The 54,400-nt window shown below is 72.2% G+C and carries 59 protein-coding genes (2 of these 59 cut by a window edge); 32 read left to right on the top strand and 27 right to left on the bottom strand.

Annotated features, from left to right (window positions below; all coding sequences use genetic code 11):
* The 4 genes from EUA93_RS20305 to EUA93_RS20290 all read left to right on the top strand — a co-directional run.
* A protein-coding gene (locus EUA93_RS20305) for an ABC-F family ATP-binding cassette domain-containing protein (RefSeq protein ID WP_129402160.1) crosses the window boundary here: on the top strand, nt 1-1,148 show its 3' portion. The gene continues 451 nt to the left of window position 1, outside the view; 1,148 of the gene's 1,599 nt are visible here — the last part of the coding sequence; its start codon lies beyond the left edge, outside the window; it ends in the stop codon at nt 1,146-1,148.
* A 28-nt stretch (nt 1,149-1,176) separates the two neighbouring features.
* Nucleotides 1,177-1,959 carry an enoyl-CoA hydratase/isomerase family protein gene (locus tag EUA93_RS20300; protein ID WP_129402159.1) on the top strand — a complete coding sequence of 261 codons (783 nt, stop codon included), beginning with the start codon at nt 1,177-1,179 and terminating at the stop codon, nt 1,957-1,959.
* Nucleotides 1,960-2,042: 83 nt separating this feature from the next.
* Entirely contained in the window at nt 2,043-3,920 is a 1,878-nt protein-coding gene (locus EUA93_RS20295) for an ABC transporter ATP-binding protein (RefSeq protein ID WP_129402158.1), read from the top strand.
* Between the two features lie 37 nt (nt 3,921-3,957).
* Nucleotides 3,958-4,728, top strand: a complete 771-nt coding sequence (locus tag EUA93_RS20290; protein WP_129402157.1) for an SDR family oxidoreductase — start codon at nt 3,958-3,960, stop codon at nt 4,726-4,728.
* Here EUA93_RS20290 and EUA93_RS20285 read toward each other — a convergent pair.
* Nucleotides 4,672-5,634: an SURF1 family cytochrome oxidase biogenesis protein gene (locus tag EUA93_RS20285; protein ID WP_242497556.1), complete on the bottom strand. Its 963-nt coding sequence runs from the start codon at nt 5,632-5,634 to the stop codon at nt 4,672-4,674. The two genes, EUA93_RS20290 and EUA93_RS20285, sit on opposite strands and share 57 nt — an antisense overlap.
* A gap of 70 nt (nt 5,635-5,704) precedes the next feature.
* On the opposite strand from EUA93_RS20285, the gene moaA reads away from it, so the two are divergent.
* Nucleotides 5,705-6,691 (top strand): GTP 3',8-cyclase MoaA, encoded by a 987-nt coding sequence (moaA, locus tag EUA93_RS20280; protein WP_129402249.1) that lies wholly within the window; start codon nt 5,705-5,707, stop codon nt 6,689-6,691.
* A 137-nt stretch (nt 6,692-6,828) separates the two neighbouring features.
* Here the strand turns inward: moaA and EUA93_RS20275 are convergent, their stop codons facing one another.
* Nucleotides 6,829-7,035, bottom strand: coding sequence for an acetone carboxylase (locus EUA93_RS20275; protein ID WP_129402155.1), 207 nt, complete (start codon nt 7,033-7,035; stop codon nt 6,829-6,831).
* Nucleotides 7,036-7,215: 180 nt separating this feature from the next.
* Nucleotides 7,216-7,509, bottom strand: coding sequence for a DUF3099 domain-containing protein (locus EUA93_RS20270; RefSeq protein ID WP_129402154.1), 294 nt, complete (start codon nt 7,507-7,509; stop codon nt 7,216-7,218).
* Nucleotides 7,510-7,585: 76 nt separating this feature from the next.
* Between EUA93_RS20270 and EUA93_RS20265 the strand changes: the two genes are divergently transcribed.
* From EUA93_RS20265 to EUA93_RS20245, 5 genes are read left to right on the top strand one after another with little or no spacing between them, the layout of a single operon-like run.
* On the top strand, nt 7,586-7,798 hold the full coding sequence (locus EUA93_RS20265; protein WP_129402153.1) for a dodecin: 213 nt from the start codon (nt 7,586-7,588) through the stop codon (nt 7,796-7,798).
* A gap of 42 nt (nt 7,799-7,840) precedes the next feature.
* The gene (gene fabG / locus EUA93_RS20260; protein ID WP_129402152.1) at nt 7,841-8,563 is read left to right on the top strand and encodes a 3-oxoacyl-[acyl-carrier-protein] reductase; all 723 of its coding nucleotides are present in this window, start codon (nt 7,841-7,843) and stop codon (nt 8,561-8,563) included.
* Between the two features lie 43 nt (nt 8,564-8,606).
* Nucleotides 8,607-9,377 carry an enoyl-ACP reductase FabI gene (fabI, locus tag EUA93_RS20255; protein WP_129402151.1) on the top strand — a complete coding sequence of 257 codons (771 nt, stop codon included), beginning with the start codon at nt 8,607-8,609 and terminating at the stop codon, nt 9,375-9,377.
* Nucleotides 9,378-9,408: 31 nt separating this feature from the next.
* Nucleotides 9,409-11,100 (top strand): Mur ligase family protein, encoded by a 1,692-nt coding sequence (locus EUA93_RS20250; protein ID WP_242497545.1) that lies wholly within the window; start codon nt 9,409-9,411, stop codon nt 11,098-11,100.
* Complete coding sequence (locus EUA93_RS20245; protein WP_165355247.1) at nt 11,097-11,771, top strand: class I SAM-dependent methyltransferase; 675 nt, start codon at nt 11,097-11,099, stop codon at nt 11,769-11,771. Before EUA93_RS20250 ends, EUA93_RS20245 begins: the two co-directional genes overlap by 4 nt.
* A 5-nt stretch (nt 11,772-11,776) precedes the next feature.
* Here EUA93_RS20245 and EUA93_RS20240 read toward each other — a convergent pair whose 3' ends face one another.
* Nucleotides 11,777-12,301 (bottom strand): winged helix-turn-helix transcriptional regulator, encoded by a 525-nt coding sequence (locus EUA93_RS20240; protein WP_129402149.1) that lies wholly within the window; start codon nt 12,299-12,301, stop codon nt 11,777-11,779.
* A gap of 51 nt (nt 12,302-12,352) precedes the next feature.
* Here EUA93_RS20240 and EUA93_RS20235 point away from each other — a divergent pair, with 51 nt between their 5' ends.
* Nucleotides 12,353-13,750 (top strand): MFS transporter, encoded by a 1,398-nt coding sequence (locus EUA93_RS20235; protein WP_242497544.1) that lies wholly within the window; start codon nt 12,353-12,355, stop codon nt 13,748-13,750.
* A gap of 9 nt (nt 13,751-13,759) precedes the next feature.
* On the opposite strand, the gene EUA93_RS20230 is transcribed toward EUA93_RS20235, so the two are convergent.
* Genes EUA93_RS20230 through EUA93_RS20220 form a run of 3 tightly spaced genes read right to left on the bottom strand, consistent with a single transcriptional unit; the run spans nt 13,760 to nt 17,880 of the window.
* Nucleotides 13,760-14,125, bottom strand: a complete 366-nt coding sequence (locus EUA93_RS20230; RefSeq protein ID WP_129402147.1) for a cupin domain-containing protein — start codon at nt 14,123-14,125, stop codon at nt 13,760-13,762.
* A complete protein-coding gene (gene cphA, locus EUA93_RS20225) occupies nt 14,126-16,897 on the bottom strand; it encodes a cyanophycin synthetase (protein WP_129402146.1) in 2,772 nt (923 codons plus the stop codon).
* A gap of 29 nt (nt 16,898-16,926) precedes the next feature.
* Nucleotides 16,927-17,880, bottom strand: coding sequence for a cyanophycinase (locus EUA93_RS20220; protein WP_129402145.1), 954 nt, complete (start codon nt 17,878-17,880; stop codon nt 16,927-16,929).
* 33 nt (nt 17,881-17,913) lie between these two features.
* Here EUA93_RS20220 and EUA93_RS20215 point away from each other — a divergent pair, with 33 nt between their 5' ends.
* Nucleotides 17,914-18,468 (top strand): SixA phosphatase family protein, encoded by a 555-nt coding sequence (locus tag EUA93_RS20215; RefSeq protein WP_129402144.1) that lies wholly within the window; start codon nt 17,914-17,916, stop codon nt 18,466-18,468.
* Nucleotides 18,465-19,250 carry a putative protein N(5)-glutamine methyltransferase gene (locus EUA93_RS20210; protein ID WP_129402143.1) on the top strand — a complete coding sequence of 262 codons (786 nt, stop codon included), beginning with the start codon at nt 18,465-18,467 and terminating at the stop codon, nt 19,248-19,250. The genes EUA93_RS20215 and EUA93_RS20210 overlap by 4 nt, the downstream gene beginning before the upstream one ends.
* On the opposite strand, the gene serB is transcribed toward EUA93_RS20210, so the two are convergent.
* Nucleotides 19,225-20,439, bottom strand: a complete 1,215-nt coding sequence (serB, locus tag EUA93_RS20205; RefSeq protein WP_129402142.1) for a phosphoserine phosphatase SerB — start codon at nt 20,437-20,439, stop codon at nt 19,225-19,227. The genes EUA93_RS20210 and serB overlap by 26 nt on opposite strands.
* Before the next feature lie 104 nt (nt 20,440-20,543).
* Here serB and EUA93_RS20200 point away from each other — a divergent pair, with 104 nt between their 5' ends.
* Together EUA93_RS20200 and EUA93_RS20195 are read left to right on the top strand one after the other, a co-directional pair.
* Nucleotides 20,544-20,975, top strand: coding sequence for a DUF805 domain-containing protein (locus EUA93_RS20200; RefSeq protein WP_129402141.1), 432 nt, complete (start codon nt 20,544-20,546; stop codon nt 20,973-20,975).
* 119 nt (nt 20,976-21,094) lie between these two features.
* Entirely contained in the window at nt 21,095-21,451 is a 357-nt protein-coding gene (locus tag EUA93_RS20195) for a VOC family protein (RefSeq protein WP_129402140.1), read from the top strand.
* A gap of 20 nt (nt 21,452-21,471) precedes the next feature.
* On the opposite strand, the gene EUA93_RS20190 is transcribed toward EUA93_RS20195, so the two are convergent.
* Nucleotides 21,472-22,209, bottom strand: coding sequence for a hypothetical protein (locus tag EUA93_RS20190; protein ID WP_242497543.1), 738 nt, complete (start codon nt 22,207-22,209; stop codon nt 21,472-21,474).
* Nucleotides 22,210-22,288: 79 nt separating this feature from the next.
* Here EUA93_RS20190 and EUA93_RS20185 point away from each other — a divergent pair, with 79 nt between their 5' ends.
* The 4 genes from EUA93_RS20185 (at nt 22,289) to EUA93_RS20170 (ending at nt 25,575) form a co-directional block, all read left to right on the top strand.
* Nucleotides 22,289-23,080, top strand: coding sequence for an ABC transporter ATP-binding protein (locus EUA93_RS20185; protein ID WP_129402139.1), 792 nt, complete (start codon nt 22,289-22,291; stop codon nt 23,078-23,080).
* A 29-nt stretch (nt 23,081-23,109) separates the two neighbouring features.
* The gene (locus EUA93_RS20180) at nt 23,110-23,571 is read left to right on the top strand and encodes an NfeD family protein (protein ID WP_129402138.1); all 462 of its coding nucleotides are present in this window, start codon (nt 23,110-23,112) and stop codon (nt 23,569-23,571) included.
* 82 nt (nt 23,572-23,653) lie between these two features.
* The gene (locus EUA93_RS20175) at nt 23,654-24,817 is read left to right on the top strand and encodes an SPFH domain-containing protein (RefSeq protein ID WP_129402137.1); all 1,164 of its coding nucleotides are present in this window, start codon (nt 23,654-23,656) and stop codon (nt 24,815-24,817) included.
* The gene (locus EUA93_RS20170; protein ID WP_129402136.1) at nt 24,814-25,575 is read left to right on the top strand and encodes a sulfite exporter TauE/SafE family protein; all 762 of its coding nucleotides are present in this window, start codon (nt 24,814-24,816) and stop codon (nt 25,573-25,575) included. Before EUA93_RS20175 ends, EUA93_RS20170 begins: the two co-directional genes overlap by 4 nt.
* A gap of 17 nt (nt 25,576-25,592) precedes the next feature.
* Here the strand turns inward: EUA93_RS20170 and EUA93_RS20165 are convergent, their stop codons facing one another.
* Entirely contained in the window at nt 25,593-26,561 is a 969-nt protein-coding gene (locus EUA93_RS20165) for an alpha/beta hydrolase (RefSeq protein WP_242497542.1), read from the bottom strand.
* A 76-nt stretch (nt 26,562-26,637) separates the two neighbouring features.
* Here EUA93_RS20165 and EUA93_RS20160 point away from each other — a divergent pair, with 76 nt between their 5' ends.
* Nucleotides 26,638-27,789 carry a PP2C family protein-serine/threonine phosphatase gene (locus EUA93_RS20160; RefSeq protein ID WP_165355246.1) on the top strand — a complete coding sequence of 384 codons (1,152 nt, stop codon included), beginning with the start codon at nt 26,638-26,640 and terminating at the stop codon, nt 27,787-27,789.
* A 30-nt stretch (nt 27,790-27,819) separates the two neighbouring features.
* Here EUA93_RS20160 and EUA93_RS20155 read toward each other — a convergent pair whose 3' ends face one another.
* The 5 genes from EUA93_RS20155 to EUA93_RS20135 form a co-directional block, all read right to left on the bottom strand.
* Nucleotides 27,820-28,794: an ABC transporter ATP-binding protein gene (locus EUA93_RS20155; RefSeq protein WP_129402134.1), complete on the bottom strand. Its 975-nt coding sequence runs from the start codon at nt 28,792-28,794 to the stop codon at nt 27,820-27,822.
* A 1-nt stretch (nt 28,795) separates the two neighbouring features.
* The gene (locus EUA93_RS20150) at nt 28,796-29,605 is read right to left on the bottom strand and encodes an ABC transporter permease (RefSeq protein ID WP_242497541.1); all 810 of its coding nucleotides are present in this window, start codon (nt 29,603-29,605) and stop codon (nt 28,796-28,798) included.
* On the bottom strand, nt 29,598-30,413 hold the full coding sequence (locus tag EUA93_RS20145; protein ID WP_207208876.1) for an ABC transporter permease: 816 nt from the start codon (nt 30,411-30,413) through the stop codon (nt 29,598-29,600). The genes EUA93_RS20150 and EUA93_RS20145 overlap by 8 nt, the downstream gene beginning before the upstream one ends.
* 111 nt (nt 30,414-30,524) lie before the next feature.
* Entirely contained in the window at nt 30,525-31,040 is a 516-nt protein-coding gene (locus EUA93_RS20140) for a CAP domain-containing protein (RefSeq protein ID WP_129402133.1), read from the bottom strand.
* A 371-nt stretch (nt 31,041-31,411) separates the two neighbouring features.
* The gene (locus tag EUA93_RS20135; protein ID WP_129402132.1) at nt 31,412-31,933 is read right to left on the bottom strand and encodes a YbhB/YbcL family Raf kinase inhibitor-like protein; all 522 of its coding nucleotides are present in this window, start codon (nt 31,931-31,933) and stop codon (nt 31,412-31,414) included.
* A 50-nt stretch (nt 31,934-31,983) separates the two neighbouring features.
* Between EUA93_RS20135 and cobA the strand changes: the two genes are divergently transcribed.
* Both cobA and EUA93_RS20125 read left to right on the top strand, forming a co-directional pair.
* Nucleotides 31,984-33,279 carry a uroporphyrinogen-III C-methyltransferase gene (gene cobA, locus EUA93_RS20130; protein ID WP_129402131.1) on the top strand — a complete coding sequence of 432 codons (1,296 nt, stop codon included), beginning with the start codon at nt 31,984-31,986 and terminating at the stop codon, nt 33,277-33,279.
* A complete protein-coding gene (locus EUA93_RS20125) occupies nt 33,272-34,075 on the top strand; it encodes a TrmH family RNA methyltransferase (protein ID WP_129402130.1) in 804 nt (267 codons plus the stop codon). Before cobA ends, EUA93_RS20125 begins: the two co-directional genes overlap by 8 nt.
* Here the strand turns inward: EUA93_RS20125 and EUA93_RS20120 are convergent.
* From EUA93_RS20120 to def, 3 genes are all read right to left on the bottom strand, one after another.
* Nucleotides 34,038-34,673, bottom strand: a complete 636-nt coding sequence (locus tag EUA93_RS20120; protein WP_129402129.1) for a DedA family protein — start codon at nt 34,671-34,673, stop codon at nt 34,038-34,040. The genes EUA93_RS20125 and EUA93_RS20120 overlap by 38 nt on opposite strands.
* An 85-nt stretch (nt 34,674-34,758) precedes the next feature.
* Entirely contained in the window at nt 34,759-35,553 is a 795-nt protein-coding gene (locus EUA93_RS20115; RefSeq protein ID WP_129402128.1) for a TrmH family RNA methyltransferase, read from the bottom strand.
* Complete coding sequence (gene def, locus EUA93_RS20110) at nt 35,553-36,152, bottom strand: peptide deformylase (protein WP_129402127.1); 600 nt, start codon at nt 36,150-36,152, stop codon at nt 35,553-35,555. The genes EUA93_RS20115 and def overlap by 1 nt, the downstream gene beginning before the upstream one ends.
* 88 nt (nt 36,153-36,240) lie before the next feature.
* On the opposite strand from def, the gene EUA93_RS20105 reads away from it, so the two are divergent.
* Both EUA93_RS20105 and EUA93_RS20100 read left to right on the top strand, forming a co-directional pair.
* Nucleotides 36,241-37,614 carry an acyl-CoA dehydrogenase family protein gene (locus EUA93_RS20105; RefSeq protein WP_129402126.1) on the top strand — a complete coding sequence of 458 codons (1,374 nt, stop codon included), beginning with the start codon at nt 36,241-36,243 and terminating at the stop codon, nt 37,612-37,614.
* A complete protein-coding gene (locus EUA93_RS20100; RefSeq protein WP_129402125.1) occupies nt 37,614-38,837 on the top strand; it encodes an acyl-CoA dehydrogenase family protein in 1,224 nt (407 codons plus the stop codon). Before EUA93_RS20105 ends, EUA93_RS20100 begins: the two co-directional genes overlap by 1 nt.
* A 54-nt stretch (nt 38,838-38,891) precedes the next feature.
* Here EUA93_RS20100 and EUA93_RS20095 read toward each other — a convergent pair whose 3' ends face one another.
* Nucleotides 38,892-39,185 (bottom strand): YiaA/YiaB family inner membrane protein, encoded by a 294-nt coding sequence (locus EUA93_RS20095; protein WP_129402124.1) that lies wholly within the window; start codon nt 39,183-39,185, stop codon nt 38,892-38,894.
* A 97-nt stretch (nt 39,186-39,282) separates the two neighbouring features.
* Between EUA93_RS20095 and EUA93_RS20090 the strand changes: the two genes are divergently transcribed.
* From EUA93_RS20090 to EUA93_RS21700, 6 genes are all read left to right on the top strand, one after another.
* Nucleotides 39,283-40,734, top strand: a complete 1,452-nt coding sequence (locus EUA93_RS20090; protein ID WP_207208875.1) for a pyridoxal phosphate-dependent decarboxylase family protein — start codon at nt 39,283-39,285, stop codon at nt 40,732-40,734.
* 11 nt (nt 40,735-40,745) lie between these two features.
* Nucleotides 40,746-41,378, top strand: coding sequence for a hypothetical protein (locus EUA93_RS20085; RefSeq protein ID WP_129402123.1), 633 nt, complete (start codon nt 40,746-40,748; stop codon nt 41,376-41,378).
* 11 nt (nt 41,379-41,389) lie between these two features.
* Nucleotides 41,390-42,826: a GuaB1 family IMP dehydrogenase-related protein gene (locus EUA93_RS20080; RefSeq protein ID WP_129402122.1), complete on the top strand. Its 1,437-nt coding sequence runs from the start codon at nt 41,390-41,392 to the stop codon at nt 42,824-42,826.
* Nucleotides 42,827-42,831: 5 nt separating this feature from the next.
* Nucleotides 42,832-43,506: a sulfotransferase family protein gene (locus EUA93_RS20075; RefSeq protein WP_129402121.1), complete on the top strand. Its 675-nt coding sequence runs from the start codon at nt 42,832-42,834 to the stop codon at nt 43,504-43,506.
* 76 nt (nt 43,507-43,582) lie between these two features.
* Complete coding sequence (locus tag EUA93_RS20070) at nt 43,583-43,960, top strand: hypothetical protein (protein ID WP_129402120.1); 378 nt, start codon at nt 43,583-43,585, stop codon at nt 43,958-43,960.
* Between the two features lie 85 nt (nt 43,961-44,045).
* Nucleotides 44,046-44,198 (top strand): hypothetical protein, encoded by a 153-nt coding sequence (locus EUA93_RS21700; RefSeq protein ID WP_165355245.1) that lies wholly within the window; start codon nt 44,046-44,048, stop codon nt 44,196-44,198.
* Nucleotides 44,199-44,204: 6 nt separating this feature from the next.
* On the opposite strand, the gene EUA93_RS20065 is transcribed toward EUA93_RS21700, so the two are convergent.
* From EUA93_RS20065 to EUA93_RS20050, 4 genes are all read right to left on the bottom strand, one after another.
* Nucleotides 44,205-44,786 (bottom strand): LysR substrate-binding domain-containing protein, encoded by a 582-nt coding sequence (locus tag EUA93_RS20065; RefSeq protein ID WP_129402119.1) that lies wholly within the window; start codon nt 44,784-44,786, stop codon nt 44,205-44,207.
* A gap of 19 nt (nt 44,787-44,805) precedes the next feature.
* Nucleotides 44,806-46,524 carry a BCCT family transporter gene (locus EUA93_RS20060; RefSeq protein WP_129402118.1) on the bottom strand — a complete coding sequence of 573 codons (1,719 nt, stop codon included), beginning with the start codon at nt 46,522-46,524 and terminating at the stop codon, nt 44,806-44,808.
* A gap of 74 nt (nt 46,525-46,598) precedes the next feature.
* The gene (locus EUA93_RS20055) at nt 46,599-48,236 is read right to left on the bottom strand and encodes a bifunctional 3'-5' exonuclease/DNA polymerase (protein ID WP_129402117.1); all 1,638 of its coding nucleotides are present in this window, start codon (nt 48,234-48,236) and stop codon (nt 46,599-46,601) included.
* A 41-nt stretch (nt 48,237-48,277) separates the two neighbouring features.
* Nucleotides 48,278-49,117, bottom strand: coding sequence for a helix-turn-helix transcriptional regulator (locus EUA93_RS20050; protein WP_129402116.1), 840 nt, complete (start codon nt 49,115-49,117; stop codon nt 48,278-48,280).
* 118 nt (nt 49,118-49,235) lie between these two features.
* Here EUA93_RS20050 and EUA93_RS20045 point away from each other — a divergent pair, with 118 nt between their 5' ends.
* Together EUA93_RS20045 and EUA93_RS20040 are read left to right on the top strand one after the other, a co-directional pair.
* Nucleotides 49,236-50,165 (top strand): SDR family oxidoreductase, encoded by a 930-nt coding sequence (locus EUA93_RS20045; RefSeq protein WP_129402115.1) that lies wholly within the window; start codon nt 49,236-49,238, stop codon nt 50,163-50,165.
* A gap of 29 nt (nt 50,166-50,194) precedes the next feature.
* Nucleotides 50,195-50,647: a VanZ family protein gene (locus EUA93_RS20040; protein WP_165355244.1), complete on the top strand. Its 453-nt coding sequence runs from the start codon at nt 50,195-50,197 to the stop codon at nt 50,645-50,647.
* Here the strand turns inward: EUA93_RS20040 and EUA93_RS20035 are convergent.
* The 4 genes in view from EUA93_RS20035 to EUA93_RS20020 are tightly spaced (at most 41 nt apart) and all read right to left on the bottom strand, a layout consistent with a single transcriptional unit that may run on beyond the window.
* Nucleotides 50,644-51,357 (bottom strand): gamma-glutamyl-gamma-aminobutyrate hydrolase family protein, encoded by a 714-nt coding sequence (locus EUA93_RS20035; RefSeq protein ID WP_129402113.1) that lies wholly within the window; start codon nt 51,355-51,357, stop codon nt 50,644-50,646. The two genes, EUA93_RS20040 and EUA93_RS20035, sit on opposite strands and share 4 nt — an antisense overlap.
* Nucleotides 51,358-51,379: 22 nt before the next feature.
* Nucleotides 51,380-52,159 carry a 3-oxoacyl-ACP reductase gene (locus EUA93_RS20030; RefSeq protein ID WP_129402112.1) on the bottom strand — a complete coding sequence of 260 codons (780 nt, stop codon included), beginning with the start codon at nt 52,157-52,159 and terminating at the stop codon, nt 51,380-51,382.
* A gap of 41 nt (nt 52,160-52,200) precedes the next feature.
* Nucleotides 52,201-53,553 carry an aldehyde dehydrogenase family protein gene (locus tag EUA93_RS20025; RefSeq protein WP_129402111.1) on the bottom strand — a complete coding sequence of 451 codons (1,353 nt, stop codon included), beginning with the start codon at nt 53,551-53,553 and terminating at the stop codon, nt 52,201-52,203.
* Nucleotides 53,554-53,561: 8 nt separating this feature from the next.
* Nucleotides 53,562-54,400 carry the 3' portion of a glutamine synthetase family protein gene (locus EUA93_RS20020; RefSeq protein WP_275937896.1) on the bottom strand. It continues 529 nt past the right edge of the window, so 839 of the gene's 1,368 nt are visible here — the last part of the coding sequence; the start codon falls outside the window, past its right edge — the gene reads right to left on this strand; its stop codon occupies nt 53,562-53,564.

Raw genomic sequence — 54,400 nt, 5'->3', positions numbered from 1 at the left:
TCCTCGCCCAGCCGATCGGCACCCTGTCCGGTGGCCAGCGCCGCCGCGTCGAGCTCGCCCGGATCCTCTTCTCCGGCGCCGAGATCATGCTCCTCGACGAGCCGACCAACCACCTCGACGCCGACTCCATCATCTGGCTGCGCGACTTCCTCAAGGCGCACAAGGGCGGCTTCGTGGTGATCAGCCACGACAACGCCCTGCTCGAGGCGACGGTCAACAAGGTCTTCCACCTCGACGCCAACCGTGCCGTCATCGACGTCTACAACATGGGCTGGCACAACTACCTCACCCAGCGCGAGGACGACGAGAAGCGCCGCAAGCGCGAGCGGATGAACGCCGAGAACAAGGCGAAGGCACTCACCGACCAGGCCAACAAGATGCGGGCCAAGGCGACCAAGGCGACGGCCGCGCAGTCGATGCTCAAGCGCGCCGAGAAGATGATGGCCGGCATCGAGACCGAGCGCGCCGCCGACAAGGTCGCCCGGATCGCCTTCCCCGAGCCCGCGCCCTGCGGCAAGACCCCGCTCATGGGCTCGGAGCTGTCGAAGTCCTACGGCTCGCTCGAGGTCTTCACGGCCGTCGACCTCGCGATCGACCGGGGGAGCCGGGTGGTCATCCTGGGCCTCAACGGCGCCGGCAAGACGACGATGCTGCGGATCCTGGCGGGCGTCGACCAGCCCGACACCGGCGAGGTCGTCCCGGGCTTCGGGCTCAAGATGGGCTACTACGCCCAGGAGCACGAGACCCTCGACGTCAACCGCACCGTCCTGGAGAACATGCACAGCGCCGCGCCCGAGCTCACCGACACCCAGGCGCGCTCGGTGCTCGGCTCGTTCCTCTTCTCCGGGGACGACGCGCACAAGCCGGCCGGCGTGCTGTCCGGTGGCGAGAAGACCCGCCTGGCGCTGGCGATCCTGGTCGTCTCGAGCGCCAACGTGCTGCTGCTGGACGAGCCCACCAACAACCTCGACCCCGCCTCGCGCGAGGAGGTCCTCCACGCGATCCGCAGCTACACCGGGGCGATCATCCTGGTCACCCACGACGAGGGTGCGGTCCGTGCGCTCGACCCCGACCGGGTGCTGCTCCTGCCCGACGGTGACGAGGACCTCTGGAACGAGGACTACGCCGACCTGGTGTCCCTCGCCTGAGGTTACTGACGAGTAGTAGCCTCGGGGCATGACTCCCGAAGACCTCGCCGCGGTCGGCCTGCGCCTCGACCTCGACGGCCCGATCGCGACCGTGACGCTCGATCGGCCCGAGGTGCGAAACGCCCAGACGCCGGCCATGTGGATCGCCCTGGGCGAGCTCGGCCGCTCGCTTCCCGACGACGTCCGGGTCGTCGTGGTGACGGGGGAGGGCGGGACCTTCTCCGCCGGTCTCGACCGGGCGATGCTCGACCCCGGCACCGCGGGCCAGGAGAGCGTCGTCGGGCTGCTCACGCTCGGCGACGACGAGGCCTCGGCCCGCATCGACGCCTTCCAGCAGGGCTTCACCTGGCTGCGGGACCCCCGGTTCGTCTCGATCGCCAAGGTCCGCGGCCACGCCATCGGCGCCGGCTTCCAGCTCGCGCTGTCGTGCGACCTGCGCATCGTCTGCGACGACGTGAAGCTCTCCATGAAGGAGTCGGCGCTCGGCCTGGTCCCCGACCTCACCGGCACCAAGCCGCTCGTCGAGCACGTCGGCTACGCCCGTGCGCTGGAGATCTGTGCGACCGCGCGCGTGGTCGGTGCCGAGGAGGCCGTCCGCATCGGCCTCGCCCAGGCGTCGTACGCCCCGGCCGACCTCGACGCAGCGGTCGCCGAGCTGGCCGCTGCACTCCTGGCCCCGATGCCGGGTGTGGTGAGCGAGACCAAGGCGCTGCTGCAGGGCGCCGCCGAGCGCGACCTCGACAAGCAGCGCCGCCTCGAGCGGGAGGCGCAGGTACGCCGCTTCCGCGCGCTCGCCGAGGCGCTGGGCTGACCTCCCGGCCACCGCCGCTGTCGGTGGTCCGAGGAACAATGTGCTCCGGTCGCGGGTTGTGACCAGCGGACGAAGGAGAGCGGATGTCGATGGGCCCGGGTGCCGGCGGACCGCCGTGGCGGTTCCTCCGCAGCGACCGGAGCGTGGTCGACAACAAGATCGAGCGCCAGACCGTGCGTCGGGTGCTCGGATTCGCCCGGCCGCACCGCCGGCTGATCGCGGGGTTCCTGGCCATCACGGTCGTCGACGCCGGCCTCGTCGTCGTGCCTCCCCTGCTGCTCAAGGCGATCATCGACGACGCCGTGAGCGGTGGTGACCTCTCGCTCGTCGTCTGGCTCGCGGCGCTCGTCGCGGTGGTCGCGGTCGTCGATGCCGGCTTCGGGCTGATCACCGGCTGGCTGTCGAGCCGGATCGGGGAGGGCCTGATCTACGACCTCCGCACGCAGGTCTTCGCCCACGTCCAGCGGCAGTCGCTGGCGTTCTTCACCCGCACGCAGACCGGGGCGCTGGTCTCTCGGCTCAACAACGACGTCATCGGCGCCCAGCGCGCCTTCACCTCGACGCTGCAGGGCACGGTCTCCAACATCATCGCCGCCATCGTCGTCGGCGTGACGATGCTGTTCCTGAGCTGGCCGGTGACGCTGCTGTGCGTGGCGCTCTTCCCGATCCTGCTGATCGCCTCGCGCGTCGTGTCGCACAAGCTGGCCGACCTCTCGCGCCAGCAGATGGACGGCAACGCCGACCTCGGCAACGCGATGACCGAGCGGTTCAACGTCGGTGGCGCGATGCTGCTCAAGCTCTTCGGCCGCCGCGACGTCGAGGACGCGACCTACGCCCGGAAGGCCGCGGTCGTCCGCGACCTCGGCATCCGGATCTCCCTGCTCACCCGCGTCTTCTTCGCCGCGATGACGCTGGTGCCCCAGCTCGCCACCGCGCTGGTCTACGGCATCGGCGGCTGGCTCGCGATCCGCGGCGACCTCTCCGTCGGCACGATCGTCGCGCTCGGCGTTCTGCTCACCCGTCTGCTCGGCCCCTTGCAGGGGCTGTCCAACGTCCGGATCGACGTGATGACCGCGCTCGTGAGCTTCGACCGCGTCTTCGAGGTCCTCGACCTGCCCTCGCTGATCCAGGAGAAGCCCGCCGCCGTCGAGCTGCCCCGCACGGCGTCGAGGCTCGAGTTCGACCACGTCGCGTTCACCTACCCGCGCGCCGACCAGATCTCGTTGGCCTCGCTCGAGACCGTCGCCCGCAAGGAGTCCGGCGACAGCGGCCAGGTCCTCCACGACGTCTCCTTCACCGCCGAGCCGGGCCAGATGGTCGCGCTCGTCGGCCCGTCCGGCGCCGGCAAGACCACGGTCACCCACCTCGTCGCGCGGCTCTACGACGTCGAGTCCGGCGCCGTGCGCGTCGACGGCCACGACGTGCGCGACGTGACGCTCCAGTCGCTCGAGGACGCGGTCGGCTACGTCACCCAGGACGCCCACATGTTCCACGACACGATCCGGGCCAACCTGCTCTACGCACGCCCCGAGGCAGGCGACGACGAGATCTGGGCCGCGCTCGAGGCGGCGCAGATCGCGCACCTGGTGCGCGTGCTGCGCGACGGCCTCGACACCGTCGTCGGCGATCGCGGCTACCGGCTCAGCGGGGGAGAGCGCCAACGCCTCGCGATCGCCCGGCTCCTGCTCAAGGCGCCGTCCATCGTCGTGCTCGACGAGGCCACCGCCCACCTCGACAGCGAGTCCGAGGCGGCCGTCCAGGGTGCGCTCGACGCCGCCCTCGAGGGACGGACGTCGCTGGTGATCGCGCACCGGCTCTCCACGGTCCGCAACGCCGACCTGATCCTCGTCCTCGACGACGGCCGGGTCGTCCAGTCCGGCACCCATGCCGACCTCCTCGCCGCCGGCGGGCTCTACGCCACGCTCCACGCCACGCAGTTCCGTGAGGCCCCGGTCGGCTGACCGGTCCCCGGGCGTCCGGCGCGCCTAGGCTGGTCGCATGGACCTGCAGCTGGCCGACCGCGTCTTCATCGTCACCGGGGGAGCCCGAGGACTCGGCAGGGCGAGCGCCGACGTGCTGGTCGCCGAGGGCGCGCGGGTGGTGCTGTCGGGGCGCTCGCAGGAGTCGCTCGACGACGCGGTCGCCGCCCTCGACGACGCGGCCGGACGCCACGCCGCCGTCGCGGTCGCCGTCGACAACTCCGACCGCGAGGCCCCGGCGCGGCTGCTCGCCGCTGCTGACGAGGCGTGGGGTCGGATCGACGGTGCCCTGATCAGCGTCGGCGGTCCGCCGAAGGGGCCGGTCACGAGCATCACCGACGAGCAGTGGACCACCGCCTTCGAGTCGGTCTTCCTCGGCGCCGTGCGCCTCGCCCGCGAGGTCGGTACGGCGCTGCCCTCCGGGGGCGCGCTCGGGCTGGTCCTCTCCTCCAGCGTCCGGTCCCCGTTGCCGGAGATGGCGATCTCCAACGGGCTGCGACCGGGCCTCGCCATGGTCGCCAAGACCCTGGCCGACGAGCTGGGCCCCCGCGGCGTGCGCGTCAACGGGCTCCTGCCCGGGCGGATCGCCACGGAGCGGGTGTCCGAGCTGGACGCCTCGACCGGCGACCCGGAGGCGGCGCGACGCGCCGCCGAGGCGACGATCCCGCTCGGTCGCTACGGCGAGCCGGAGGAGTTCGGCTCGGTGGCGGCGTTCGTCATGTCGCCAGTGGCGTCATTCCTGACGGGCGTGATGCTCCCGGTCGACGGGGGCCTGCTGCGGGCCCTGTGAGCCCTGTGGGCCCGGTGCGCCCGAGCCGGCGGCCGGGGGCTCGTCGTCCCAGTCCTCGCCCCGGTCGAGACGCTCGCGCCAGGTCTTGCGCCGTGGCCTCGGAGCGGCAGCCTTCGCGGGCGCTGCGGGTCCCGGTGCGGGCCTGTCGGCCGGGCGGGGTGCCTGGCGGTCGCTGCCGGCCCACGGACCGCGACCACCGCGCATCTCGTCGACGATGAGGAAGAAGAAGCCGAAGATCGCGAGCGCGCCGAAGAACCACCACTGCAGGCCGTAGAAGAAGTGCGGTCCGTTGTCGAGCTCCGGCAGCTCGACGGGCAGCAGGGCCTGGGCCGGCTCCGGTGACTCGCTGCGCAGGTCGACCCAGCCTCCGAGCACCTCGCGGTCGAGGGCGTCGCCGATCTCGTCGCTGTTGACCGCACGGGTCGACTTCCCGGACACCTGCGTGCTGTCGCCCTCGGCGTCCTGGCGCACCCAGCCGGTCACGGTGACCTCACCGCTCGGAGGGGCAGGCACGTCGGCCGACGTGGCACCGCGGTTGTCGGTGGCGTACCACCCGCGGTCGACCAGCAGGCTGGTCCCGTCGGTGAGCTCGAGCGGGACGACGACGTCGACGCCGGCCTCGCCCTCACGGGTGCGGTAGCGGACGATCACCGTGTCGTCGACGGCGTACGTCCCGGTGGCCTCGACGATCCGCCACTGGTCGTCACGCGTGACGGGACGGCCGGGCGTGAGGACGTCGGTGACCGGGTCGGCGCCGGCCTTCTCGTTGCGCTCGATGATCGAGTTGAGCTGCTTGCGGTCGTCGAGCCGGTGGAACTGCCACTCACCGAGCCGCCAGGCGACCCAGGCGAGGAAGACGACGACGAGTGCGAAGACGATCCAGCGGCGTGAGACGAGGAACCGCATCTTGTGCACCAGCCGAGGTTATCCGTCGCCGCCTGAGCCCTAGACGGGGCCTCGCTAGACTCGGTGGGTGATGACACCTCTGGCAGACCGCTTCGGCCGCGTGGCGACGGACCTGCGTGTCTCCCTCACCGACCGGTGCAACCTGCGGTGCAGCTACTGCATGCCGGCGGAGGGCCTCGACTGGCTCCCGACCGAGCAGACGCTCACCGACGACGAGGTCGTCCGGCTGGTCACGATCGGCGTCGAGCAGCTGGGCATCCGCGAGGTGCGATTCACCGGCGGCGAGCCGCTCCTGCGCCGCGGGCTCGTCGACATCGTGGGCCGCACCCACGCCCTCGGCGTCGAGACGTCGCTGACCACCAACGGCCTCGGCCTCCAGCGCACCTCGCAGGCCCTGGCCGACGCCGGGCTCGACCGGATCAACGCCAGCCTCGACACGATCCGCCCCGAGACGTTCGCGACGATCACCCGCCGCGACCGGTTCGCCGACGTCGTCGCCGGGCTGGAGGCGGCCAAGGCGGCCGGGCTCGGCCCGATCAAGATCAACGCCGTGCTGCTGCGCGGCGTCAACGACGACCAGGCGCCCGAGCTGCTGCGCTGGAGCATCGAGCACGGCTACGAGCTGCGCTTCATCGAGCAGATGCCGCTCGACGCCCAGCACGACTGGAGCCGGGCCGCGATGGTCACCGCGGACGAGATCTTCGAGTCCCTGTCGGCCGAGTTCGCGCTGACGCCCCACTCCGAGCCGCGGGGGAGCGCACCGGCGGAGCTCTTCGCGGTCGACGGCGGGTCCGCGACCGTCGGCATCATCGCCTCGGTCACCCGCCCGTTCTGCGGCGACTGCGACCGGGTCCGGCTCACCGCCGATGGCCAGGTCCGCAACTGCCTGTTCGCCCGGGACGAGTCGGACCTCCGCACGGCGCTGCGCGCCGGGGCCAGCGACGCCGTCATCGCCGAGCGCTGGGTCGTCGCGATGCGCGGCAAGGCCGCCGGCCACGGGATCGACGACGTGACCTTCCTCCAGCCCGATCGCCCGATGTCCGCGATCGGCGGCTGAACAGTCGCCTCCGAGGAACGAGGAGGAGACGTGGGTGAAGCCGGATTGAGCAAGCGACGCGGCTGAGGAACGAAGCCGCACGAGCGCGACGAAATGGCCTCAGCGCTGACGGTGGACCGCTCTCGATCGGTACGACGTCAGGCCGGCGTGTGCGCCACGACGTCCTTCAGGAACCCGCGGGCGCCGAGGAAGTCGCTGAGCGACTGGCGGTGCTCGTCGCACGCGAGCCACGACTTGCGGCGCTCGGGGGTGTGGATCTTCGGGTTGTTCCACCGGAGGTCCCACACGGCGTCGGCCTGGCAACCCTTGGCCGAGCAGATCTCGCGGTCGATCTCGGGCTGCATCGGTGGCACCTCCAGGAGCGGGGCGGCGGGAACGAGAAGAGGTGCCGGACAGCCACGGGGGGAAGCTGTCCGGCACCTCAGGCGCGTGACGCAGACGGGGGATGCTGCGCTCGCGTCAGCGATCATGGCATGGCGCTCGTTCAAAACCAAACTTTAGATTGAGCCGTGTCGAGCAGGCAATCAGCGCTCGTCCGGGTCGCTCGCCGTCAGTTCATGGGTGCCGGGCGAGTCCGGGAGGGTGAATCCGTCGTCGCGCTGGTCGGTGGCGTTGGCGATGACCACGGCGAAGAGCGGCAGGAAGACGGCACCGGCGATGAGGAGCCACATCACGATCCCGGATCCCACGATCACCGCCGCCAGGAAGCAGACGAGCCGGATCGACATGGACCACGCATAGCGGCGCTTGCGCAGCTTCATGTCGTCTGCGGCGCTGCTGCGCGCCGTGGTGATGCGAACGGCGTCGGGCTGGGCCATGTCCCCGAGTCTACGTCGCTAGGCTCCACAATCCACGGGCCGCGTCAGGCCCCCAGCCACGCGTCCAGGAGGAACCATGACCAACCGCACCTATCGCGTCACCGAGATCGTCGGCACGTCGCCCGACGGCATCGACGAGGCCATCCGCAACGGGATCGAGCGGGCCGGCAAGACGCTGCGCCACATCGACTGGTTCGAGGTCACCCAGGTCCGGGGCCAGGCCAAGGACGGCCAGGTCGAGCACTTCCAGGTCGGCATGAAGGTCGGGTTCCGCCTCGAGGACGAGTGAGCAGTTTCGGCGTACCGCGCGGTAATCACTAGCGTCGGGCTCGTGAGCGACAACCCCACCACCCCCAGGTCCGTACTCGTCACCGGCGGCAACCGCGGCATCGGTCGCGCCATCGCCGAGGCGTTCATCGCCCAGGGCGACAAGGTGGCCGTCACGACCCGCAACGGCGGGGCGCCGGAGGGTGCGCTCGACGTGCGCTGCGACATCACCGACCCCGACGCGGTCGAGGCGGCGTTCAAGCAGGTCGAGGAGGCCCACGGACCGGTCGAGGTGCTGGTGGCCAACGCCGGCATCACCAAGGACACGCTGCTGCTCCGGATGAGCGAGGACGACTGGTCCTCAGTCATCGACACCAACCTCACCGGCACCTTCCGGCTCGCCAAGCGCGCAGCCAAGGGGATGCTGCGCCTGCGCCGCGGCCGGATCATCCTGATCTCCTCGGTGGTCGGCCTGCTGGGCTCGGCCGGGCAGGTCAACTACGCCGCCTCCAAGGCCGGTCTCGTCGGCATGGCCCGCTCGCTCGCCCGCGAGCTCGGCAGCCGCTCGATCACCACCAACGTGGTCTCGCCGGGCTTCGTCGAGACCGACATGACCGACGTCCTCACCGACGACCAGAAGGACGCGATCAAGGGGCAGGTCCCGCTCGGGCGCTACGCCTCCACCGCCGAGGTCGCCTCGGCCGTCACCTGGCTCGCCTCCGACGGCGCCGCCTACGTCACCGGGGCCGTGATCCCGGTCGACGGCGGCCTCGGCATGGGCCACTGACCCACCTCCTGACTTCCGACCGCACAGCGAAGGGACACACACCATGGGAATCCTCGACGGCAAGCGCATCCTCGTCGCCGGTGTCACGATGGACAGCTCGATCGGTTTCGCGACCGCCCGCGTCGCCCAGGAGCAGGGCGCCACGGTGCTGATCTCCAACTTCGGCCGCGCACTCGGCATCACCCGGCGGATCGCCAAGCGGCTGCCGCAGGAGCCGCCGGTGCTCGAGCTCGACGTGACGGACGAGGCGCACCTCGCCGGCCTCGCCGACCAGGTGCGCGAGCACGTCGACGGCCTCGACGGTGTCGTCCACTCCATCGCCTACGGCAACCCCGAGACGCTGCTCGGCGGCAAGTTCATGGACGGCCCGTGGGAGGACGTGGCGCAGGCCGTGCAGGTGTCGGCGTACTCCCTGAAGTCGCTGGCCGTCGCGACGCGGCCGCTGCTCTCGCGCGGCAGCTCGATCGTCGGCCTCACGTTCGACGCGACCACCGCGTGGCCGGCGTACGACTGGATGGGCGTGGCCAAGGCCGCGCTGGAGAACACCTCGCGCTACGTCGCGCGCGACCTGGGTCCCGAGGGGATCCGCTGCAACCTGGTCTCGGCCGGTCCGCTGAAGACCCTGGCTGCGAAGGCGATCCCCGGCTTCGAGGAGCTCGAGACGTCGTGGAAGGACCGCGCGCCCCTGGGGTGGGACGAGTCGGACCACACCCCGACCGCCCAGGCCGTATGCGCCCTGCTGAGCGACTTCTTCCCGGCCACCACCGGGGAGATCGTCCACGTCGACGGCGGCTTCCACGCCATGGGGCTGTAGCCCGGGTCCAGGTCTTCGGTAGTTTCGCCGGGTGACCTCACTCGTCGAGCTCCGGATCCTCGAAGGACCCAACCTCTACTTCCCGCGCGCCGCGGTGAAGCTGACGCTCGACGTCTCGACGATCACCGAGGCCGACGACGAGTCGGTGCTGCGGTTCGCGCGGCGGATCTCGCTGCGCACGACGCGGCCCGGCGCGGCCGGGTCCGGCTTCCGCCAGCGGTTCGCGCTGCGTGCGGTCGAGCGGCTGGTCCGGGCGATCGCCGCCGAGGCGGGCACGAAGCGGCTCGCCGTGCGGGTGCGCCCCACCTCGGACGCGGACGTGCTCGTGGTCGCCTTCCCGTGGCGCAACCGGGGCCGCGCGCGGGCGCTGGGGGAGGCCGTCGCGCACGCACTCGACGCGCTCCCCGCACCTGACGTCGAGGCCGCGGTGAGCCGCGCCGCCGAGGAGGTGTCCGCCGCCCCGCAGGGCGAGCGACCCACAACGATCGTGCCGAGCATCCCCGTCGTCGCGGTGACCGGCACCAACGGCAAGACCACGACCAGCCGGATGGTCGCGCACATCGCGCGCACCAGCGGCCTGGTGGTCGGCTGGTCGAACACCGACGGCATCTACCGCGACGGCGTCCTCGTCGAGGCCGGCGACTACTCCGGGCCGTCCGGCGCCGGACGTGCGCTCGGGCTGGAGGGTGTCCAGCTCGCCGTCACCGAGACCGCGCGCGGCGGCATCCTGCTCAAGGGCATCGGGATCACCCGCAACGACGTCTCGGTGGTCACCAACGTGACCGCCGACCACCTCGGCATGCAGGGCATCGACACCGTCGACCAGCTCGCCGAGGTGAAGTCGGTGGTCCCGCGCATCACCAGGCGGGACGGCTGGGCGGTGCTCAACGGCGACGACCCGCGGGTGCTGGCGATGCGCTCGGTCATCAGCGCCCAGCCGTGGATCTTCAGCCGCGACCCTGACTCTCCCGCCGTGCGCGAGGTGCTCGGCCACGGCGGCGGCCGCGCCACGACGGTCATCGACGGCTGGATCACCGTGCTGCGCCCCGGCGCCGACCCCGACCCGCTGGTCGAGCTCGTCGACGTCCCGATGACGCTCGCCGGCCTCTCCCGCTTCAACATCGAGAACGCGCTGGCTGCCGCGTCCGCCGCGCTCGCCATCGGGCTCGAGCGCGCGGACGTCGTCGCGGGCCTGACGTCGTTCCGTCCCGACGCCGAGCACAACCCGGGCCGGATGAACTTCTTCTCGCTGCCGGGGGAGATCTCGGTCGTGATGGACCTGGCGCACAACGAGGCCGGTCTGGAGGCGCTGCTCGAGATCATGGGGGGCGTACGCCGTCCCGGTTCCCGCCTGCTGCTCGGCCTCGGGGCCGTGGGCGACCGCACGGACGAGCTCATCGATGCCCTCGGCGAGATCGGGGCCAAGGGCAGCGACGTGGTGGCGATCGGCCACAAGGCGCACTACCTCCGGGGCCGCACGATGAAGGAGATCGATGACCTGCTGCGGGCGGGCGCCGCGCGCGTCGGCGTCACCGACATCGACACGTTCGAGACCGAGGTCGAGTGCCTGGCGGCGCTCGTCGCGCGCGCCCAGCCCGGTGACGTGGTCGGGCTGATGTGCCACGCGGAGCGCCAGCAGGCCTACGACTGGATCGCTGCGCGCGGGGGCACCGCCGACACGCCCGAGGTGCTGTCGCAGAAGGTGCGGGCGGCGTCCTCGTGAGCGCGGCGACCGATGACGAGGGACGCGACGCCGCTGCCGGCTGGGCGGGCTTCTACGACTGGCTTGCGCCTGAGTACGACGGGTGGGCGGTGCGCGTGGGGTGGAGTGCCAACCTGGCAGCCGCGGCGCTGCTCGCTCCGCTGGGCCTCGCCCCGCGTCGCGTGCTCGACCTCGGTGCGGGCACCGGCCAGACCGCGCGGATGCTCGGTGCGTCCTACCCGGCCGCCGACCTGACCCTCGTCGACGTGTCGCCCGCCATGATCGAGGAGGCCAGGCGGGCGTTCCCCTCGGCCGAGCACGTCGTCGCGGACGCCGCTGACTTCCTGCGCGACGCTCCGGGCGAGTGGGACCTGATCGTGGTCGTCGGGGTGCTCGAGCTGGTGCCCGACATGTTCGAGGTGCTCGAGCGGGCTGCGACCCGCCTGGCTCCCGGAGGGCACCTGCTGGCCAGCCACGAGCCGATCCTCCCGGGCCCGACCGTCCAGGCCCACGAGGTCAGCGTGGTGCGCGGGGGCCATCGCGTGCAGCGGTTCGAGCGGGCGGAGGTCGCGCGACGCGCAGCGACGTACGGCCTCAGGCAGGTCGCCACCGGCGACGTCGTCGCCTTCCACCGCGAGGGTGACGGCAGTGACGCGGTCGACGAGCTCGTCGTCTGGACGCGCGACGCCTGAGCGGGTCAGCGCGTGACGAGCGGCTCCAGCAAGCGGTGCGGCTCACGCAGGGCCCGCGACACCGGGTCGTCGCGCAGGGTCCGGTCGGCGCCCGGCCCGGGACGGGTCTCGATGTCGCCCGGTCGCGGGGCGGAGTCGCAGGTCGTGCACCGGCCGTCGGCGCCGATCACGCCGCAGTCGCCGCCGTCCGCGAGGTGGTGGAACGTGCGCCGGGGGCGGCCGGGGCTGGTCCGGCGATCACCCCACTGGGCCAGGCCGTGCAGGACCGGCCAGAGGTCGAGGGCGTCGGCAGTGAGCTCGTAGGACGCATGTCCCTCGCCGACCCGCACCAGCAGCCCGGCGCCGACCAGCGCGTCGAGCCGGGCCGCCAGGACTCCTCGCGACACGTCGAGGTGGGCCTGGAGGTCGGAGAACCGGCGGACCCCCAGGAAGCAGTCGCGCAGGATCAGCAGGGTCCAGCGCTCGCCGACCAGCTCGAGCGATCGGGCGATGCCGCAGTCCTGCCGCGGATAGTCGGTGCCGAGTGCCATGGGGCGATGCTATCGTGCTTTGGTCTGTTCATCGAACCAAAAGGAGCGACCGTGTCGCCACGCCGCACCCTCGCGACCGCCTCCCTCGGCACCGTCGCCGTGCTGGTCGCCTTCACCGCGCCGCTGGCCAACTTCAACGAGACGGTCGCCGGGCTCGGCGCCGGTCATCGTGGCGGCACGTGGGTGCTGAGCTCGATGAGCATCGGTCTCGGTGCCTTCCTGCTGACCGCCGGCCGCCTGGCCGACGACTACGGACGACGGCGCTGGTTCGTCCTCGGCTCGCTCCTCCTGGGGCTCGCGTCGCTGGTGGGGGCGGCCTCGGGCGACGTGACCGCCTTCGTGGCGTCCCGGATCGCCGCCGGCGCCGGCGGAGCCGCGGTGGTCGCGGCCGGCCTCGGCATGATCGCCCACGCGCACCCCGACCCCGTCGCCCGCAGTCGGGCCACCGGGGTGTGGGGCGCCAGCGTCGGCGCAGGCATCGCGATCGGACCGTTGCTCGGCAACTACCTCAGCTCGCTCCACTCCTGGCGAGACGTGTACGTCGTCCTCGGCGCGGCCGGCCTGGCCCTCGCGGTCGCCGGACGGGGGTGCCCCGAGTCCCGCTCCGACCACCGGGCCCGCCTCGACGTGCCGGGTGTCGTGCTGATGGCGCTCGGGGTCGCCGCCCTGCTGGCCGGGCTGACCGAGGGGCGTGCCGGGTGGGGCCGCCCGGTCACCCTGGTGCTGCTGGCCGTGGGCGTGGGCATGCTCGTCGCCTTCGTCGTCATCGAGGGACGCTCCACCCACCCGATGCTCGACCTCGGCCTGCTCGGCCGCCCGGCCTTCCGCGCGGTGAACATCGCCGGGCTCGCCACCGGTGCCGGGATCATCGCGTTGATGTCGTACGTCTCCGGCTTCGTCGGCTCGGCGCTCGACATCTCGGCGACGACGGCCGCCTGGCTGATGCTCGCGTGGTCGCTGCCGAGCGTCGTCACGGCCTTCGGGGCGCGACGGCTCCCGGAGGCGTGGAGCGGACGCGCCCGGATGTCCGGCGCACTGGCCGTCATCGCCCTCGGTCAGCTGCTCGTGCTCGGCGTCGGCGTGGGGAGCGGCCCGGCGAGGTTCGTGCCGGGGCTCCTGCTCGCCGGGGTGGCGACGGGCGTGCTCAACGCCGCGATGGGCCGCGAGAGCGTGGCGAGCGTCCCTCCGGGCCAGGCGGGCCTCGGGAGCGGCGCCAACAACACCGCGCGCTACCTCGGGTCGGCGCTCGGCGTCACCGTGGTGTCGGTCGTCGCCGCGCCCGCCGGTGCGGTCACCGCCCAGGGTCTCGTCGACGGCTGGCACCGGGCCGTCCTGGTGACCGCGGTCGTGTCCCTCGTTGGCGCCGTCGGGGTGGCCCTGCTCGGTGAGCGCAGCACGCCGTCCCGGCAGGGGATCGCGCCCGTCGACACCCCGGTCGGCGGCGCCTGACGACCTGCGTCAGACGTCGCCGGGGTCGACCTGCTCGCCGGGGGCACCGATGTCGAGGTCGCCCTCGACGATCAGGGCCGTCATGCCACCGGGGGAGCGGGTCTCGTGCACCTCGCCGGGCTCCCACACCGCTCCCTGGCCGGGGCCGATGCGACGCACGGTCAGCTCGGCGCCACTGACCTCGGCCTCGCCGGCGAACACGACCAGCAGCTGGCACCCCACCGCCGGGTGACGACCGATCACGCCTCCCGGAGCGAGGTCGACGGCGACCAGGTGGGTGTCCGCCCCGAGGCCGAACGCGCCCACGGAGAAGCCGCGGCTCCCGTGCGCCTCGATCGGGCGGTGGGGCAGGTCCGCGAGGTCGATGACCCGCACTCAGGCCCCCGGCGTGGGCATGAAGTCGGGATCGGCGGCGGGCGCCTCGGCCGACGCGCCGGCACCGGCGTAGGCCTGGTCGGACCAGTTCTCCAGCTCGGTCATCACCTCGGCGTGCTTGTCGACGCACACCACCACGAGGTCACCGCGGTTGGCGCGGCTCATCGCGTGGCGCACTGCCTCGATCTCCTCCAGCACGAGCTCGGCCTGCTTGCAGCGGGCGCCCTCGGCCATCGCCGCCTGCACGCCCTCCATCACCAGCGCAGCGGTGGCGCCGCGCTCGCGACCGCGGAGCGCCACGTCCTCCCGGACGATGCACACGTCGAAGTGCTGGGCCGCGATGTGGCCCAGCTCGACCATGTCCTGGTCGCGCCGGTCGCCGGCGGTGGCGATGATGCCGATCCGCGAGGGCCGGGCGAGGTCGTGCGAGGACTCGAGCGAGTCGCCCACCCGGTCGACGAAGTCGCCGAGCATCTTCATGCCGGGTGCGTTGTGGCAGTAGTCGACGATGACGTTGACGCCGTCGACCTCGACCTCGTTGAGGCGGCCGGGGGAGAGGTAGTAGTTCGTCGAGAAGGTGCGCAGGCCCTGGCGGATGTCGTGCAGGGGTGCCCCGGCCGCGAAGGCGGCAGCGGCTGCGGCGAGCGAGTTCTGGACGTTCATCCGGGCCCGCCCGTTGAACGTCGCGGGCAGCAGGTGGGTCCACGCCAGCTGCATCTCCCGGCGTCCGTGCTGGACGACCATCATCTCGCCGCGGTCGCTGGGGTTGAGCACGATCGCCTTGCCGCCGCGACGGCAGTGGGCGTCGATCATCTCGCGCACCTCGCTGCCGGGCTCCTCCATCGAGAACCACACCACCTGGCCCGAGCACTTGCGGCGCATCTCGCGCACCAGCGGGTCGTCGGCGTTGAGCACGGCGTGGCCGTCGCGCGGCACCGCCTCCACGATCACGGCCTTCACGTCGGCGAGCTGCTCGACGGTGTCGATGCCCCGCAGGCCGAGGTGGTCGGGCTGCACGTTGAGCACGACGGCGACGTCGTTGCGCTCGTAGCCGAGTCCCTCGCGCAGGATGCCGCCGCGGGCGACCTCGAACACGGCGAAGTCGACGCGCGGGTTCTGCAGGACCATCCGCGCCGATCGGGGACCGGACGCGTCGGCCCGGATCACGAGCCGCTCGTCGATCACGACGCCGTCGGTCGAGGTCATCCCGACCTTGCGGCCCATGCCCTTGAAGATGTGGCTGATCATCCGGCTCGTGGTCGTCTTGCCGTTGGTGCCGGTCACGGCCACGATCGGGATCCGCGACGTCGCACCCGGCGGGAAGAGCATGTCGACCACCGGCTTTGCGATGAACTGGGGCTCGCCGATCGTCGGGTGGGTGTGCATCCGGAAGCCGGGCGCGGCGTTGACCTCGCAGATCGCGCCGCCGGTCTCGCGGACCGGCTGGGTGATGTCGGGGCAGATGAAGTCGATGCCGGCGATGTCGAGGCCGACCATGCGCGCGGCCTCCTCGGCGATCTCGACGTTCTCCGGGTGTGCCTCGAAGGTCCGGTCGATCGAGATCCCGCCGGTCGACATGTTGCCGGTCAGCGCGAGCTTCACCATCTCGCCCTCGGCCGGGACCGAGTCGAGGGTGTGGTCCTGGTCGGCGAGCACTTCGACGGCCGCGTCGTCGACCTTGATCCGGGTCAGCACCTTCTCGTGACCGACACCTCGCCGCGGGTCGGCGTTGGTCAGGTCGACCAGCTCCTGCACCGTCGACGTGCCGTCACCGGTCACCGACGCGGGCACGCGCTCGGCGATCGCGACCATCCGGCCGTCGATGATCAGGCAGCGGTAGTCCTTGCCGGTCACGAACGACTCGACGATGACGTTGCCACGGCGCGACTGCTCGGCCGCGATCGGGAACGCAGCGCGTACGTCGTCCTCGTCCTGCAGGTCGAGGCACACCCCGCGACCGTGGTTGCCGTCGAGCGGCTTGAGCACGACCGGGTAGCCGATCCGCCTGGCGGCGGTCACCGCGCCGTCCTCGGTGCGGACGTTGTCCTGCTTGGGCACCGGGAGGCCGGCAGCGCCGAGGAGCTTGGTGGTGAGGTCCTTGTCGGAGGCGATGTCGACGGCGATCGACGACGTCTCCGACGTCATCGTGGCGCGGATCCGCTTGGCGTGAACGCCCTGGCCGAGCTGGACGAGGGAGTACTGGTTGAGCCGGATCCACGGGATGTCGCGCGAGACCGCCTCGTCGACGATCGCCTGCGTCGAAGGCCCGAACGCGGTGCGCTCGGCGCGACGGATGAAGTCGTCGCGCTCGGTCTCCCAGTCGAACTCCGGGTCGCCCTCGACCAGGTGGTTGACCAGCGTGACCGCGAGGCGACCGGCGGAGAGGCCGACGTTCTCGTCGACGTAACCGTAGATGATGTTGTAGCGGCCGACCTCGCCCTTGACCTGCCGCGTCTTGCCACGACGGATGTCGTGCCCGACGAGCTGCTGGAGCGCCAGCGCGACGTGCTCGGCGACGTGGCCGAGCCAGGTGCCCTCGTTGAGGCGCTCGAGGAAGCCGCCGCGACGACCGCGCGAGCAGGAGTGCTCACGCAGGCCGGGCAGCATCGCGACCAGGTCGTCGGTGAAGCCGGGGATCGTGTTGGTGGGGAACTGCTCGAGCGAGCCGAGGTCGACCACGAGGTGGATCGACCTGTCGTAGGACCAGACGTTGGCTCCGCGGTAGACGCGCGTCTCGACGATCTCGAGGTCCGGGGTGGGTCGCTCGCTCATGCAGTTCCTCCGTGCGTCTGGGGGTGGACTTATGAAGAGGTGGGGGGTGTACGACGCTTCTTGAGGCGTCGTGCGATCGCTGCCGGGGTGGCGTCGGCAGCGGCGATGTCGCGGGCCAGCTGGCGCAGGTCACGTCCGGCCTCGGCCAGCTCGTCGGCCTCCTCGGGGTCGACCGCCGGCTGCTGGGCCACGAGCGCCCTGGTCGTGAGGTCGAAGACGGCACCCTCGGGCAGCGTGTGGAAGACGACGCCGCTGGCCAGCAGCGGCGAGGACCGCTTGGCCTCGTAGGCGTTGGACACCATCCGGGAGCCGTCGAAGATCGTCACCGCGCCCTTGCCCAGCACGCGCATGACGAGGTCGCCGTCGACGTCCTCCACGAGGCCGCAGGTGTCCTCGTCGACGCCGATGCCCAGCAGCTGCGGGCTCTGGGCGACGATCATCAGCAGCCGGCCGTAGCGGTTGCGCTGGTCGAAGTGCTGGTCGATGACGGTCTCGCCGACGAGCCCGAGCCCGGCCGCCACCTGCGTCATCCGCTGCTTCGGGGTCGCGCCGCCGACGCCGAAGGCGACCATGTGCGACGACTGGATGCTCGCTCCGGCCGACGTGCCGGCGACCACCGCGCCGCGCTCGTGGGCGCGCAGGATCGCCTCGCCCACCGGCGTGCCGCACACGATGGAGGACAGCTTGAGCTGGTTGCCCCCGGTCATGAAGACGCCGGTGGCCTCGTCGATCGCCTTCACCAGGGCCGGATCGTGGGCCTGCTCGCGCGACTCCGGCCGCACCGCGTCGACCGCGGCCGCACCGAACTTGGTGAAGAGCGCGTCGTAGACCTCGACCACCTCGCGACCGAGCGACGAGGCCGTCGGGATGACGGCGATGCGCGCGTCGCGGCCGCCGCTGAGGGCGACGAAGTGCTTGAGGATCGTCGGCTTGCGCACCTTGTCCTCGGCGCCACCGATGATCATGAGTGGTCCCCTGGGCATGACAGGCAGGCTAGCGGCTGGAAGGGTGGGGCCATGCAGGAGTCAGGCAACCGTGACGCGGCCGGGGGTCGCGACGACGGCGTACGCCGGCTGGTGGTCATGCGTCACGCCAAGGCCGAGTCGGTCGCGCCGTCCGACCACGAGCGCTCCCTGGCGCCGAGCGGTCGGGCCGACGCAGCGGCCGCAGGGCGGTGGCTGGCGGAGCAGGCCGTGGTGCCCGACGCGGCGCTCGTCTCCGACGCGCAGCGCACCCGCGACACCTGGGCGGAGCTGTCCGGCGCGGCCGGCTGGGACTGCGCGCCCGACTTCTCCGCCGCGCTCTACGCCGCGGGCGCCGACTCCGCCTTCGACCTGGTGCATGAGATCGATCCCGCGGTGCGGACGCTCGTGGTCGTCGGGCACAACCCGACCATGGCCTACGTCGCCGAGCTCCTCGACGACGGCGACGGCGACGACGACGCGTCGACCGGGATGATCACCCGCGGGTTCCCGACCTCGGCGCTCGCGGTCTTCGAGGTCGACGTTCCGTGGGCCGACCTCGGCCCCGGCACGGGGCGCCTGAAGGCGTTCCACGTCGTCGACGCGTGAGGTCGCCCGACACCGGCCCCGGGACCGTCGAGCGGCTCCGCGGGGCGGGCTGCGTGTGGGCCGAGGACGAGGCCACGCTGCTCACAGCCGCGGCGGCCACGCCGCAGGACCTCGAGGAGCTGGTGGCCCGCCGGGTCGCCGGAGAGCCGCTGGAGACCGTGCTCGGCTGGGTGGACTTCCTCGGCCGGCGGCTCGTGGTCGCGCCGGGGGTCTTCGTGCCACGCCGCCGCACCGAGCTGCTGGCCCGGACGACGATCGCCCACGTCAGTCGGCGCCGATCGCCGGTGGTGCTGGAGATGTGCTGCGGCGTGGCGCCGGTCGCCGCCTGCGTCGAGGACGTCGGCGAGCTGCACGTCGCCGACCTGAGCAGGGCGGCGTTGGACTGCGCGCGCACCAACGCACCCACCGCCGCGCTCCACGAGGGCGACCTCTACGACGCGCTCCCGCGGCACCTGCGCCGGCGGGTCGACGTGCTCGCCGCGAACGCTCCCTACGTCCCGACCGACCGGATCGCCGACATGCCGCCCGAGGCCCGCGACCACGAGCCGCACGCGGCCCTCGACGGTGGTCCCGACGGGGTCGACCTCCACCGCAGGCTCGCCACGGGTGCCCCTGACTGGCTGGCACCCGGGGGAGTGCTGCTCGTCGAGACCAGCCCCTCGCAGGCCGAGGCGACGACGGCGGCGATGACCGCCGCCGGTTTGGCGACCGCGGTCGTCGAGGACGAGGAGATCGGTGGGTGCGTCGCGGTCGGGATCAGCCCAGCAGGGGCGCGGGCGTGACGATGCCGACCTCGGCGTCGGCGTCCTCGATCTCCTCGCGGGAGATCCCGAGCAGGTAGAGCACCGAGTCGAGGTAGGGCACGTTGACCGAGGTGAGCGCCGCGTCGCGCACCATCGGCTTGGCGTTGTAGGCGATGCCGAGACCGGCTGCCTCGATCATGTCGAGGTCGTTGGCGCCGTCGCCGATGGCGATCGTGGCGTCGAGGGGTACGCCGACCTCCGCGGCGAACTCGCGCAGCGCGGCCGCCTTGCCGGCCCGGTCGACGACGTCGCCGACGATCCGGCCGGTGAGGTGCCCGTCGACGATCTCGAGCTCGTTGGCGCGGGCGAAGTGGATGCCGAGGTCGGCTGCGAGCCGGTCGGTGATCTGGCTGAACCCGCCGGACACGATCGCGAACCGGTAGCCCAGGCGGCGCAGCGTCCGGACCATCGTGCGGGCCCCCGGCGCGAGGACGATCGAGGCGTAGACCTCGTCGAGCGCGGACGCGGGCACACCCTCGAGGAGGGCCACCCGCTCGCGCAGCGACTGCTCGAAGTCGAGCTCACCCCGCATCGCGGCCTCGGTGACCCGCGCGACCTCGGCCTCCTGCCCGGCGTGGGCGGCGATCATCTCGATCACCTCGCCCTGGATGAGCGTGGAGTCGACGTCCATCACGATGAGGCGCACCCCGCGCCTGTGCAGCGACTCTCGCTGCACTGCGAGGTCGATGCCGAGGCGGACCGCCTCTGCCGCGAGCACCGGGCGCAGCGCCTCCGCGGGGGCGCCGGAGACGTGCAGCTCGAGGGCCGTGACCGGGTAGCGCGCCATCCGCTCGATCCGGTCGATGTTGGCGCCCGCGTCGGCGATCCGCCCCGCGACGGCTGCCATCGCGGACGCCTTCAGGGGGCTGCCGATGATCGTGATGTGCGAGCGCTCGCCGGGCCGGCTGCGGTTGTCGCCGGCCCCGCGGTCGACCTCGACCGACATGTCGAGCTCGGCGGCGGTGCGCTCGATCACGTCGCGCAGCTTCTTCCAGTCCCGCGGCGCGGTGACCAGGATGCCGAGCACGAGACGGCGCCGGAGCACGATCTGCTCGATGTCGAGGACCTCGACCCCGGCGGCGGACAGGGCCCCGAAGATCGAGGAGGTGACGCCGGGCCGGTCCTTGCCCGTGAGGGTGACCAGAAGAGTCTTCGGCTCGTCTTCCATGGTGGGGGACAGGCTAGTCGGTGCTGGTCCCCGGCCCCGCCGATGCCCTAGGTTTCTCACGTCTGCGGGCCCGATCTGGGTCCGCCCACTCACAGGGGGTTTCCATGGACTTCCAGACAGCCGTCAAGACCTGTCTGAACAAGTACGCCGACTTCAACGGTCGCGCTCGTCGCTCCGAGTACTGGTGGTTCGTGCTGTTCGGGCTGATCGTCTCGATCATCGCGAGCATCCTCGACAACGTCCTCGGCACCGACTTCGGCTCCGGCAACGGCCTGATCGGCACCATCGCGAGCCTCGCCCTGCTCGTGCCGAACCTCGCGGTCGGCGCGCGGCGCCTCCACGACACCGGTCGCAGCGGATGGCTGCAGCTGCTCTGGATCATCCCGATCATCGGCTGGATCATCCTCATCGTCTGGTTCGCCTCCGACTCCAAGCCGGGCGACAACCAGTACGGCCCGAACCCGAAGACCGGTGCTGCCGGCGGCTACCCGCCGCCCCCGCCGCCGGCCTACGGCAGCGGCCAGTACAACGGCTGACCCACCAGCACCACGCACCGCCGGCACCGCCCGGGTCCTGCCCAGCAGGACCCGGGCGGTGCTGCGTCCCGGGCTGGTCAGGGGTGCGCTGTCGGCCCCCCGTCGTAGCGTCGACCGGCATGAGTCCTGTCCACCACACCATCGACTACATCGAGATCAGCACGGACGACCTGGCCGCGGCCAGGGCGTTCTACGAGCGGGCGTTCGGCTGGCAGTTCAACGACTACGGCCCCGACTACGCCGGCATCCGGGCACCGTCGGGCGACGGCGAGGTCGGCGGCCTCAGTGCGACCGGCACGCCGAGCCCCGGTGGGCCGCTCGTGCTGCTCTACTCCGACGACCTCGACGCCACCGTCACGGCCGTGCAGGAAGCCGGCGGCACCGTCACCGCGCCGCCCTACGAGTTCCCTGGCGGTCGCCGGTTCGAGTTCAGCGACCCGGGCGGCACCGTCCTCGGCGTCTGGGCCACCCGCTGACGGACCGCCCGGCGTCGCGACTAGCGCTCCGGCCACACCTCGGGCGAGCAGGCCGCGACGATCGCGCGACGTGCCGCACGGCCGAGAGGTCGGAGGAGCTCACGACGCCGCTCGATCTCGTACGACGACACCGCGCCGCCGTCGTCGGCGAGCGCGAGGTCCACGATGGCCCACGCCTGCAGCCCGCGTGCGGCGAGGTCCACGCACCGCGGCGGGGTGCCCAGCGGCGCGTCGAGGTGCGGCCGGTGGTGCAGGTTCATCAGCGCGTCGGCCGCCTCCGGCCGCCAGCGCGCGACGTCGAGGTCGGCCAGGTCGCCGGCAGCGCCGAGCAGCGACTCCCGCAGCCCGCGATCGGCCTCGCCGACGTCGGGCAGCTGACGGCGCGCTGCCTCGCCCGCGTGCCACTGCACCGTCTCGCCCTGCTCCTCCGGCACCAGCCCGAGGTCGCCGACGACGACGGCCTGTCCGGCCTCGAGCGCGGCCTCGTTGAACGCACGCGGTCCGCCCAGCCCCAGGAGGTCACCCTCGACGGGCAGCGCGATGCCGGCGGACGACGCCCCGGTCCCGCGGGCGCGCACCAGCAGGTCCATCGCGGAGCCTCCGGCCAGGAGGTGGGTGTCGTCGACCCAGGCGTCGAGCACGTGGTCGGTCTGCTCGTGCCCGCGCAGCCACGCGGTGAGCCACCACGCCAGCGTCGCGGAGTGCGGCAGCGCGAGGGCAGCGGAGAAGGACCCACCGGAGGACGACGAGGCAGACATCGCCGGCGAGGCTACTCGGCGGTGCGTGACCGCCGTGTCCGGGCCGGCCCCGCAGCACCTGCTGGATAGGGTGGCGCCCATGGTCGCCGTCATCGAGTTCGCAGGGGTCACGGTGCGCCGAGGCCGGTCGCTGCTGCTCGACGACGTCAGCTGGCAGGTCGAGGAGGACGAGCGCTGGGTCGTCCTCGGGCCCAACGGCGCCGGGAAGACGACCCTCCTCCAGGTCGCGGGTGCGCAGATCCACCCCACCTCCGGCGTCGCCGGGATCCTCGACGTCGTGCTCGGGACGACCGACGTCTTCGAGCTCCGACCGCGCATCGGCCTGACCAGCGCAGCGCTCGCCGACCGCATCCCGAAGCCCGAGCTGGTCCGCGACGTCGTCGTGTCCGCGTCCTACGGGGTCGTGGGCCGGTGGCGCGAGGAGTACGCCGACCTCGACCACGACCGCGCGACCGCGCTGCTGCAGGAGGTCGGGGCCGGCCACCTGCTCGACCGCACGTTCGGCACCCTGAGCGAGGGCGAGCGCAAGCGCGTCCAGATCGCCCGCGCCCTGATGACCGACCCCGAGCTGCTGCTCCTCGACGAGCCCGCGGCCGGGCTCGACCTCGGTGGTCGCGAGGACCTCGTCGCGACCCTCTCCGACCTGGCGATGGACCCCGACTCGCCGGCGACCGTGCTGGTCTCCCACCACGTCGAGGAGATCCCGCCCGGCTTCACCCACGCCCTGCTCCTGCGGGAGGGGCGCGTGGTCGACGCCGGACCCGTCGACGACGTGGTCACGGCCGAGACGCTGTCCGAGACGTTCGCGATGCCACTGCTGCTCAGCCGGGCCGACGACCGGTTCGCCGCGCGCCGCCGTCCTGCCCGGTGAAATCAACAGTGACTGGATAGGGTCTGGTCATGGACTGGATCCGCGACCATCTCTGGGAGACGTGGCTGGCGCTGTCGATCGCGCTCGGGGTCGCCGAGATGTTCAGCCTGGACCTGATCCTGGCCATGCTGGCGGCCGGCGCGGTGATCGGCATGGTCGCCGCGATCCTGGGCCTGCCCGTGGTCCTGCAGATCGTGCTCGCGCTCGGCGCCTCGGTCGCGATGCTCGCCTTCGTGCGCCCGACCTTCGTCAAGCGGCTGCACAACGGACCCGAGCTCTCGCTCGGCCACGGCAAGCTCGTCGGCACCCGGGCCATGGTCACCGAGGAGATCACCGGTCTCGCGGCCGGCCGGATCAAGGCCGGCGGCGAGATCTGGAGCGCGCTGCCCTACGACGAGACGCTGCGCATCGCACCCGGCGACACGGTCGAGATCCTCCAGATCAAGGGCGCGACCGCCTACGTCCACCCGGTGGCGACGCTCGAGCCCTGACCGGCCGGCTCCACCGGCCTCACCAGCCAGATCCTGCATCAGCACCACCCAAGGCAACACACAGAAAGATCGGGGGAGTTCCATGGGCACAGCACTGCTGGTCCTGTTCCTGCTCGTCATCCTGTTCGTGGTCGTCATGCTCGCCAAGACGGTCCGGATCGTGCCCCAGGCACGCGCAGCCATCGTCGAGCGGTTCGGCAAGTACAAGGGCACGCTGCCCGCGGGCCTCAACATCGTCGTCCCGTTCATCGACAAGGTGCGCTACCTCATCGACCTGCGCGAGCAGGTCGTGAGCTTCCCGCCGCAGCCGGTGATCACCGAGGACAACCTGGTCGTGTCCATCGACACCGTCATCTACTTCCAGGTGACCGACCCGGTGACCGCGACCTACGAGATCGCCAACTACATCCAGGCCGTCGAGCAGCTCACCATGACCACCCTGCGCAACATCGTCGGTGGCATGGACCTCGAGCAGACGCTCACCAGCCGCGACGAGATCAACAGCGGCCTGCGCGGCGTGCTCGACGAGGCCACCGGCAAGTGGGGCATCCGCGTCAACCGCGTCGAGATCAAGGGCATCGACCCGCCGCCGTCCATCAAGGACGCGATGGAGAAGCAGATGCGCGCCGACCGCGACAAGCGTGCCCTCATCCTCACCGCCGAGGGCCAGCGCCAGTCCGCCATCCTCACCGCCGAGGGCAACAAGCAGTCGTCGATCCTCAACGCCGAGGGTGACCGCGAATCGCTGATCCTGCGTGCCCAGGCCGACCGCGAGGCCGCGATCCTGCGGGCCCAGGGTGAGGGCCAGGCCATCCAGACCGTCTTCCAGGCGATCCACGACGGCCAGCCCGACCAGTCGCTCCTGGCCTACCAGTACCTCCAGATGATGCCGAAGATCGCCGAGGGCAGCGCCAACAAGGTGTGGGTCATCCCCTCGGAGATCACCAAGGCGATGGAGGGTCTCGGCTCCTCGATCCACGAGATCGCCGGCATCCCGAAGGACGCCTCGCCGCGCAAGCGCGTCGACATGGGCCCCACGGAGCCGCAGCTGCCGCGTCGTTCCGACGACCCCGAGATGACGGCCACCAACGCCGCCGTCCAGCAGGCGATCGCGGAGGCCCAGATCGCGGCCAACCCGGGGAAGTCCGCCCGCGCGGCTGCCGCCGGCGACCCGCTGAGCGACCCGCTGGACACTCCCGTGGACCCGTCCGGTCCGGCTGACCCGGAGGCTCCCGCCGGCCAGTGAGTCCTCTCGAAATGGTGCTGATCACCCTCGCCGGGGTGGCAGCAGGCACCATCAACACCGTGGTGGGGTCGGGAACGCTGATCACGTTCCCGACCCTCCTCGCGTTCGGCGTGCCCCCCGTGACCGCCAACGTCAGCAACAACGTCGGGCTCGTCCCCGGCAACGTGTCGGGCGCCATCGGCTACCGGCGCGAGCTCGCCGGCCAGCGCTCACGCGTGATCCGCCTGGGCATCGCCTCGCTGCTCGGCGGGACGGTTGGCGCCGTGCTCCTGCTGGTGCTGCCGTCGTCGGCGTTCGACGCGATCGTCCCGGTCCTCATCGCGCTCGGCGTGGTGCTGGTGATCTTCGGTCCGCGGATCCAGCGTGCGGTGGCCGCCCGCGCCGAGTCGCGCGGAGGCATCCCCGACCACGGCGTGTGGTGGGTGTGGCCGGCCGTGGCCGCGGCCGGCGTGTACGGCGGCTACTTCGGTGCCGCCCAGGGGGTGCTGCTGATGGCGGTCCTCGGCATCGGCGTGGCCGACACGATGCAGCGCCACACCGCCACCAAGAACGTCCTGGCGCTGGTCGTGAACCTCGTCGCCGCCGTCGTCTTCGTCGCCGTCGCCGACATCGACTGGACCGTCGCCGGGCTCATCGCGCTCGGGTCGGTCGTCGGCGGGCAGATCGGCGCCACCGTCGGCCGTCGGCTCTCGCCCCACCTGATGCGCGGCGTGATCGCCGTCGTCGGGATCACGGCGCTGGTCGCCCTGCTGGTCTGAGCGCGTCCGCCCGGGCCTCAGCCGGCCGGGGTCACCCACGCGTCGAGCCACCGACCCAGCACGTCGTACGCCGTCGCGCGCACGGCGGGACGCGACAGCACGATGTCGTGCATCGCACCCTCGACGGCGATCGAGGTGACGTGGGTGCCGACGGACGACGCCCACCGGCGGATCTGCTCCACGTCGAGCACGATGTCGTGGGTGAAGGTCTCCTCGCCGTCGACGTCGCCGAAGAACGAGCGCGCCGACGACAGCACGAGGACGGGGCAGGGGATCGAGAGACCGGCGTGCAGGCGCGCGTGGCCCCGGCGGATCGCGCGCAGCCAGCCGACGTGGATCGGGCGTGACTCGAGCGGCTTCCAGTCGAGGTCGTAGTCCCACTCGCCGCCGTGGAGGTGGTGGAGCGAGCGCCCGTAGACGCCACTGATCCGCCGCGGGATCTCCTGGAGCGGCCGGCTCGACCCGATCCGCTCGAGCGCGACGCGCGTGGCCGGGCTGCGCAGCCAGGCGGCGCCCTGCATGTCGAACCACGGGGAGTTCAGCACGACAGCGGTGACCTCGGGGTGCCGGCGCTCGTCGGCCCACAGCGACATCGTGAGGCCGCCCGTCGAGTGGCCCGACACGACCACGTCGCGGTGCCCGTCCCGCTCGGTGATGCGCCACCAGGAGAGGTCGATCTCGCCGAAGTACTCGTGCAGGTCGGCGACGTAGTTCGGTGTCTGGTGCGGTCGCAGCGACCGGCCGTACTTGCGCAGGTCGAGCGCGTAGAACGTGTAGCCCCGGTCGGCCCACCACTGGGCGTACTCGGTGTGGAAGAAGTAGTCGGCGAAGCCGTGCACGTGCAGCACGGCGCGACCGTTGGGCGAGGCGGGCTCGAGCTTGACGAGGGTGGCCACCACGGGGCCCTCGCTGTCGGGCGGGAGCGAGAACGTCTCCACCCGGTAGTCAGGTCCGAGGACGTCGGCCTGCAGCGGCACCAGGGGCATGGCGCGACCCTATCGACCCGGTCTCAGTTTCCCCGTTCGACCTCGGGCACCGGGGTGGGAGACCTACCCTTCAGCCGTGTCGAAGGCGCTGGGTTCCGTGCTTCGCGGCTGCCTGACCTACGTCCGGCAGCACGCGGACAACTGGCGCACGGGCTCACGCGGCAGCCAGCTGTTCCTGCTGCTCGTCCTGGTGGCGATGGTGGCCATCACGATCATGCTCAGCGCGTCCGTCGAGGTCGTCGTCCCCGTGTCGATGTGGTTCCTCTTCCTCATGGTGGGCACCCTCCTGCTGCGGTTCGGTCCGCTGCTGGTTCTGGTCGCCGTCCTGGTGGGGGTGGCCTGGCGCACGTCGCTCGACACCGGCTACGCGCCCGCCGACCGCAGCACCGCACTGGTGATCTTCGGCTTCGCGATCGTGCTCGCGCTCTACCAGTCCTCCCGCCAGCGCTCCGGACTGCCGATGGCGCTCAGCGAGGCGGTCCTCACCCAGCTGCGCGACCGGCTCCAGCGCCAGGGCAGGATCCCGGAGCTCCCCGTCGGGTGGCGCTCGGAGTCGGCGACGCTCACCGCCAACGGCCCCAGCTACGCCGGCGACTTCCTCGTCGCCAACCTGCGCGAGCAGCGGTGGCTCGAGATGGCCCTGGTCGACGTCTGCGGCAAGGGCACGACCGTCGGGCCCCAGGCCCTGCAGTTCGCCGGTGCACTGGGCGGGCTCATCGGCGCCCTGCCGCCGTCGGAGCTCATGGCGGCCGCCAACAACTTCCTGCTGCGCCAGGAGTCCGACGAGTCGCTCGCCACCGCCGTCCACATCAAGGTCGACCTGGTCACGGGCGACTACACGATCACCAGCGCCGGCCACCCGCCGGCGCTGCACTGGCACCTCGGCCAGCGAGGCTGGGGCATCGACAACGCACGCGGGATGGCGCTCGGCGTCATCGAGGACGCCGAGTTCGAGCCCAGCAGGGGCCGCCTGCGCCCGGGCGAGGCCCTGATGTTCTACACCGACGGCGTCATCGAGGCGGCCGACAAGGACCTCGACGAGGGCATCGACTGGCTCCGGATGGCTGCCCTTCAGGCCGTGGACAGCCGCGGCTTCACCGGGATGACCCGCCGCGTGCTCAAGAAGGTCCCGCGCGGCGACGACGACCGGGCCATGCTCCTCATCGAGCGCCAGCCGCTGACCTCGCCCGAGCGCGACTCCGAGCGGCTGCGCGTCCTCGGCGGCTGACCGGCGCGCTCCCGGCCGTCCCGGTCCCGCTCAGGCTCCCCGGGAGTAGAGGTCGCGGATCACGTCCTCGATGTCCGGCTCCTGGATCGACAGGTCCGCGACGTCGTACGCCGCCGCCACCGCGGCCACGACCGGCGCGGCGCTGGCGTCGGACGGGAACGACAGCCACTGGCGCGGTCCCTCGACCTTCCGCACGCTCGCGCCCGGTACGTCGATGGGCGGGGCCTCGTCGACGAGGTCGACCACCAGGGTGCGGGTCGAGCCGCCCTGCGCGTGCAGGCCTGCGAGCGAGCCGTCGTACACCGACGTGCCGTGGTCGATCACGATCACCCGGTCGCACAGCGCCTCGATGTCCTGGAGGTCGTGCGTGGTGAGCAGGAGCGTGGTGCCACGCTCGGCGTTGAGCGCGCGCAGGAACTCGCGCAGCCGCCCCTTGCTGACCACGTCGAGCCCGATCGTGGGCTCGTCGAGGTAGAGCACCTCGGGGTCGTGCAGGAGGGCCGCGGTGATGTCGCCGCGCATCCGCTGGCCGAGGCTCAGCTGCCGCACGGGGGTGTCGAGCTGCGCGCCCAGGTCGAGGAGGTCGACGAACCGGTCGAGGTTCTCCCGGTAGCGCGCGGGCGGGATGCGGTACATCTTCTGGAGCAGGTCGAAGGAGTCGCGCAGCGGCAGGTCCCACCACAGCGTCGAGCGCTGCCCGAAGACCACGCCGATGCGCCGCGCGAGCGCGACCCGGTCGCGGCTGGGGTCGAGGCCGGCCACCCGGACCTCGCCGCCGGAGGGCACGAGGATGCCGGTGAGCATCTTGATCGTGGTCGACTTCCCGGCGCCGTTGGGCCCGATGTAGCCCACCATCTCGCCCGCCTCGACGGAGAAGGTGAGGTCGTGGACGGCTCGCACCTCGTCGCGGACGCGGCGCCGCCGGCCCTCGACCCGGCGGCGTACGTCGAAGGTGCGCGCGAGGTCCTGCACGCGGATGAGCGGTCGGTCTGGCTGCTGGGTCACGTCAGCTCCCGGTCGAGGTGTAGTGGCGGACGCCGGAGCGCCACACGAGCAGGGCAGCGGCCATGGTGAGCACGCCCGCGACGGGCGAGGCGAACTGGAACACCTCGGGCATCCCCGACGGGTCGTCGCGGCCGAGGAGGAACAGGCACGGGTACCAGTTCACGAACGCGACGGGGATCACGAAGGTCAGCCCGACGAGCACCTCGCGCGGGAAGATCGCGAGGGGGTACTGGGTGACCGTGGCGCCGCCGTAGGTGAAGGCGTTGGCGAACTCGGTCGCGTCGGTGGTCCAGAACTGGACGCACGAGAAGCCCACGAAGAGCCCGAAGAAGACGAGGCCGCCGCTGACGAGCATCGAGACCGCCACCAGCGCCCGCAGGGGCGTCCAGTCGACGTAGGTGCACGCCCAGGCGAGGACGACCGAGGCCTGGGTGAGCCGGCCGAGGCGACGCAGGGTGAACTGGTCGGCGCACACCTGCACCAGCAGCGGCACCGGCTTGGTCATCATCTGGTCGAGCCGACCGGTGCGGATGTAGGTGCCGATCCGCTCGACGCTGCCGATCGCGGTGTCGGCGACGGCGAGGGCGAACGAGGCGCTCCCGTAGAGGAGCGCCACCTCGTGCAGCGAAAACCCCGCGAGCCGGTCGAGGTGGGCGAACATGATCCACAGCCCGACGAAGTCGAGGCCGGTGATCATGCCGTTGCCGACCGCGAGCAGGACGAACGACGTGGGGTACTGCCAGGCCGCGCGGATCCACAGCCAGGCGATCTGGCCGTACGTGCGCAGGTGGCGTGCGGCGGGCTCAACCACCCTGCACCACCACCTTGCGGGTGGCGAGGCGCAGCACGCCCTGGCAGGCGCCGAGCAGCACGACGGCCCAGAACAGCTGGAACCCCAGCGCCGCGAGGAGGTCGCCGCCGGCGTGCTTGCCGAGCCAGATGTCGGCCGGGACCTGGACGTACGACGCCCACGGCAGCGCGCGGGCGAGGGTGCCGAGCCAGCCCGGGAACAGCACCAGCGGCAGCATCATCCCGCTGAAGAAGATCGCGAACGCGCCGCTCATCACCTTCACCCCGGACTGGTCGAGCAGCCAGAAGGCCGTGCTCGCGACGAGGAAGCGGATCGTGAAGCTGACCACCACGGCCAGCACCAGCGACACCGCGAAGGCCAGCGCGGCCACGGGCGAGGCGGGCAGCGCGATGTGGAAGGCGACGAGACCGATGACCGTCGGGCCGAGCCCGCGGGTGAGGAAGTGGTACGCCGCCCGCCCGAGGTCGCTCGCGAGGTACCACCCGACCAGGCCCACGGGCCGGTAGAGGTCGATCGCCACGTCGCCGGTGCGGATCCGCTCGGCGAGGTCGTCGGTCGTCCCGCCGCCCCACAGCGCCACGGTCATCAGCAGGGCCTGGCCGAGCCAGACGTAGGTGACGGCGTCCTGGGCGTCGTACCCGCCGGCCGTGGGGTTCGCCTCCCAGAGCGCGAGGTAGGCGAAGGAGTAGATGATCCCGAACACCGAGTTGGTGAAGATCCCGGCGAGCGTCGCGGCCCGGTAGGTGGAGTAGCGGCGGAAGGCACGGGTCGCGATCGCGACGTGCAGCGTCCCCCATCCCCCTGGCAACACAGCTCCTCAGACGAGATCGATCCCCGGGCCCACCCACGAGGGGGCCGGGGATCGTCTCACATCAGTGGGGTCGCGCGCACGCGGCTCGCGCGCGACGGTCGGGGCGGCTCAGGTCTGGCGGACCAGGTTGACCACGCCGATGATGCGGCCGGAGGAGTCCTCGGTGATCGCGACGCCGGCACGCTTGGCACGCGGGCTGAGCAGGATCTCGCGGTGGCCGGGGGAGTCGAGCCACAGGTCGACCATCTGCTCGGGCGTCAGGCCCTCACCGCGCACCAGGGTCTCGCCGGCCCACGAGTTGTGGCACCGCTTGATGACCTCGTTCTGGTCGCGGTGCTCGAAGAGCCCGGTGCGGGCGATCCGGGCACCCCACTGCTCGGCGAGCCGGTCGGTGCAGGAGTCGAAGTTCCAGATCTTGCGCAGTCCGTTGGCGGCGCGCGCCTCGTTGATCTCGACCATCAGCGTGTTCTCGAGGTCGTCGTTGGTCATCGAGCCGGAGTCCTTGACCACGGCGCTCGCCGGGACCGACCAGGTCACCGCGTCCGCCGCGGCAGGCACGCTGCCCAGCACGCCGGCGGCCACGAGAGCCGAGGCCAGGAGTGCGAGGGGGCGGGGGTGGCGCACGGTCGGTTCCTCTGCGGGGTGAGGGGGACGCTTCGAGTTGCGGTGACGCTGATGCGTTCTTGAGTAAAACTTGAAGATATCTTAGGGAAGATACGTCCCGAGGGGGCGAAATGTCGACTTCTCGTCCCTTGCCGTGCCAACACGCCGAGGAGACCATCAAGTTTCATGACGGGCTCTGCCTGACTGTTGAGAACAGATCAAAACGCCTTGACGGTTTCTGTGTGACCGAAACGCAGAAAAAGAGGCCCGATGGTCTGGACCGCGCGGGTCCCGGCCACCGGGCCTCTCGTCACCCCTGTCGGGGGCGTGGAGCGCTCAGTGCTGAGTGGTCAGTGCTGAAGTGTCAGTGCTGGAGGGTCAGTGCTGGAGAGTCAGTGCTGGTAGGTGCCGTGCACGATCGCGCGCCCGAGCGTCTTGAAGGCGAGGTTGAACGACACGACCGCGGGGGAGACCGAGTCGTCGACGCCGAGCGTCTCGTCCTGGACGGCGTGCACCACGAAGAAGTAGCGGTGCGGCTGGTCGCCCTCCGGCGGGGCGGCGCCCGCGAACCCCGCCTCGCCACCGTCGTTGCGGACGTGGAAGGCGTTGCCGGGGAGCGCACGCGCGGCGGCACCGGTGTCGAGGGAGGTGACGTCGGCGGGGAGGTCGACCAGGCACCAGTGCCAGAAGCCGCTCGGGGTGGGGGCGTCGGGGTCGAAGCAGGTGACGACGTACGACTTCGTGCCCTCCGGTGCGCCGGACCAGCTCAGCTGCGGCGAGGTGTTGCCGAGGGCGGCGACCTGGTCGTCCTTGAGCGGCGCGCCGTCGGTGACGTCGTCGCTGGTGACGGTGAAGGACGCGGTCGGCGGCAGGAGGTCGTAGGGGTCGGGGGTCACGGGGCGTTCGAGGCTCATATCCCGAACCTAGCCACCGTCCCCACGACGCGGGCAGGGAGAATGTCCGGATGAGCACCGCCAGCCCGCACGACGCGGCCGACGACACCCACCACGAGGCAGCGCACCACCCCTACCTCGCCGGCCTGGTGCTGACCGGCCGGAAGGTCGTGGTGGTCGGCGGCGGGCACGTCGCCCAGCGCCGGGTGCCGGCCCTGATCGGGGCCGGAGCGGCCGTGACGCTGGTGAGCCCGGAGGTGACGCCGGCGCTCGAGGGGATGGCGGGCGAGCTCGCCCTGGTGCTCCGCGACTTCGTCGAGACCGACCTCGACGGCGCGTGGTACGTCGTCGCCGCGACGGACGACGCCGAGGTCAACGCCCGCGTCGCCGAGGCCGCAGAGGCCCGCCACACCTTCTGCGTGCGGGCCGACGACGCCCTCGGCGGCACCGCCTGGACCCCCGCGGTGGGTCACCACGGGAGCGTCACCATCGGCGTCCTCGGCAACCGGGAGCCGCGCAAGTCGGCCGGGTTGCGCGACGACATCGTCACGGCACTGCGCGACGGCCAGCTCACCGCCTCCGACGCCCTGGACCGCAGCCCCGGCGTCGTGCTGGTCGGCGGCGGCCCGGGTGATCCAGAGCTGGTCACGGTCGCCGCCCGCCACGCCTTCGCCTCCGCCGACGTCGTGGTCGCCGACCGGCTGGCCCCGCGCGAGCTGCTCGACGAGCTCGGCCCCGACGTCGAGCTGATCGACGTCGCCAAGCTGCCGCGCGGTCGGTCGGCCTCGCAGGACCACATCAACGAGGTGATCATCGACCGGGCCCGCGCCGGCAAGCGCGTCGTACGGTTCAAGGGCGGCGACAACTTCGTCTTCGGCCGCGGCTTCGAGGAGCTGCTGGCCTGTGCGGCCGCCGACGTGCCGGTCACCGTCGTGCCAGGCCTCACCTCGGCCATCTCGGTGCCCGCCCTCGTCGGGATCCCCGTCACCCACCGCGGTGTCGCGCACGAGTTCACCGTCATCTCCGGGCACATCCCGCCCGGCCACCCCGACTCGCTCGTGCAGTGGGAGTCGCTGGCGGGGCTGCGCGGCACGCTCGTGTTCCTGATGGCGGTCGACAACGCGCCCGCCATCGCCGCCACCCTCGTCGAGCACGGCCGCGGCGCGGCGACCCCGGTGGCGGTGATCGTCGACGGCACCATGCCGACCGAGCGCGTCGTGCTGAGCACCCTCGCGACGCTCGCCGACGACCTCCGCGCCCACGAGGTCGTCCCCCCGGCGATCATCGTGGTCGGTGACGTCGTGGCGGTCGCCCGCCCTGGGCGCTACCCGGACCACCTCGCCAGCCACGAGCCGGCGCGTGGCTGAGGTCGTCGAGCTCACCGACCCGGCCGACCCCCGGCTCGGCGACTACCGCGACCTGCGTGACGTCGAGCTCCGCAAGAGCTTCGAGGCCGACCACGGACTCTTCCTGGCCGAGGGGGAGAAGGTCGTGCGCCGCGCGCTCGAGGGCGGCTTCGACGCCCGCTCGTTCCTCATGGCACCACGGTGGCTCGACAGCCTCGGCGACGTGCTGTCCGGCAGCGACGCGCCGGTCTACGTCCTGTCGGAGGCACTCATCGAGCAGGTGACCGGCTTCCACGTCCACCGCGGGGCGCTCGCCTCCCTGCGCCGCAACCCGCTCCCGAGCGTCGACGACGTCCTCGCCGGCACCCGCTCGGTGCTCGTGCTGGAGGACCTCGTCGACCACACCAACGTCGGCGCGATCTTCCGGTCCGGCGCGGCGCTCGGCTTCGACGCCGTGCTGCTCGCGCCGCGGTGCGCCGACCCGCTCTACCGTCGCTCGATCAAGGTCGGCATGGGTGCGGTGTTCTCGACGCCGTGGACCCGGCTCCCCGACTGGTACGACGCCCTGCCGGACCTGTCGCGGCGCGGATTCACGACGGTCGCCCTGACCCTGGCCGACGACTCCACGCCGATCGAGGAGGCCGTCGACGGCGTCGACCGGCTCGCGCTCGTGCTCGGTTCGGAGGGCCACGGGCTCTCCACGCGCTGGGAGAGGTCGGCGGACCGCCGGGCGATCATCCCGATGCGCGCCGGCATCGACTCGCTCAACGTCGCCGCCGCTACTGCGGTGGCGTGCTACGCGGCGGCGCGCCGGTGATCCGGTGCCGCAGCCGGCGGGCGGCGACCACCACGACCACCACCGCGACGAGGACGTAGACGACGTTGCTCGCCGGGCCGACGTACGCCTCTACGAGGTGCCACTGCTCGCCGAGCTCGTAGCCGGCCAGGATCAGCGCCGCGTTCCAGATCAGGCTGCCCGCCGTCGTGTAGGCGCAGAACGTCCACAGCGGCATCCGGTCCACACCCGCCGGGATCGACACCAGGCTCCGCACGCCCGGGACGAGCCGGCCGAAGAACACCGCCGCGCGACCGTGCCTGCGGAACCACTCGACCGATCGTCGTACGTCGTCGGCGTGCATCAGCGGGATCCGGTCGGCCAGGCGGCACAGCCGCTCGAGGCCCCACGCGGCGCTCACCCAGTACAGGAGCAGCGCGCCGGCCAGCGAGCCGGCCGTGGCCCAGGCGATCGCCGCGACGACGCCGTAGTGGCCCTGGCTGGCCGTGTAGCCCGAGAGCGGCAGCACGAGCTCGCTCGGGATCGGCGGGAACACCGTCTCCAGCGCGGTGGCCAGGCCCACGCCGGGCGAGCCGATCGTGCGCATGACCAGGACCAGCCAGTCGAGCACGGCTTCCACGAGTCGTTCTCTCCCTGGGGTGCTTCGGCGTTCGGTGGACGGACGTCAGGGGTAGTAGTAGCAACCCCGCCCAAGTCCCGACAGCTCAGCCGCGCTGGCGGAGGGCCTCGTGCAGGACGATCGAGCCGGCGACCGCGGCGTTGAGGGAGGACGCAGTGCCGGTCATCGGGATGCTCACGACGTCGTCGCAGGCCTGGCGCCAGCCGGCGGAGAGGCCGACGGTCTCGTTGCCGACGAGCAGCACCACCCGACCGGTCAGGTCGACGTCGGAGAGCGCGCTGCCCTGCTCGTCGGTGCCGACGATGCGGTAGCCGTGCGCGTGGGCGTGGTCGACGACGGGGCCGTGCCCCGGCACGCGGAGGATCGTCAGGGCGAAGAGCGAGCCGGTGCTGGCGCGGACGGCCTGCGGGTCGTAGGGGTCGGCGGCGTGGCCGGTGATCACCAGGGCCGAGGCGCCGAAGGCGTCGGCGGAGCGGGCCAGGGTGCCGATGTTGCCGGGGCTCGTCGGCCGGTCGAAGACCACGATCGGGCCGTGGGGCCGGCGCGAGTCGGCCAGCCGCTCGACGTCGTCCTCGGGCATCTCGACGACCGCCACGAGCTCCGCGCCGTCCTCCCTGCCGCTGAGCCGCGCGTGCAGGTCGGGGGAGAGGGTGACCCGCTCGGCGTCGGTCGAGGCCCAGAGCCCGTCGGACCAGGCCGAGCTCGCACCCTCGCCGCGCAGCAGCGCACGCACGGTCCAGCCCTCCTCGACGGCCCGGGTGATCGGGCGCACGCCCTGGACGAGGAGCTCCCGGTTGCGGTGGCGCTTGGACCGGTTGGTCAGGAGCGCCTCCCACTGCTGGAAGCGGGCGTTCTCGCGGGTGATGCGGAGGTCGGTCATCAGGCGTCGGCGGGCCAGGTCAGGGGGTACTCGTCGGCCGCCGCGTCGTGCTTCTTGCCGAGCTTCTTGCGCGACTTCGTCGAGAGCCGGTCGCCGAAGACGGTGCCGAGCGTGTGGTCGGTCTCGTGCTGGAGGCACCGTGCGAGCAGGCCGTCGCCCTCGAAGGTGACCGGCTGGCCGTCGAGTCCGAAGCCGTCGACGCGGGCCCGGTCCGGGCGGGCGCAGGGCTCGAACGAGCCGGGGAAGGACAGGCAGCCCTCGTCGTCGTCGTCGAGGTGGCGGTCGTTGCCCTCGGGGAGCGTCAGGACCGGGTTGCACACGACGCCGACGGTGCGCTGGCCCTCGTCGTCGGGGCAGTCGAAGACGAACATCGCGACGTCCTCGCCGACCTGGCAGGCGGCCAGGCCGACGCCGTCGGCGGCGTACATCGTCGCCACCATGTCGGCGGCCAGCGTCGCGAGCGCGTCGTCGTACGACGTCACGATCTCCTGCGGGCGGTGCATGACGGGCGTGCCCCACCGCGTGATCGCTCGCACCGTGCCACCCTCGGGGAGGGGGCCGTACGGCGCGAGTGGGGCGGTCGTCTCGTCGTCAGGCATGCCGGCGATCCTACTGAGAGGGGCAGGCGTGACACGCACCACGGGGAGCTCGCTGGCCAAAGGTGTAACTCAGAGTTACAGTTTGGCCATGTCCATCATGAACAGCCTCCGGCCGGGTGGCCGCCACGGGTTGTCGTCCCGCGAGACCCGCGACCCGATCGGCCTCGCCGTCGCTGCCGTGAACCGGCTGGCGCAGAGCGACCTCATCGACCGGGTCGGCCTGCGCCGGCAGACCGAGCAGGTCGTCTACTCGACGACCCGCAACGGCTTTCGCGTCGCCACCGCCGCCGGCCGCCAGTTCGCGCGGGCAGGCAAGCGCCGCGCCGGCGCGCGACCGGCCAACGCCGAGTCGCGCGGCGTCTTCGACCTCACCCCGACCGAGGACGAGGGCATGCTCGTCGACGTCGTGCGCGAGCTCGCCGAGGAGGTCCTGCGACCCGCCGCGTCCGAGGCCAACGAGGCCTGTGCCGCGCCCCAGGAGGTCCTCGCAGCCGCCGAGGAGATCGGCCTGCCCGGCCTCGGCGTGCCCGAGGAGCTCGGCGGGATCATGGAGGAGCGCTCGGCGATGGCCGGCACTCTCGTCGCGGAGGCGCTCGCGCAGGGCGACATGGGCCTCGCGGTCGCCGTCCTGGCCCCCGGCGCCGTCGCCACCGCGATCGGGCTCTGGGGCACCGAGGCCCAGCAGCAGACCTACCTCCCCGCGTTCACCGGGAGCCAAGGTGACGCGGGTGTCCCGGCCGCCGCGCTCACCCTCGCCGAGCCGACGGTCCTGTTCGACCCGTTCACGCTCGCCACCACGGCGCTGCGCGACGGCGACGGCTTCGTGCTCGACGGGGTGAAGTCCGCGGTCGTCCGCGGTGCCGACGCCGAGCTGTTCGTCGTCGGCGCGATGCTCGACGGCACCCCCGCGCTCTTCCTCGTCGAGTCCGGCACGGCCGGGCTCGAGGTCGAGGCCGACCCCTCGATGGGCGTCCGGGCCGCCGGGCTCGCGCGCCTGCACCTCAGCGGCGTACGGCTCGGGGCGGACGCGCTGCTCGGCGACACCGACGGGACGGCCTACGCCGAGTGCGTACGGCTCTCGCGCCTGGCCTGGTGCGCCCTCGCGGTCGGCACCGGCCAGGCGGTGCTCGACCACGTCAAGGACTACGTCAACGAGCGCCAGGCGTTCGGCGAGCCGATCAGCCACCGTCAGTCGGTCGCCTTCATGGTCGCCGACATCGCGATCGAGGTGCAGGCGATGCGCCTGCTCACGTGGAAGGCCGCCTCGCGCGCCACCCGCGGGCAGGACTTCACCCGCGAGGTCGGGCTGGCCCGCCAGCTGTGCACCGAGAGGGGCATGAAGATCGGCCTCGACGGCGTCCAGCTGCTCGGTGGCCACGGCTTCGTCAAGGAGCACCCGGTCGAACGGTGGTACCGCGACCTGCGGGCCGTCGGCGTGATGGAAGGCGTGGTGATGGTCTGATGGCGATCAATCTCGAGGTCCCGAAGAAGCAGGCCGGCCTGATCGACCAGGCCCACCAGCTCGCGATGAACATGCTCCGCCCGATCTCGCGCAAGTACGACCGCGCCGAGCACGAGTACCCCAAGGAGCTCGACATGCTCGCCGCGCTGATCGACGGCGTGAGCGAGACCGGCGCCACCGGAGGCGCCGGCGCGGGCGGCGTGCGCCGCGAGGACAAGCCCGGGTCGACGGACGACGGGAAGGTGCGCAACGGCGCCAACCTCGCGTCCGTGCTCTCGATCGCCGAGATGTGCTGGGGCGACACGGCCCTGCTGCTCTCGATGCCGCGCCAGGGCCTGGGCAACTCCGCCATCGCGTCGGTGGCCAACGAGGAGCAGCTCGAGCGCTACCGCGGGACGTGGGCGGCGATGGCGATCACCGAGCCCGGCACCGGCTCCGACTCGGCCAACATCACCACCACGGCCGTCAAGGACGGTGACGAGTACGTCATCAACGGGGAGAAGATCTACGTCACCTCGGGCGATCGCGCCGACAGCGTCGTCGTCTGGGCGACGCTCGACAAGGAGCTCGGCCGCGCGGCGATCAAGTCCTTCCTGGTCCGCAAGGACAACCCGGGCCTCAAGGTCGAGCGCCTCGAGCACAAGCTCGGCATCCGTGCCTCCGACACGGCGGCCATCACCTTCACCGACTGCCGGGTGCCGGCCGAGGACCTGCTCGGCTCGCCGGAGATCGACACCAAGTCCGGCTTCGCCGGGGCGATGGCGACCTTCGACAACACCCGGCCCCTGGTCGCGGCGATGGCCGTCGGGTGCGCCCGTGCGTCGCTCGACCTCACCCGCGACCTGCTCGAGCAGGCCGGCGTGGTCATCGACTACGACAGGCCGGCGCAGTCGCAGAGCGCCGCGGCGGCGAAGTTCATCCAGCTCGAGGCCGACTGGGAGGGCGCGCAGCTGCTGATGATGCAGGCGGCCTGGATGGCCGACAACCGCCAGCCCAACTCGCTCGAGGCCTCGATGGCCAAGGCGAAGGCCGGTCGCGTCGGCTCCGACGTGACGCTGTCGTGCGTCCAGCTGTGCGGCACGCTCGGGTTCAGCGAGGCCGAGCTGCTGGAGAAGTGGGCCCGCGACTCCAAGATCCTCGACATCTTCGAGGGCACCCAGCAGATCCAGCAGCTCATCGTCGCCCGCCGGATCCTCGGACTGACGAGCTCGCAGCTGCGCTGACGCGGACATGACGAAGCCCCTCCCGAGAGTCTCGGGAGGGGCTTCGGCTCGTGGTCAGGCGATGTTCTTGAAGGGGTCGTGCTCGGCGAGGAGCTTGTCGACCCGGGCGCGGTCGAGGCGGCTGATGACCGTGTTGTCCTCCTGCATGTCACGCACGACCTTGGCGAGCGTGAACGTGGAGGTGGTGAGGTAGAGCGTGCCGAGTGCGAGGAAGCCCTTGACCCAGGGCTCGGAGTCCATGAAGTAGACGGCGCAGAGCATCGCGAAGAGCGAGGCGCCGAAGGAGATCGCGGCCTGGGCGGCGAAGGCGGTGGTGTTCTTGGCGGTGGAATCGGTCTTGGTGGGCATGACTGAAGCCTGTTCCGGCGGGCCGTCCGCGGCACCTGTCGACGTACCCGATCACCACTGAGTACGACTGCTCAACTCGCACCGGTACGTTCGGGCCATGCCCGATGACCTCCCGCCGCCCGCGGGTCACATGTCGCCCGAGGAGTTCCGCCGGCAGGGCCATGCCGCGATCGACTGGATCGCCGACTACTGGGCCTCGCTCGACGAGCTTCCGGTGCGTGCGCAGGTCGCCCCCGGCGACGTACGACGACTCCTGCCCGCGTCGGCACCGGAGGACGCCGAGCCGTTCGACGCCGTGCTCGCCGACCTCGACCGGGTGGTGGTCCCCGGCCTGACGCACTGGCAGCACCCGCGGTTCTTCGCCTACTTCCCGGCCAACTCCTCGCCGGCCGCCATCCTCGGTGACCTCCTCTCCAGCGGCATCGGCGCGCAGGGGATGATCTGGGCGACCAGCCCGGCCGTGACCGAGGTCGAGCAGGTCGTGCTCGACTGGTTCGCCGAGGCGCTGGGGCTCCCTGCGGCGTTCCGCAGCGACGGGCCCGGCGGCGGCGTCATCCAGGACACCGCGTCGACGGCGACGTTCACCGCGCTCCTCTCGGCGCTGCACCGCGCCAGCGGGGGAGAGGCCCGGGTGTCCGGTGTCGGCGGGACGCAGTGGCGGGTCTACGGCTCGACGCAGGCGCACTCGTCGCTGGTGAAGGCGGCGATGATGGCCGGCCTCGGCGAGGACGCCGTCCGCACCATCGCCGTCGACCCCGTCACCCAGGCGATGGACGTCGACTCGCTGCGCGACGCGATGGTCGAGGACGTCGGGGCGGGGCTCCGCCCGGTGATGGTGCAGGCCGCGTGCGGCAGCACCTCGACGGGCGCGATGGACGACGTCGCCGCGATCGCCGAGGTGGCCCGCGAGGGGGGCGCCTGGCTGCACGTCGACGCCGCCTGGGCCGGCGTCGCCGCCGTCTGCCCGGAGCACCGCGACCACCTGGCCGGGGTGGAGGCGGCGGACTCGTTCGTGACGAACCCTCACAAGTGGCTGCTGACGACGTTCGACTGCTCGACCTTCTGGGTGCGCGACCGGGCGGCCCTGACCGGCGCGCTGTCGATCCTCCCGGAGTACCTCCGCAACGCCGCGACCGAGTCGGGCGAGGTCGTCGACTACCGCGACTGGCACCCCCAGCTCGGCCGTCGGTTCCGGGCGATCAAGCTCTGGGCCGTGCTGCGCACCTACGGGCTCTCCGGGCTGCGCGAGCACATCCGCCAGGGCGTCACGCTGGCCGAGCACGTGGCCGGCCTGGTCGCGTCGGACGACCGCTTCGAGATGGTCACCGAGCCGGCCCTGTCGCTCGTCGTCTTCCGGCTGCGCGCGGGCGACGAGCAGACGCTGGCCGCGATGGAGGCGGTCAACGCCTCCGGCGAGGCCTACCTCAGCCACACGACCGTCAACGGGGTCGCGGCCATCCGGCTCGCGGTCGGGAGCTGGCGCACGACCCTCGCCGACGTGGACCGGACGTGGCGCGCGCTTCAGGAGGCAGCCGCCGCCCACGGCTGAGACAGTGGGGCATGAAGCTCTTCGCCGACACGCCCCTGCGTCGCACGCTCCAGGTCGTCGCCGACCTGCTCTTCGTGGCCTGGCTGTGCCTCTGGGTCTGGGCAGGCGTGGCCGTCCACGACGGGACCGAGCAGCTGGCCGGCCCGGCGCGCCAGACGGACTCGGCAGCGAGCTCGATGGCCGAGCAGCTGCGCGACGCCGGCGGCAGGCTCAGCAGCGCACCTCTGGTCGGTGACGAGCTCGCGGTCCCGTTCGACAAGGCCGCCGAGGCCTCCGACGGGCTCGCCTCGGCCGGACGGGACACCGTCGACGCGGTCGAACGGCTGGCGCTGCTGCTCGGGCTCTCGGTCGCGACCATCCCGATCCTGATCGTCTCCGCGATCCACCTGCCGATGCGCTGGCGCTTCATCCGAGAGGCCACGGCCGGGGCGAGGTTCATCGACGCCCAGGAGGACCTCGACCTCTTCGCGCTCCGGGCGCTCGCCCACCAGCCGATGCGGGTGCTGGCGACGGTGAGCGACGACCCGGCCGGCGCGTGGCGCGCGCGGGACCCCGACGTCGTACGACGCCTCGCGGCCCTCGAGCTCGCCGACGTCGGGCTGCGCCCCCCGAAGCTGCCGGGCTCGTCGGGCACGGCCGCGTAGAGTCACCCCACGTGCAGTTCCTCGACGGCGCGACGCCGCCCCACGACCTGACCTACGACGACGTCTTCATGGTCCCGCGCTCCTCGAGCGTCGCGAGCCGCTACGACGTCGACCTCGCCACCTCCGACGGCACCGGGGCCACCCTGCCGCTCGTCGTCGCCAACATGACGGCGATCGCAGGCAAGCGGATGGCCGAGACCGTCGCACGTCGCGGCGGCATCACGGTGATCCCGCAGGACATCCCGATCCCCGTCGTCGCCGACGTGGTGGCGTGGGTCAAGCAGCGCCACACCGTCTTCGACACGCCGATCGAGCTGCGCCCCGACCAGACCGTCGCCGAGGCGCTGTCGCTGATCCCCAAGCGCGCGCACAGGGCCGCCGTCGTCGTGCAGGACGGTCGCCCGGTGGGCGTCGTGTCCGAGGCCGACTGCGCCGAGGTCGACCGCTTCGCCCAGGTCGGCTCGGTGATGAGCCAGGCCGTCGTGACGGTGTCGGCGACCACCGACCCGCGCGAGGTGTACGACGCCATCGAGCGCGCCAAGGCGCCCCTGGCCGTCGCCGTCTCCGAGACCGGCGAGCTGGTCGGCGTGCTGACCCGGCTCGGCGCGCTGCGCGCCACGCTCTACAGCCCGGCGGTCGACCCCTCCGGTGGGCTCCGGATCGCGGCTGCCGTCGGCGTCAACGGCGAGGTGAAGGACCGCGCCTCCGAGCTCCTCGCCGCCGGTGTCGACTGCCTCGTCGTCGACACCGCCCACGGCCACCAGGACCGGATGGTCCAGGCGCTCCAGGCGGTGCGGTCGCTCGCGCCGGACGTCCCGGTCGCGGCCGGCAACGTCGTCTCCGCCGAGGGCACCCGCGCGCTGATCGAGGCCGGGGCCGACATCGTCAAGGTCGGCGTCGGGCCGGGCGCGATGTGCACCACCCGGATGATGACCGGCGTCGGCCGTCCGCAGTTCTCCGCCGTCCTCGAGTGCGCCACGGCGGCGCGCGAGCTCGGCAAGCACGTCTGGGCCGACGGGGGGGTACGCCACCCTCGCGACGTCGCGCTCGCGCTGGCCGCCGGCGCCTCGTCGGTGATGATCGGCTCGTGGTTCGCCGGCACCCACGAGTCGCCCGGCGACCTCATGCACGACGCCGACGGCCGACCCTTCAAGGTCTCCTTCGGGATGGCCTCCGCGCGGGCGGTGGCCAACCGGACCTCCGGCGAGTCGTCGTACGACCGGGCCCGCAAGGGCCTCTACGAGGAGGGCATCTCGTCCTCGCGGATGTACCTCGACCAGCAGCGTCCCGGGGTCGAGGACCTGATCGACCAGATCTGCTCCGGTGTCCGGTCGTCGTGCACCTATGCCGGTGCGCGCGACCTCGCCGAGCTGCACGAGCGTGCGCTGGTCGGGATCCAGTCGGCCGCCGGCTTCCACGAGGGCCGCCCGCTCGACCGGTCCTGGTGACGGTGGTGAGCTCGGTGAAGGAGCGCGACTACGTCTTCGTGATGACCTACGGCAGGTCGGGATCGACGCTGCTGATGGGCATCCTGAACTCGATCCCGGGCTGGCTGCTGCGCGGGGAGAACCGCCACGCGATGCGGCACCTCTACGACTTCCACCGGAGCGGGCTGGCCGAGCGCGACCGCGTCGACGCCGAGCGGGCCAGCCAGCCGACGCACCCGTGGTTCGGCATCGAGGGCTTTCCCGAGGTCGCCTCGCTCCAGCAGATCCGGGTGCTCGCTGAGGCCACGCTGCTGCGACCCGAGCACGACACGCGCGTCAGCGGCTTCAAGGAGATCCGCTGGTACGACGAGGACCTCTCCGACTACCTCGCGTTCCTCCGGCAGGTCTTCCCCGGTGCCCGGTTCGTGCTGAACACCCGCAACCTCGAGGACGTCGCCGCCAGCAACTACTGGACCCACAAGGACGACCCGCTCGGCCAGGTGCGCGCGATCGAGGACAAGATGCTGGCCGCGGCGCAGACGCTGGGCGACTCGGTCTTCCACGTGCGCTACGACGACTACGTCGCGGACCCGGAGGTCCTGCGCGAGCTGTTCGACTGGCTCGGGGAGGTCTACGACCAGAACAAGGTCGAGGCCGTGCTCGCCACCCCGCACTCGCGCCGCGGCAAGCACCGCGACTGACCCAGGTCGGCGAGCGCCGTCGTACGTGAGTACGCAGGCTCACGTCCGGGCTCCACCGACGACGGAGACTCGCCCCATGGACACACCGCCCAACCGCTCCCGCCTCGCAGCACTCGTCGTCGTCCTCGCCGTCCCACCGCTCGCGTGGCTCCTGTGGATCTCCCCCGTCGACGGGACGGCCAGCGACGCGAGGCACGTGGCCTGGTTCGTCACCGTCGCACTGGGATGCGTGGTCGCGGGAGCGCTGGCAGGCGCCCGCTCCCGGCTCTGGGTGCTGGCGGCGCCGGGCGTCGTGTCCGCGGTCGTCACGCTCTACCTGTGGTGGTCGTCGCAGGACGAGTCCGGGTTGTTCCTGGTCGGCATCATCATCGCGACGCCCCTGATGCTCGTGGCCTCGCTACCGCTCCTGCTGGTCGGTCGCGCACTCGCCTCGATCGGACACGTGTCCGAGTAGCTGCCCGCGATCGGCGCGCGGACGGGCCGGGCGTCGGACACGTGTGGGTCAGGGCATCCCTGACGCGACTGTGACAAGGTGGGGCATGATCATCAACCCCGGCAGCCACGAGAAGCAGGGTCCCTGGGACCCGGACGCCAAGAAGAAGTACTTCGACACGCGCTACTTCTGGACGCTGATGCCGACCCTGCTCCTGGTGGTCGGCCTGATCGTGGTGCTGACCGTCTTCGGCGACTGACGGAGCTCAGCGCGAGGTCCGGGGCGTCCGGCCCTTCGTGACGCCGACGAACGCCTGGGTGACCTCGTCGTCCCGGTCGATCCGCCACACGAGCGCGATGGTCGTGGGCCCGAGGTCGGACACGACCCGGCTGACGACGTCCTTGCGCTGGTGGAGCCGGGCCACCGACATCGGCACGACGACCACGCCCGTCCCGGCGGCGACCGTCTCGATCGCCTCCTGCTCCGACATCGGCGGCCACGCCAGCTGCTCGGCCGACGGCGCCCAGCCGCTCGCGTGGGGGCGGACGAGCTGCTCGTCGTCGAGGTCGGCCGTCATGACCTCGTCGTCGGCTGCGGCCAGGAGGTGCTCGCGCGAGGCCACGGCGACCTGCAGCTCGTCGTAGAGCCGGACGCAGTGGAGACCGTTCTGGTCGACGGGGAGCCGGACGATGGCCATGTCGAGACTTCCGTCCTGCACCCCGTCGACCTGCTCCGCCTCGGTCGTCTGCACGAGGTGCAGCGACTCACGCCTGCCGGCGCGCCAGCTGCGCGCCCACTTGTCGGGGGTCGCGCCGGTCACGAAGCCGACTCTGAGCGGGGCGATCATGGGCACGAGCCTAGGGCCGTCAGGCCTCCGGGTCCTTCTCGACCGACAGCACGAAGTCGTCGCCGTGCTCGGTGACGCCGGTGACGACCGCGGCCTCGACCGCGTCGATGGCGTACTGGCGGCGGACGACGAGAGGATCGGACGAGAGGTCCTTCACCAGCGCGACGGCGAGCGCGACCATCACGAGGACGAACGGCAGGGCCGCGATGATCGTGATCGACTGCAGGCCGTTGAGCGCGTCGGCGCCACCGGCCAGGAGCATCACGATCGCGACGAGGCCGGTCGCGACGCCCCAGAAGACGACGGTCGGCCTGCGCGGCTCCTCGGCGCCGTGCTCGGACAGCGAGCCCATCACGATGGACGCGGCGTCGGCACCGGAGACGAAGAAGATCGCCACCAGGACCATGACCAGGATGCTCGACACGGTCGCGAAGGGGAACTGGTCGAGCACGGTGAACAGCTGCGACTCGATGCCGCCGGCGCCGGCGATGTCGACCCCGTCCTGCTGGAGCCTGATCGCTGCGCCACCGAAGACGGCGAACCAGACCAGGCTCACCAGGCTCGGCACGAGGAGCACGCCGGTGACGAACTGGCGGATGGTGCGCCCGCGTGAGATGCGCGCGATGAACATGCCGACGAAGGGCGTCCACGAGAGCCACCACGCCCAGTAGAAGACCGTCCAGCCAGAGAGCCACTCGCTCACGGCCGCGCCCTCGGCACCGGTGCGCGCCGCCATCTCGGGGAGCTGGTCGACGTAGCTGCCGAGCGCGGTCGGGAGCAGGTTGAGCATGAAGACGGTCGGGCCGACGACGAACACGAAGACCGCGAGCGCCAGGGCCAGGACCATGTTGATGTTGGACAGCCACTGGATGCCCTTGGCGACGCCGGAGACCGCGGACAGCACGAACGCCACCGTGAGCACGGCGATGATCCCGACGAGCAGCGCGTTGCCGCCGGCGCCGAGGCCGCCGACGATCTCGAGGCCGGAGCGGATCTGCAGGGCTCCGAGGCCCAGCGAGGCGGCGGACCCGAAGAGCGTCGCGAAGATCGCGAGCATGTCGATGACCTTGCCGGCAGGGCCGTGCGCGCGCTCGCCGAGCAGCGGCTCGAACGCGGCACTGATCAGCTGGACGCGGCCCTTGCGGAAGGAGCCGTACGCGATGGAGAGGCCGACGACGGCGTAGATCGCCCAGGGGTGGAGCGTCCAGTGGAAGAGGGTGGTCGCCATCGCGGTCTGGGCGCTGCCGGTGTCGCCGGTGCCGGGCGGGGGAGTCGCGAAGTGGCTGACGGGCTCGCTGACGCCGTAGAACATCAGTCCGATGCCCATGCCGGCGCTGAACATCATCGCGATCCACGACACCGTCCGGAACTCCGGCTCCTCGTCGTCGCGACCGAGCGGGATGTTGCCGAAGCGGCCCATCGCCAGCCAGATCACGAAGACCACGAAGGCCGAGGCGGTGAGCACGAAGAGCCAGCCGGTGTTGGTCATCGTCCAGGTGAGGCCCTCGCCGGCGGCGGTGCTGAGCGAGGAGGTGCTCACCAGGCCCCACACGAGGAAGGCCACCGCGATCGCCGCCGTGACGCCGAAGACGACCTTGTCGAGGCCCGACCCGCGGGGCTCGACGGGCTCGATGGCAGCGTCGAGCGCGGGGTGGGGGTCGTCCGCAGGAGTCTCGGTGGGCCGGGTCCGGAGGTCGGCCGGCGGTTCGGTCAGGGGTTCAGTTGTAGGCGTAGCCATCCGGCGACCCCATCAAGATTCTCGCCGTCGAGGCAAACCGGGTGGTCGGCTCGCCGCTCACGGGGAGAGATGACTCACAGCGGCTTGCCGGCCTCCGCGTAGGACCGCACGACCGAGACGTTCAGCGGGAAGTCGACCGGCAGCTCGCGGAAGAGCAGCCGTCCCGCCGTCGTGGCCGCCGAGGCGACCTCCGCCGCGACGGCGTCGGCCAGCGCAGCGGGGGAGTGCACGACGACCTCGTCGTGCAGGAAGAACACCAGGTGCGGGCGGGACTCCAGCGGACCGTCGGCGCCGAGCCTCCAGAGCCGGTTGCGGAGGTCGGCCAGCCAGCACGACGCCCACTCGGCGGCCGTGCCCTGGACGACGAAGTTGCGGGTGAAACGGCCGTAGGCGCGACGGTGCCGGTCCTGGTCGTCGAGGTCGGCCGGCGGCGCGTCGGGCGACTCGTCCCACGAGCCGGCACCGAGCGCGGGGCAGCCCCGGCCGAGCAGCGTGCGGACGACCTGGCCGCGCTCTCCGGCCCGAGCCGCCTCCTCGACCAGCCCGAAGGCGGCGGGGTAGCGGCGGGTGAGGTCGGCCAGCAGCCGGCCGCTCTCGCCGCTGGTCGCGCCGTACATCGCGCCGAGCAGGCCGAGCTTGGCGTGCTGTCTGGTCTCGACCGCGCCGTCGTCGACCATGCCCTGGTAGAGGTCGGCGCCGCGGGCGGCCCGCGCCAGCGCCCGGTCACCGCTCATCCCGGCGAGCACGCGTGGCTCGAGCTGGGCCACGTCGGCGACCACCAGGACCCACCCCTCGTCGGCGACGGCCGCCGAGCGCACCTGCTGGGGGAACGAGAGTGCACCGCCCCCGTTGGACGACCAGCGCCCGGTCGCCGAGCCGGCCGGCTGGTAGGACGGCCGGAACCGTCCGTCGCGCACCCACTCGTCGATCCACGCCCAGCCGTTGGTGGAGAACAGGTGCGCCAGCTTCTTGTAGCGCAGCAGCGGCTCGACCACCGGGTGGTCGACGGAGCGGAGCGAGTGCGCCCGTGTGTCGGTCAGCTCGATGCCGTTGCGCCTCAGCGCGGCGAGCAGCTCGGGCCGGGAGTCGGGGTTGAGGCCGGGCGCGGACAGGAGGCGTCGTACGTCACCGGCGGCCTCCTCCAGCAGCTGCGGTCGCGCACCACGGGGTGGACGGCGCCCGAGCAGGCCGGTGAGCAGCTCCTCGTGCACGTCGACGCGCCAGGGCACACCGGCGTACGTCATCTCGGCGGCCGCCAGCGCCCCCGACGACTCGGCCGCGACGAGTAGCCCCAGCCGGGTGGCGTCGGGCGAGTCCTCGACGGCCGCGAGCTGGCGGGCGTCCTCGAGGTCGGCGCTCAGGTGCTCGGCGGCGTCGTCGGAGCTGAAAAGCACGGGGTCGCTCGGGACCACCGGCCCGAGCCGTTCCCACTGGGACGACTCCGGACCGGCGAGCAGCGACGCGTCGACCGCCGGGGCGCGGCGCAGCAGGTGGTGGCACAGCCGCAGGTCGTGGCAGCGCGCCACGCGGACGCCGGCGGCGAGGAGGAGCGGGTACCACCGCGCCGTGTCGTCCCAGACCCACCGCGGCCCCTCGGGCTCGCGCCCGGCGACGTACGACGCCAGGTCGCCGAGGTCGATCTCGGACGACTTCCCGCCCTCGCTCACCCGCACCCGCTCGCCGGGCAGGCGGGAGAGGTGGACGCGGGTCATGGAGAGAGCATCCCCGAGGGCACCGACGTCCCGGCACCGGGTCAGGCAGGTGCGGGCGCGTCGACGGCGGCGAGCAGCCGCAGTCCCTCGTGGCTGGGGGTGCCGGGCGTGGCGGTGTGGACGAGCAGGTGGTGGGACTGGAACGGGTCCTGGACGACCTGGCAGCTCAGCTCGAGCGCCCCGACCGACGGGTGGAGGTAGCGCTTGACCTCCTCCGGCCGGATCCCGACCTCGTGCAGCTCCCAGTAGTGCCGGAACTCCTCGCTCCGCCCCAGCAGCAGCTCGGTGAGGTGCGCCGCCCGCGAGTCCGGGCCCCGCAGCGTCAGCACGCCGCGCAGCCCCGAGGCGTACATGCGGGAGAAGTGCTCGTGGTCCTCCGGCGGGTGCAGCAGCCGGGCGCCCGGCTCGGTGAACCAGCGGAACCCGATGCTCCGTGCCGGCCCGGTCCAGTGTGTCGCGTCGCCGACCAGGGCGACGCTGAGCGGGGTCTGGCGCAGCGTCTCGCCCAGCTCGGTGACGATCTCGGCCGGCGTGTCGCCGAGGCGGTCGAAGATCCGCAGCATCCCGGGGGAGACGTGGTCGCCGGCGGCCTCGCGCGTCGGCGGTCGGTGCCCCGCCAGCCGGAAGAGGTGGTCGCGCTCGTCGAGCGAGAGGTGGAGCCCCTGGGCGATCGAGGCGACCATCTGCTCCGACGGCTGCGGTCCGCGCTCGCGCTCGAGGCGGGAGTAGAAGTCGGTCGACATGTGGCTCAGCGCGGCGACCTCCTCGCGCCGCAGCCCGGGAGTACGCCGGCGTGCCCCGCGCGGGAGGCCGACGTCCTCCGGCTGCAGGGCCTCCCGGCGGCGGCGCAGGAAGTCGGCCAGCCCGGTGCGATCGATCATGGGGCCCATCCTCTCCGGTCGGTCGATCCGTATCCACGGATCAGCGGGCCGTGGATGGGAGCCGGATCCTCGGCCACGCTGGATGGGACACCGACCACGACCCACCACAGGAGCGACCGTGCCCAGGACGTACGACCTCACCCTTCCCGACCTGACCGGCCAGCGCGCCCTCGTCACCGGCGCCAGCGACGGGATGGGCCTCGGCATGGCCGCCTCGCTGGCCGGTGCCGGCGCCGAGGTGGTGCTGCCGGTGCGCAACCGTGCCAAGGGCGAGGCCGCCGCGGGCACGATCCGTGCCCGCGTGCCCGGGGCGCGGGTGGTGCTGCACGACCTCGACCTCTCGTCGCTCGACTCGGTCGCGGCGCTCGGGGAGACGCTCGTCGCCGGCGGCGAGCCGATCCACCTGATGATCAACAACGCGGGCGTGATGACCCCGCCGGAGCGGCAGACGACCGCCGACGGCCACGAGCTCCAGCTCGGCACCAACCACCTCGGCCACTTCGCCCTGACCGCGCGACTGCTGCCGTTGCTGCGGGCGGGCCGGGCGCGCGTGACGTCGCAGTCGAGCGTCGCGGCCCGGCGCGGCTCCATCCACTGGGACGACGTCGACTGGGAGCGGTCGTACGACGGGATGGCGGCCTACCGCCAGTCGAAGATCGCGTGCGCCCTGTTCGGGCTCGAGCTCAGCCGGCGCAGCGCAGCCGCGGGATGGGGGATCACGAGCAACGTCTCGCACCCCGGCGTCGCCCCGACCAGCCTGCTCGCCGCCCGGCCCGAGCTGGGCCGGTCGGGGGACACGACGAGCGTGAAGGTGATCCGCTGGCTGTCCGGCCACGGGCTCCTCGTCGGCACCGTCGAGACCGCCGGGCTGCCGGCGCTGATGGCCGTCACGACGGGCGACGACGCCGGCTTCTACGGCCCGCAGTGGCCCGGCAACGCCGGCGGCCCGCCCGGACCGCAGGCGCCCTGGTCGCCGATGCGCCCCGACGACGACGCGGCGCGGCTGTGGGAGGTGTCGGGGGAGCTGACGGGCGTCCGCTTCGGCTGATCCGTGGTGCCTACCGCCATGATGGGCGCGTGCTGCACCGCCATCCCTTCCTCAGCCTGCTCAGCCTCGCCTACCTCGCCTTCATCGCCCTGGTGACGCTGACCCCCGGCTCGGACCAGCCCGACTACCAGGGCCTGGCGGCACGGATCCTGGCGCGGCTCGAGCGCTACCCCGACCTCGACCCGCTCTCGAGCCGGCTGAGCATCGAGCGGGTCGAGTTCCTGGCCAACATCGGCCTCTTCGTCCCGCTCGGGGTCTTCCTGCTGCTCCTCGTCGGGACCAGGCTGTGGTTCGTCGCGCTGATCGCCGGCATCGTGCTCACCTCGATGATCGAGAGCGTCCAGAAGACCATCCCCGGACGCGTGTCCGACCCGCGCGACGTCGCCGCCAACTCGATCGGCATGTTCCTCGGCGTCGGGCTCGCGCTGGTGCTCACCCTGCCGGCGACGCTGCGACGGCAGCGCGAGCGGGCGTCGCGCTAGCGGGACGCCGCGTGGTCGCGAGCGGCCGCCACCAGACCCGCCATGAGCCCGATCTCGACCCGGGTCTCGGGGTGCCACTGCACGGCGAGGCAGTAGCGCTCGCCCACCGCCTCCATCGCCTCCAGCGTCCCGTCGGCCGCGCGCGCCACGGCGGTGAAGCCGGGGTGGGTCGCCACCGACTGGTGGTGGTGGCAGCTCACCTCGACCTGCCGGCCGACGAGGGTCGCCAGGCGCGATCCGGGCTCGGTCGCCACGTCGACGGTGCCGTAGGCGTCGCCGCCGGGCGAGTGCGTCTCGTGGCCGACCAGGTCGGGCGTGTGCTGGTCGAGCGTGCCCCCGGCGTGCACGGCCATGAGCTGCATGCCCCGGCAGATCCCGAGCACGGGCGTCCCAGCCGCCTCCGCGGCCGTCAGCAGCGCGAGCTCCCAGGCGTCGCGCTCGGGCTGCCAGCCCGCGGTCCGCTCGTGCGGCTCCGCGCCGTACTGCCGGGGATCCACGTCCGCACCGCCCGAGACGACGAGCGCGTCGATCGCCGCCACCACCCGGGCCGCCGCACCGGGGGAGCCGACCGGCGGCAGCAGCACGGGCACGCCGCCCGCGACCTCGACCGCGACGGCGTACTCCGTCGGCAGCAGGTCCGCGCGGGTGTCCCAGACGCCCCACGCGGCCTGCTGGCGGTAGGTCGTCAGCCCGACGACGGGTGCGTCCATGCGAGGTGCCTCGGACCCGGGCTCAGAGCGGGGTGACGTAGGCGCCGGAGATCCCGCCGTCCACGAGGAAGGTGTTGGCGGTCATGAAGCTCGACTCGTCGGAGGCGAGGAAGAGCACCGCGTTGGCCATCTCCTCGGGCTCGCCGAAGCGGCCCATCGGCACGTGCACGAGGCGGCGGGCGGCGCGCTCCTCGTCGCTGGCGAACAGCTCCTTGAGCAGGGGGGTGTTGACCGGCCCCGGGCACAGGGCGTTGACCCGGACGCCCTCGCGGGCGAACTGCACGCCGAGCTCGCGCGACATCGACAGCACGCCGCCCTTGGAGGCGGAGTAGGAGATCTGCGACGTGGCCGCGCCCATCACCGCGACGAACGACGCGGTGTTGATGATCGAGCCGCGCTTCTGCTCGAGCATGTAGGGCAGCGCTGCCTTGCAGCAGAGGTAGACGCTGGTGAGGTTGACCTCCTGCACCTTGCGCCACGCGTCGAGGTCGGTGTCGAGGATCGAGTCGTCCTCCGGCGGGCTGATGCCGGCGTTGTTGAAGGCGATGTCGACCGAGCCGTAGGTGTCCTTGGCCGTCCTGAAGAGGGCGTCGACCTCGTCCTTGGACGTGACGTCGACGTGGACGTAGGTGACCACGTCGGGCCCGCCGAGCTCGGCGGCCAGCGCCTCGCCCGCGGCGTCGTCGATGTCGCCGATGACGACGCGCGCGCCCTCCTCGACGAAACGGCGCACGGTCGCGAGCCCGATGCCGCTGCACCCGCCGGTGACGACGGCCGTGCGGCCCTCGATGCGTCCTGCCATGTCTGTGTGCCTTCTTTCCGGTGTGTCGTGGGTGCGGGGTCTCAGTGGGCGATGAAGACGTTCTTCTCCTCGGTGAACGCGTTCGGCGCGTCCGGGCCGAGCTCGCGGCCGAGGCCGGACTGCTTGTAGCCGCCGAAGGGCGTCCAGTAGCGGACCGAGGAGTGACTGTTGACCGAGAGGTTGCCGGCGTCCACGCGTCGCGAGACCCGCAGCGCGCGGCCCACGTCGGCGGTGAAGATCGACCCGGACAGCCCGTAGTCGGTGTCGTTGGCCAGCGCGACGGCCTCGTCCTCGTCGTCGAACGGCATCACCGCGACGACCGGCCCGAAGACCTCCTCGCGCCAGATCGCCTCGCTCGTGTCGGTCGACTCGACGACCGTCGGCGGCAGCCACCAGCCCGGCCCATCGGGCGCGCTGCCGGTGAAGGCGATGCGGGCGCCGTCGAGGTAGGCCTGCACGGAGTCGCGCTGACCGGACGACACCATCGGTCCCATCTCGCTCTGCTCGTCGGCCGGGTCGATGACCCGCAGCGCCTGGACCGAGGTCTCCAGCCGCCCCACGAACTCGTCGTACGCCGACCGCTGGACGAGGATCCGCGACCGGGCGCAGCAGTCCTGGCCGGCGTTGTCGAAGACGGCGTACGGCGCACTCGCCGCCGCCGCGGCCACGTCGGTGTCGGCGAAGACGATGTTCGCGCTCTTGCCGCCGAGCTCCAGCGTCACCCGCTTCACCTGGTCGGCGCAGCCGCGCATGATCTGCTTGCCGACGGTCGTCGAGCCGGTGAAGCAGACCTTGCGCACGAGCGGGTGGGTCACGAAGCGCTCGCCGACGACCGAGCCCTTGCCGGGGACGATGGTGAGCACGCCCTCGGGCAGGCCGGCCTCGAGCGCCAGCTGACCGATCCGGATCGCGGTCAGCGGTGTGAGCTCGGCCGGCTTCAGGACCACCGTGTTGCCCGCGGCCAGTGCCGGCGCGAAACCCCAGGCCGCGATGGGCATCGGGAAGTTCCACGGCACGATGATCCCGACGACTCCGAGCGGCTCGTGGAAGGTGACGTCGGTGCCGCCCGCCACCGGGATCTGACGACCGAAGAGGCGCTCCGGCGCGGCGGAGTAGTAGTTGAGGCAGTCGCGGACGTTGCCGGCCTCCCAGCGCGCGTTGCCGATGGTGTGCCCCGCGTTGAGCACCTCGAGCTGGGCGAGCTCCTCGACGTGGGCGTCGACGACGGCGGCGAAGGCGCGCAGCAGCCGGGCCCGCTCACCGGGGGCGACGTCGCGCCACGCGGGGAACGCGTCGTGCGCCCGGGCGATGGCGGCGTCGGCCTCCTCGAGCGTCGCCGGTGAGGGGGAGGACTCCAGCTCGACGCCGGTGCTCGGGTTGATCAGGGTGGTCATGTCGTGCCTCACAGCCTCTCGAATCCGCGGACGAGCTCCCAGTCGGTGACGGCAGCGTTGTAGGCCGCGAGCTCGACGTCGGCCATGTTGGCGTAGTGGTCGACGACCTCGTCGCCCAGGGCCCCACGTGCGATCGCGGAGCCGTGGAACCGCGCCCGAGCCTCGCCCATCGTGCTCGGCACGCGGGGCTTGTCGGAGGCGTAGGCGTTGCCGGTCAGCTCGGGCTCGAGCTCGAGGCCCTGCTCGATGCCGTGCAGGCCGCCCGCGATCATGGCGGCGAGCGCGAGGTAGGGGTTGGCGTCGGCGCCGGGGATGCGGTTCTCCATCCGCGCACCCGCTCCGCGACCCACGAGGCGTACGGCGCAGGTGCGGTTGTCGAGCCCCCAGCCGAGCGTCGTCGGGGCGAACGAGCCGTCGGCGAACCGCTTGTAGGAGTTGATGTTGGGCGCGAAGAAGAGCGTGAAGTCCGCCGCCGTCGCCAGGACGCCGGCGATGAAGCTGTCGTAGAGCGGCGTACGCCCTCCGGCCTCGTCGTCCCAGAAGACGAGCTCGCCGTCGGCGCCGCGCAGCGACAGGTGGATGTGACAGGAGTTGCCCTCGCGCTGGTTCGGCTTGGCCATGAAGGTCACGGACCGGCCGTGCTGGGCGGCGATCTCCTTGGCGGCGTTCTTGTAGACGACGTGGTTGTCGGCCGTCGTGAGTGCCTCGTTGAAGAGGAAGCCGACCTCGTGCTGCCCGAAGTTGCACTCGCCCTTCGCGCCCTCGACGTCCATCCCGGCGGCGTACATGTGGTTGCGGATGTCGCGCAGGAAGGGCTCGACGCGCGTCGTGCCGAGGATCGAGTAGT

The sequence above is a fragment of the Nocardioides oleivorans genome (genome assembly GCF_004137255.1).
GTDB classification, from domain to species: domain Bacteria; phylum Actinomycetota; class Actinomycetes; order Propionibacteriales; family Nocardioidaceae; genus Nocardioides; species Nocardioides oleivorans.
Note: the sequence above shows the minus strand (reverse complement) of the source record. Positions and strands in the feature narration are given on the sequence as shown.

Bases quoted from the DNA above. Each gene is read 5' to 3' on its own strand.
- EUA93_RS20090 (WP_207208875.1), top strand. From the start codon at position 39,283: ATGCCCGATGACCTCCCGCCGCCCGCGGGTCACATGTCGCCCGAGGAG.
- EUA93_RS20215 (WP_129402144.1), top strand. From the start codon at position 17,914: ATGCAGGAGTCAGGCAACCGTGACGCGGCCGGGGGTCGCGACGACGGC.
- EUA93_RS20165 (WP_242497542.1), bottom strand. From the start codon at position 26,561: ATGCCCCTGGTGCCGCTGCAGGCCGACGTCCTCGGACCTGACTACCGG.
- EUA93_RS20025 (WP_129402111.1), bottom strand. From the start codon at position 53,553: ATGACCACCCTGATCAACCCGAGCACCGGCGTCGAGCTGGAGTCCTCC.
- EUA93_RS20065 (WP_129402119.1), bottom strand. From the start codon at position 44,786: ATGATCGCCCCGCTCAGAGTCGGCTTCGTGACCGGCGCGACCCCCGAC.
- EUA93_RS20055 (WP_129402117.1), bottom strand. From the start codon at position 48,236: ATGACCCGCGTCCACCTCTCCCGCCTGCCCGGCGAGCGGGTGCGGGTG.
- def (WP_129402127.1), bottom strand. From the start codon at position 36,152: ATGCCTGACGACGAGACGACCGCCCCACTCGCGCCGTACGGCCCCCTC.
- EUA93_RS20185 (WP_129402139.1), top strand. From the start codon at position 22,289: ATGGTCGCCGTCATCGAGTTCGCAGGGGTCACGGTGCGCCGAGGCCGG.
- EUA93_RS20070 (WP_129402120.1), top strand. From the start codon at position 43,583: ATGGACACACCGCCCAACCGCTCCCGCCTCGCAGCACTCGTCGTCGTC.
- EUA93_RS20105 (WP_129402126.1), top strand. From the start codon at position 36,241: ATGTCCATCATGAACAGCCTCCGGCCGGGTGGCCGCCACGGGTTGTCG.
- EUA93_RS20275 (WP_129402155.1), bottom strand. From the start codon at position 7,035: ATGCAGCCCGAGATCGACCGCGAGATCTGCTCGGCCAAGGGTTGCCAG.
- EUA93_RS20200 (WP_129402141.1), top strand. From the start codon at position 20,544: ATGGACTTCCAGACAGCCGTCAAGACCTGTCTGAACAAGTACGCCGAC.
- cobA (WP_129402131.1), top strand. From the start codon at position 31,984: ATGAGCACCGCCAGCCCGCACGACGCGGCCGACGACACCCACCACGAG.
- EUA93_RS20035 (WP_129402113.1), bottom strand. From the start codon at position 51,357: ATGGACGCACCCGTCGTCGGGCTGACGACCTACCGCCAGCAGGCCGCG.
- EUA93_RS20220 (WP_129402145.1), bottom strand. From the start codon at position 17,880: ATGCCCAGGGGACCACTCATGATCATCGGTGGCGCCGAGGACAAGGTG.
- cphA (WP_129402146.1), bottom strand. From the start codon at position 16,897: ATGAGCGAGCGACCCACCCCGGACCTCGAGATCGTCGAGACGCGCGTC.
- EUA93_RS20265 (WP_129402153.1), top strand. From the start codon at position 7,586: ATGACCAACCGCACCTATCGCGTCACCGAGATCGTCGGCACGTCGCCC.
- EUA93_RS20030 (WP_129402112.1), bottom strand. From the start codon at position 52,159: ATGGCAGGACGCATCGAGGGCCGCACGGCCGTCGTCACCGGCGGGTGC.
- EUA93_RS20195 (WP_129402140.1), top strand. From the start codon at position 21,095: ATGAGTCCTGTCCACCACACCATCGACTACATCGAGATCAGCACGGAC.
- EUA93_RS20300 (WP_129402159.1), top strand. From the start codon at position 1,177: ATGACTCCCGAAGACCTCGCCGCGGTCGGCCTGCGCCTCGACCTCGAC.
- serB (WP_129402142.1), bottom strand. From the start codon at position 20,439: ATGGAAGACGAGCCGAAGACTCTTCTGGTCACCCTCACGGGCAAGGAC.
- EUA93_RS20295 (WP_129402158.1), top strand. From the start codon at position 2,043: ATGTCGATGGGCCCGGGTGCCGGCGGACCGCCGTGGCGGTTCCTCCGC.
- EUA93_RS20180 (WP_129402138.1), top strand. From the start codon at position 23,110: ATGGACTGGATCCGCGACCATCTCTGGGAGACGTGGCTGGCGCTGTCG.
- fabI (WP_129402151.1), top strand. From the start codon at position 8,607: ATGGGAATCCTCGACGGCAAGCGCATCCTCGTCGCCGGTGTCACGATG.
- EUA93_RS20100 (WP_129402125.1), top strand. From the start codon at position 37,614: ATGGCGATCAATCTCGAGGTCCCGAAGAAGCAGGCCGGCCTGATCGAC.
- EUA93_RS20115 (WP_129402128.1), bottom strand. From the start codon at position 35,553: ATGACCGACCTCCGCATCACCCGCGAGAACGCCCGCTTCCAGCAGTGG.
- EUA93_RS20240 (WP_129402149.1), bottom strand. From the start codon at position 12,301: ATGGCACTCGGCACCGACTATCCGCGGCAGGACTGCGGCATCGCCCGA.
- EUA93_RS20190 (WP_242497543.1), bottom strand. From the start codon at position 22,209: ATGTCTGCCTCGTCGTCCTCCGGTGGGTCCTTCTCCGCTGCCCTCGCG.
- EUA93_RS21700 (WP_165355245.1), top strand. From the start codon at position 44,046: ATGATCATCAACCCCGGCAGCCACGAGAAGCAGGGTCCCTGGGACCCG.
- moaA (WP_129402249.1), top strand. From the start codon at position 5,705: ATGACACCTCTGGCAGACCGCTTCGGCCGCGTGGCGACGGACCTGCGT.
- EUA93_RS20050 (WP_129402116.1), bottom strand. From the start codon at position 49,117: ATGATCGATCGCACCGGGCTGGCCGACTTCCTGCGCCGCCGCCGGGAG.
- EUA93_RS20085 (WP_129402123.1), top strand. From the start codon at position 40,746: ATGAAGCTCTTCGCCGACACGCCCCTGCGTCGCACGCTCCAGGTCGTC.
- EUA93_RS20290 (WP_129402157.1), top strand. From the start codon at position 3,958: ATGGACCTGCAGCTGGCCGACCGCGTCTTCATCGTCACCGGGGGAGCC.
- EUA93_RS20270 (WP_129402154.1), bottom strand. From the start codon at position 7,509: ATGGCCCAGCCCGACGCCGTTCGCATCACCACGGCGCGCAGCAGCGCC.
- EUA93_RS20135 (WP_129402132.1), bottom strand. From the start codon at position 31,933: ATGAGCCTCGAACGCCCCGTGACCCCCGACCCCTACGACCTCCTGCCG.
- EUA93_RS20175 (WP_129402137.1), top strand. From the start codon at position 23,654: ATGGGCACAGCACTGCTGGTCCTGTTCCTGCTCGTCATCCTGTTCGTG.
- EUA93_RS20095 (WP_129402124.1), bottom strand. From the start codon at position 39,185: ATGCCCACCAAGACCGATTCCACCGCCAAGAACACCACCGCCTTCGCC.
- EUA93_RS20285 (WP_242497556.1), bottom strand. From the start codon at position 5,634: ATGCGGTTCCTCGTCTCACGCCGCTGGATCGTCTTCGCACTCGTCGTC.
- EUA93_RS20060 (WP_129402118.1), bottom strand. From the start codon at position 46,524: ATGGCTACGCCTACAACTGAACCCCTGACCGAACCGCCGGCCGACCTC.